A 57,671-nucleotide genomic window follows, 5' to 3' on the forward strand; every position below is an offset into this window, starting at 1 on the left:
AAGGTCAGAGTGGACTTATTTGTATTCCATCGGAAAACCGATTGCAGGCACCGGCAGATCGACACCGAACCATTGCTTGAAAGACGCCGCGTAAGCCGGGAACTCGACACCGGTCATGGCTTCATGCAACGCGGTGTTGACGAAGTTCAGCCAGTCCTGGTCGCCACGCTTGACCGCGCAGGCATAGGTTTGCGGGCTCCAGGCAAAGGCAGGCGAACGGTAGCGGCCAGGGTTCTGCACCATCAGGTACTTGACTGAAGACTGATCGGTGGCCGCTGTATCGGCACGTCCGGAGTTGATCGCCTGGTACATCAGGTCGACGCTGTCGTACTGATCGACCTTGGCCTTGGGCAGCGCCTGATGCACCAGCTCTTCGGCGTACACGTTCTGCAGTACAGCAACAGTCACATCGTCACCTGCCGCCTTCAGGTCATCGATTTCCTTGTACTTGCTATTGGCAGGCAACAGCAGGGCCACACCCTCGCGGTAGTACGGCAGGGTGAATGCCACCTGCTGTGCGCGACTGGCGGTAACGGTGATGAACTGGCAGCTGATGTCGACCTTGTCGGTCAGCAGGTTGGGGATACGTGCATCCGAGGACTGCACGACAAATTCCACCTTGCCCGGGTCATTGAACAGGCCCTTGGCGATGATTCTGCCAATGTCGATATCGAAGCCCTGCAACTTGCCGTCCGCGCCCTGGAAGTGCCAAGGCGCATTGGTGCTACCCGTCCCTACCACCAGATTGCCACGTTTCAATACTGCATCGAGCTTGCTGCCTTCGGCTGCCTGCACCGTATTGGCCATGAATGAGGCTGAAAGAACAAAAGCACAAGCTTTCACAAAGGAAGGTCCGCGATGCATGACTTAAACTCCGCCGAAGTATTCGTTATTCCGCTATAGCGGATATAGGTATGTAACAACGGAATAGACAGCAGAAAGTGTGCCATAGAGGACGCGCGGAAAACACCCCATGAAAAAGTCGAAACAAATCAACAGACTGGAATTTGGGATTGAGTCGGGAAAGCGGGGACGAAGCCCGCAGGTAACGCTACCGATTGTCACATTTGAGTGGTAAGGCCCCACTCTTGTGCGCATGCGCTGTTATCGGGCGTGGAGTATCAACGCAAATAAGCCCTAAACACGGGCACGGGCACGGGCACAAAGAGCGGCCAGAACGGCGTTCCCGCGCTGGAGCGTGGGAACGAGAGGTGTCGAGTGGGGAAAAGGCTTAAAGACAGGTAGCAATGGCCGCAGAGCGCAACGCGGCCTGGGCATCGCCTTGCGGGGCATAGAACTCGACGGCAGTGGTCGGGCCCTTGCCACGCACGTCAGCAAAGTAGGTCGACTCGGTGGTAAACACGGTGAAACCGCCGCCGGACAGGTCATGCAGGAACACGTCAGAAGACGTGCCGAACATGGCTTCGTTCTGCCAGGTCACCTGAATGCACTGGGCAACGGCAGCATCCTGCTTGGCGCTCGACAGGACCTTGTAGGGTCCTGCGGCACGTGCGGAGCTGGAAGGCGCTGCACACCCGGTCAATACGGTTGCGGCAATCACCGTCACGCTCGTCAGAAACAGAAACTTCATGTCATGCCTTCGCTGATAAAAAGCCGATTCTAGCACTGCACCGCGCTATCAACCTTCAGCCAATTGCTCCTCGTATTCCTTCACGTATTCGCCGGCCAAGCTCTGTTTCTGCTTTTCGTCGAGCAATTTGCCCGCCATCTGGAAAAACTTCTGTTCTTCTTCCTTGAGGTGGTGATGCACTTTTTCCGACAGCTTTTTCGCAGTGGCCAGCCAGGCTGGACTGGACATCTCGGTTTCATCGAGCTCTTCCATCATCTCGTCCATCTCGTGATGCTCGGAAATGGCGTGACGGCTCAGGTCCACGCCATTGTCGTGGGCCATCAGAGGGATATAGAAAAACCGTTCTTCGGCCGTTTCGTGGGCCTGCAGCTCTTCCTTGAGCTGTTTGTAGGCCTTCTCGCGCTCGGCACTGTCGCCACTGGTCTTGATCAGGGCATCAGCGTAGCTGCGTTGACGGTCATGGCTTTCGCGCAGGGCTTCGAAAATATTCACGGTCATGTCTCCAGGTCGGCTTCCGGGAGCTGGAAGCATCGTGGACTAGACCCCTGGCGAAGATCAGCAGTTCCAACAAATACTGGCAAATGCCTATCGCCCAATGGCGGCCGACTCAAGCCAGTTCGAAAACCACATCCTGAGCGCCTTCCCACAGTGTCTTCACACCCAGTTTGCGCAAGTTATCCTTGCCTTGGGTAATAGTCAGAAAATGGTTGCCCGCCAACTGCCCCATCTTGCTGGCGAAACAGCACGAGCCGTAGGCAAGGATAATCTCGGTTTCGCTGTAACCGCCCGGATAGAAAAGAATGTCGCCTACCGAAGGATGGCTGGTTGCGTTCTCGAAACCGATCAATGTGTCATCCAGCTTCAGCTGATAATCATCCAGCGGCACCCAGCAGCCCTCGCCGCTCCAGCGCACATGGATGAATTTCTGCCGATAAGGCAGCAGCTTGAGAAACGCTTCCACCGTTTGCGGCGCATCCGGATGGGTTTCGGCCAGAAACTCATATCCGCCCGCGGTAATTTTGATGGTGGTCACTTCGACGACTCCTTAACAGGCAACAAGGCTCACAATGGTGCCCAAGGATAAACGCGAGCCCGACGAACCGTCACGGAGTTCCGTTGCGCCCGTACAGAAGGTAGCCGGAACGATGGCTCAGGCGTTCGTAATACGCATTGACGGCGGGCAGGTCGGGATGCTCGAGAGGCGTCTCGAACCAGCGATTGACTGAAAGACCGATGGGGATGTCAGCCAGGGTAAAACGCTCGCCACAGACATAGGCGCCGGTCTTTTCCAGCTGCCTGTCGAGTATCTGCATATGCCTGGCCCACTGGGCACAGGACGCGGCCATGGCGACAGGGTCCTGGTGCTCGGTCGAGCGTCGCACCAGTGACATGAAGGCATAACTCCATGATCTGTTCAGCTCCGAGCCTTGCCAGTCGATCCACTGATCGGTCTGCGCCCTGGCACGTGGATCCAGTGGATAAACATGACCGCCAGCATAACGGTTGGCCAGATAGCGAATGATGCTGTTGGACTCCCAAAGCACGAAGTCATCATCAACGATAACCGGCACCATGGCATTCGGGTTGAGCGCGAGAAACTCATCGGTGTTGGCAGGTTTGAAGCCTGACCCCCAGTCTTCCTGAGTGAAGGGTATCTTCAGCTCCTCGCACGTCCAGAGCACTTTTCGTACGTTGATCGAGGAGGTCTTGCCCAGTATGCGCAGCATTCAGCGTCCTTGTTGCACAGCAACGTCGTGTCAGTCAGTAGTCATCAGCGGTTTGGCAAACAGTTGATTCTCATGTGTCTCGCCCTGAAACACATAGTGCGGCGTACCTTTCCATTCATAGCCTTGACGAGGGTAAAACGCCAGCGCGCGCGGATTGCCAACCCAGACCGTCGCCCATAACAGCGAGGCACCACGGATTGCTGCACGCCGCTCGGCGGCTTCAAGTAGCAGCCGCCCCGCTCCACGCCCTGTGAAGCGCTCCTGCACATAGAGGCGCTGCAACTCGGCAGCGGTCGATACACCGAGCATTGCGTGATCGGTGCGCAACGCGACCTGGGCAAAGCCGATCAAATGCCCTTGCGACTCCGCCACCACGATGAAGGTTGTCGGCTCGACAAGCAGTTGCGCAAAGATCGCAGGCGAAAACGCCTCCAGCGCCTCTCGGGCGATGGACTGTCGAATGCCCTGCGTTGCGTAGGTATCGAGAAAAACCTGCATACCGAGCGCCGCAAGGCACAACGCATCCGCAGAGCAAGCCTCACGCTGGGTAATGGTCATTGAAGAGGGGTTAGTCATCAGGCGGTTGATTCCCGGCATCCGGCAGACAGATGGCCGAATCATACCTGACAAAAGGACCGGCCCGGCATCAGGGCCGGGCCGTTACTTCAGGCGCAGCAGCTCGATATCAGCGGCCGGTCATCAGCGATTGCAGCTTGGACTGGGCTTGTTGAGCGTTCTTGCCCTGCTCGTTCAGCTCTTGCAGCAGTTTGTTGAGCTCGGTCTGGACCACAGGATCCTTGACGGTGATCGTCGAACCCGAGATATCGATCTGCGATTTGTGCGCGTCCACATAATCGGCAACCTTCAGACCACTGGAAAAGGTGCCCTTTATCTGCGGCAGCACTTCACGGAAGGTGTTGGCGGGTACGCTGACAGTTCGGTCGTAGGCCTTGTCATAAACCACCTTGAGGTCTTCCGGCTGCTTGAGTTTCGCGCGTGCAGCGTCTGCCTTGCCCTGCTCGATGGTCAGCTTTTCGCCCACTTCGTCAAGGCCGGTCTGCACGGCGGCCAGGTCAGCGCGGCGTTGAATGACATCGCTGACCGAATGAAAAGAGCCTTTCTGCATCAAACCGGCGAGCGGCTGCACCGCTGTGTCCATGCCTGCACCAAAGTCGGAGATGACCGCGTAGTGCGAGGTGTAGTCACCAAAGGTCTTCTTCTCCTCATCCGTCAGCTTGGGAACATGTACGCCCGGCTTGTCGACAATTCGGGTTTGCAGGAACTGGGTGAACGCAGTGCGCTGCTCGGGCTCCTTGTCGCCGCAGCCAGCCAGGAACAGGGGTAAAGCGACAGCCAGCAGCAAAGCTGGGCGAAAAAGGGACTTCATGTCAGTAACCTCCGGGATCATAAGAATGCGCGCTCACAGGCCCCGCCTGCTGAACGCGAGCGTGCTTATAGTCTCGTCGTCGCCTCATCTAGTTCCGCGACAGCACTGAAGATACTTATAGGAATGCCACCTGGCGCTTGAGGGTTTTGGGTGATGGGCGGTGCAAACGTTACGCAGCGCGAGGCCTTCGACGAGCAGAAAGAGGCCTGCCGAACCCGGTTGCAGATAAATATTGCACGCAGCATCAAAACCTCATCCGGCAGGGCCAACGCTCATACCGACTGGTTTGGCGGAGCAAAACCGGGCGTCTGCGCTAAACCGCGCGAGGGTCTGCCCGGCGCAGCGTTGCGTCTCGAAGCCTTTCCAGGAAAGTTCCTTAACATTTCTTCATGAGGTGAAACGTTTCAGCGGCTAGTCTTCAACGGACCGACAAAGTGACAACAGGAGTCAATCACTATGTTTGCACACGAGGGCCTGGGTCTGATCCTTGTCTCCATCGTCTTTCTGCTTGGAGCGATTGCGATGTTCATTCACCCTTTCCACGCGCTGGGAAGCTGGTTCAGGAGGAAGAAGCAGGAAAGGAAATCCGACTAACCGTCAACACGCACCAGAAATGGCAGGCCCGGTGATCACCGGGCCTTGCAGAAAAACCCTCCTGTGAATGAATTCGTCCAACTTGACCCGCGCACATGTATCGCCCTTGATACCTGTTTATGGCTGATCGTCATGCATCCAATTAGCCAAGCTTTGACTGTGAACAGCAACCTGTCCAGCTGCCATTAAGTAGTGGCCAATCAATATTAAATCAATATCACCTATCTGACCTTGCATGCGAAAACCATCTAGTGAATAGCGCATTTCCTGAATCAGCGCCCGCGCTATGTAGCCTGTTGTTTCCAGTGTGATACTCTTTTGAGATTCATAAATATTGAATTAATAGCCACCAGCCGATAATGTTGCCCGTGAAATGCCCTAACTAATTTGCCACGAGTGCTTACAAGGTTGTCATGACTAGTCAATCAATTCATTCGACGCGCTACGTACGCAATGCTGTTGACAAGCACATGCCTGAACCGACGCGCGTGCTTGATTTCAGCCAATGCAAGGGCACTAAAAAAGGGCCGGTCTTCCTGATTGGCTCCGGGAAATCAGCAAAGGATTTCCCGATCGAAGAGTTCTCGCGCATCCCCATGATTACCATGAACGGCGCGTTCTCGATGTTCGCAGGCACGAACATAAAGCCGTTGTTCTACGTGTGCTCCGACAGGGATTTCCCCAACCAGCAACCTGAGCTGTTCGCCGCTGCCATGCGCTCCAGCGAGAACGTAGGCCTCTGGGAAGATCAGTTTCGCGGCGACATCCCCAGACCTTCCGGACGCGCTTATGCACTGAAGAAATCGCCGAGATTATCGACGATGGCGGCGCTATGCTCGCGAGAAGATGCACTGGTCAGAAAACGCTCGTTATGGAGTAGCAGAAGCCGGGATATCGGTTTCAGCAAGAATCTGGAACTTGGTTTTTTCGACGCACGTACTGTCATGTATCTGGCGCTGCAACTGTCTTATCACCTTGGTTTCGATAACGTCTTTCTGGTCGGTTTCGATATGAATCAGTCCGTGGGCCGATTCTATGAGTCCTCCAGCGACAATTGCTCACCCTGCGGTCTGGACCAGCATTACGAATCCAGAATTCTTCCTTCACTGGAGCTGATGTCGAAACAGGTCGTCGGGAGCGACTTCCAGGTATTCAATGTCTCGGACAGCTCGCGAGTACCGCATGAGGTCATTCCCAAGTTGAGCCTTGATGAAGTTCGCCACAAAGTCAGTTGCGCACTTCAATAATAGTATTTCGCCATCAAAGAGTACTGCCAGCAACGCAGCCTGCTTGTCTCAGGCATACGCACTTGCCCTCGGCGAAGGGTGCTGAAACAGGCGCCAGCCCTGCCCCGCCCCGTTAAACTCGGTAATCCTCTGCCGACCACCATGTCACTGCCGCCCGACCTATGCGACAATGCGCGCCAATGTCTGGCGTGAACCCCCACATTCATATCCCGGCAACGCAGTCATGGCAGGCTGCCGTTGCTGTAGACGTATGCCCGTTGGGTCAGCTCATGCTCGGACGGAGCGGACTGAACAGCCTCGGTGGGGTCCTGAACACCACACCTGCTGACGCCAGCGCTCCCCCGGTTATTGCCCACGTTATTGATAGGTAAAGTAATTGATCTCCACAGCTAACATCACGATGCAGTTCGGCCCCAAACCCTTGTTCGAGAATGTCTCGGTCAAGTTTGGCGCCGGTAACCGTTACGGCCTGATTGGCGCGAACGGCTGCGGCAAGTCCACGTTCATGAAAATCCTCGGTGGCGACCTCGAGCCTTCGGGTGGGCAGGTGATGCTGGAGCCGAACGTGCGTCTGGGTAAGCTGCGCCAGGATCAGTTCGCCTATGAAGAGTTCACCGTGCTCGACACCGTGATCATGGGTCACGAAGAGCTGTGGAAGGTCAAGGCCGAGCGCGACCGCATCTATTCGCTGCCGGAAATGAGTGAAGACGACGGCATGGCCGTTGCCGAGCTGGAAACCGAGTTTGCGGAAATGGACGGTTATACCGCCGAATCCCGCGCCGGTGAACTGCTGCTGGGCCTGGGTATCGGCATCGAACAGCACAACGGTCCGATGAGCGAAGTCTCGCCGGGCTGGAAGCTGCGCGTTCTGCTGGCGCAGGCACTGTTCTCCGATCCGGAAGTGCTGCTGCTCGACGAACCGACCAACCACCTGGACATCAACACCATTCGCTGGCTGGAAAACATCCTGACCCAGCGTAACAGCCTGATGATCATCATCTCCCACGACCGTCACTTCCTGAACAGCGTGTGCACGCACATGGCTGACCTGGATTACGGCGAGTTGCGCCTGTTCCCGGGCAACTATGACGAGTACATGACCGTGGCGACCCAGTCCCGCGAGCAGCTGCTGTCCGACAACGCCAAGAAGAAAGCACAGATTTCCGAACTGCAATCGTTCGTCAGCCGCTTCTCGGCCAACGCCTCGAAAGCCAAGCAGGCCACGTCCCGAGCCAAGGCAATCGACAAGATCCAGCTGGCCGAGGTCAAGCCATCCAGCCGTGTCAGCCCGTTCATTCGTTTCGAGCAGACCAAGAAACTGCACCGCCAGGCAGTCATCGTCGATCGCATGGCCAAAGGCTTCGACGGCAAGACTCTGTTCAAGGACTTCAGCTTCCAGGTCGAAGCCGGCGAACGTGTGGCTATCATCGGCCCGAACGGCATCGGCAAGACCACCCTGTTGCGCACCCTGGTCGACGAGTTGCAACCGGATGCGGGCACGGTCAAGTGGACCGATGCGGCGGAAATCGGCTACTACGCTCAGGATCATGCTCACGATTTCGAGGATGACTCCACCCTGTTCGACTGGATGGGTCAATGGACCCAGGGCGGCGAGCAAATGGTGCGTGGCACCCTGGGCCGCATGCTGTTCTCCAACGACGAGATCCTCAAGTCGGTGAAGGTGATTTCCGGTGGTGAACAGGGCCGCATGCTGTTCGGCAAGCTGATCCTGCAAAAGCCCAACGTGCTGGTGATGGACGAACCGACCAACCACCTCGACATGGAATCCATCGAGTCGTTGAACCTGGCGCTGGAAAACTATCCAGGCACACTGATTTTCGTCAGTCACGACCGCGAGTTCGTGTCCTCGCTGGCAACCCGCATCATCGAACTCAGCCCAAGTGGCGTGGTCGATTTCAGCGGCACCTATGACGACTACCTGCGCAGCCAGGGCGTTACGTTCTAAGCCTGCCAGCCCGCAACAGCAAAAAGCCCTGTCATATGACAGGGCTTTTTAGTTTCAGCGCGCTTATTCGCTCGACTGGCTGAGCATTTCAATCCACAGCGCACCCTTGCCCGAGGGCGCTTCACTGACCCGTTGCAAGTCGCCCTTCTCGCCTATGGCGTAACTGCCCACCTTGTCGCTTTTCTCGCCACAGACCAACAACCAGCGCCCATTGGGTGACACCGCGATGTTGCGGGGCTGCTTTTCCTGAACGGGGTAATTTTCAACGAACGTCACGTTGCCATTGGCGGGCTCAACCTTGAACACCGACACGCTGCTGGTGGTGCGTTCACTGATGAACAGCCATTTGCCGTTCGGCGCGATACGAATGTCCGCAGCCCAGATACGCGGCGTCGGATCATCCTTCAGATCATTGTTGCGCGCATCACGGGCTTGTCCCGGCGCCAGGTTCAAGCGCTTGGGAATGCCGTCTGCCTGACTGGTCTGCTTCAACGCACCGGTTTTCTGATTGATCGCGAAGGCAGTGACGGTGCCACTCATTTCACCGACGACATACAGAAACTTGCCGTCGGACGAAAAGGCCAGGTGGCGCGGGCCGGTATTGTCGGGAACGGCGACATAGCCCTCGCCGATGGGGACGAGCTTTCCGTCCTTGGGCTCCAGTCGGTATTGCAGCACACGATCGACGCCCAGGTTGCCAGCGTACACAAACCGGTTGCTCGGATCGGTGCGCACCGAATGCGCGTGCATGCCGGTCTTGTAAGTCTGAATGCTGTCGCTCGGGCGGTGCTGCGTGTCGATGGGCTGGACGCTGAGCAAGTCGGCACCATAGGACGCGCCGAACAGGAAGCGTCCGCTGCGATCGGTAGACAGGTAGGCCAGACTCTCGGCCAGCGGTGCCTGACTCAGCGGCTTGAGGTGCCCCGTTCCAGGTTCGATGCTGAAACTCAGCACTTGATACGGTTTGGCGCGCAACGCCGCGAATAACGCTTTGCCATCCGGCGTGATGGCCATCGGATTGACCTGATCACCCGCCCTGGTTTGCTCGACCAGGCTGAGCGCCCCGCTCTGCTCATCGAGACGGTATTGAGAGATGAGCCCATCGGTAGGGCTGGAGATATAGGCGAAGGTGGCTGCCTGGGCGCTCAGGCCGAATGAACAACCGACTGCAGCGGCCAGCAACAGAATATTTTTCATGAACAACCTTTTTATTATTGTGATGTGATCAGTCATCCTATGAGCATATCTTCACAACGGCAACTGCCTGATAACCAACCCGCATAATACCGTTAGCCTGCTTTCATTTATCCACGACGCAGGCCATGATGAGGCACTCCCACCGCCCGCCAGCGAAGAGCCCAATGCCTGCCGCACACCCCGGTTCCATGACGATTACCCTGCAGATCGTCTCCATCGTCTTCTACACGTTCATCGCCTTCCTGTGTATCGGACTGCCTATTGCGGTATTGCCCGGCTACGTTCATGACCAGTTGGGTTTCAGCCCGCTGATTGCCGGCCTGACCATCGCCTCGCAATACCTCGCCACCCTGCTCAGCCGGCCCTTCGCCGGCCGCGCGACAGACACGCTGGGCAGCAAGCGTTCCATCGTGTTCGGGCTCTGGGGCATCGTCATCAGCGGCAGCATGACCTTGCTGGCCACACTGCTGCACGAATTTGCCACGCTGAGCCTGTCGATTCTCATCGTTGCCCGGCTGTTCCTTGGCGTCTCTCAGGGGCTTATCGGGGTAGGCACCATTAATTGGTGCATCGGCAAGGTCGGCACGGAGCATACCGCCCGTTCAATCTCGTGGAACGGCATTGCGTCCTATGGTGCGATTGCCATCGGTGCGCCGCTGGGCGTCGTGGTCATCGATAGCATTGGCTTCAACAGCCTGGGTATTGCCCTGATGGTGATGGCGGGGCTGGCACTGAGGCTGATTCGCGACAAACCATCCGTACCCATCATTGTCGGTGAGCGCCTGCCCTACTGGTCGGTGTTCGGCCGCATCGCACCCTACGGTCTGGGCCTGACGCTCTCGTCGATCGGCTACGGCACACTGACCACCTTCATCACCCTGTTCTATCTGAATCGGGGCTGGGAAGGTGCGGCCTATTGCCTGAGCATGTTTGGTGTGTGCTTTATCCTCGCCCGCCTGCTGTTCATCGGCGCCATCAATCGACTGGGCGGCTACAACGCGGCCATTGTGTGCATGGCGGTAGAAATCTGCGGGCTGTTGATGCTCTGGCTTTCCCCAAGCAGCAGCGTTGCCCTCGCAGGCGCCGGACTGACCGGCGTGGGGCTGTCGCTGGTCTACCCGGCGCTCGGCGTAGAGGCTATCAAGTGCGTGCCCACCCCTAGCCGCGGCGCAGGCCTGAGCGCCTATGCGGTGTTCTTCGATCTGGCACTGGCAATCGCGGGTCCGGTGATGGGCGCAATTGCCTTGGACCAGGGCTATGACTGGATATTTTTCTACGCCGCCCTGCTATCGGTTTGCGCGCTGGCCCTGACAATCTGGTTGTCGCGGCGCGCCACTCAACTCGGGTGAAGGGTCCTCAACAGTGGCTTTGCTGCATAAGCTTTTCTCCTGTAGTTCCAATAGTTAGCAGATAACGCTTAAATCCTGCCATCGGTCGGTCAACTTCTTGACGCATCCGGCAACGACTTCTTGACTTGATACTGCGAGCCTCGAAACAGGCTTGCAAAGCGATCTTCACCCGCCTTGGTGTGACGCCGCTTTGCGTAGCAGTCTGGCGCTTCGATCCCTCTCGATTGCCTCCCTGCTGCCTGCCTGGACGGGAGTGCTGTCATGAAAATCCGTTGCGTTCATCTGTACCAGACCTGCAATGTGCTGCCCGTGGTAATACTGGCAATCATCCCGTCCTGGGCCGAGGGCGCCTGCAGCCTTTCCTCCCTGGCATCGGCAGGCGTTCAGGTCTGCAACAGCGGCAGCAGCGGGCCGTTTAGCGCGCCGAGCGGTGACCACGTGCTGATCTTTCCGGTCGGCGGAACGGGCACCGTGTCCGGCAATATCCTGTTCGGTCCGGGAATGGACAGCGTGGACATGCAGTCGGGGCGCATTCTGGGCAACGTTACTCAAGGGGCCGGTATCGACCGCTTCACGCTCTCCACGGGCGAGGTCAGCGGCGATCTGAACCAGGGCGATGATCCCGACGATTTTGTCATGGGCGGCGGCACGCTTGGCTCTCTGGCCCAGGGTGACGGACGCGATACCTTTCTCATGACGGGCGGCACCATCACCCGCGCGTTCGAGGATGGCGACGTCGCGGTGATGACCGGTGGCAGCATCGGTCGCGTGGACATGAAGCTGGACAACAATGTATTCGAAATGTCTGGTGGCACTATCATCAACAACCTGGTCACCGGCTTTGGCCGGGACACCATCACCTTGTCGGGTGGCATTGTTGGCGGCAACGTCAGCGTCAGTGGCGGCGACGACCAGATCACCCTCAGTGGCGGCGAGATCCGCGGCGAAGTTCGCACCAGCGTTGGCAATGACACTTTCAACTGGCTGAACGGCGGTTACGCACGCAGCAACGTATTGATGGCCGACGGCAACGATACGGCACGCCTGTACAACCTGAGCGAATACTACCTGAGCGCCAACCCGCTGCTCGACGGCGGCCCTGGCAACGACGCGTTGACCTTCGACGACACCGTATCATCACAGCCGGGTCGCTACGCCAACTGGGAAACGGTCAATGTGAGCAATGGCTCGCAGCTGAATCTGGCCGGCACGCTGGTGCTCGGCGACAGCCTGACTGACACCGGCGTTCTGGACATAGACTCCAGCAGCAGGCTGATCTCGACCTCGGGCAGTGTTGTCCCCTTCAGCGCCGGATCCCTCGCCTCACTGCAGAATGCCGGAACGCTGGATCTAAGCGATGCAGGCCGCTCGCTCACTGGCACATTGACGGTGACCGGCAATTACACCGGCCAGAACGGACGACTGCTGTTGCTCTCGGCACTGGGCGATGATGCATCCGCCAACGACCGACTGGTGGTAGCACAAGGGCGTATCAGTGGGTCTACGCGCATGCTCGTCAGCAACTCGGGTGGGCTGGGCGCCCTGACCCGTGGCAATGGCATCGAAGTGGTAAAAGCCATCAACGGTGCAACCAGCGAAAGCGGCGCCTTTTCGTTGCAAAGTCCGCTGTCTGCAGGCGCTTATCAGTATTACCTGTTCAAGGGCGGCGCTACTGCCGGCTCTGAGAACAGCTGGTTTCTGCGCTCTGCGGTGATTGCCCCGCCAACGCCAGCGCCGCCCCCTGTCGAGCCCGCCCCGGAACCTGCACAGCCAACGCCGCTGCCCGCACCTGCTCCTGAGCCTGAACCAGAACCAGAACCAGAACCTGTTCCTGTTCCTGAACCTGTTCCTGAGCCGACACCGACACCACAGCCTGTGCCTGCTCCAGAACCTGCACCAACACCGCAACCTGTACCTGCCCCACCTCCAGACCCTGAGCCTGAGCCGAACAGCCCGCCCCCTGTCACCCCAGCAGCCGCACTGCCAGTCCCGGCGATAGGAACCCCGCCGCTGCCGGAACCCGTTCGCGGAGCTGCACCCATCGCGCTGTACCGGCCCGAGGTCGCCAACTACTCCGTGGTGGCTCCCACCGCTGCGGTCCTGGCCCTGAGCTCACTGGGCACCTTTCATGAGCGTCAGGGGGATCAAGCCTTGCTGACGCAAAACGGCACGACGTCGGCAGGTTGGGCACGCGTGTTCGGCAGCGACTTCAGGCAACGCTGGTCGGGAGACGTGAGCCCTGGCCTGGACGCTTCATTCAAGGGTTATCAGATAGGCCATGACCTGTATGCCTGGCAACAGGACAGCGGGCGAACTCAGCGTGTCGGCCTGTTCGTCGCGCATAACCGTCTGGACGGCAGAGTGAAGGGTTTTGCAGAAGGTTTCAGCGACTACGAAACAGGGCGTCTGAAGCTGCAGGGCGAGAGCCTAGGCGCCTACTGGACGCTGACCACGCCGAGTGGCGGATATGTCGACGCAGTGGCGATGGGCACCCGCCTGGACGGTCGCAGCCGTTCTGTCAGAGGCGTAGGCGTCGATACTGAGGGCCGCGTCATCAGCCTGTCTGTCGAGGCAGGTTACCCGCTGCCGCTCTCACAGCGCTGGGTTGCAGAGCCTCAGGTACAGATCATCTACCAACGCGTTGACCTGCAGGACCAGCATGACGGCATTGCCCATCTGAGGTTCGATAGCCAGGCTTACACCACAGGGCGCATCGGCCTGCGCTTCAAGGGACACTATCAAGTGAGCGGCGTACCGTTAGAGCCTTATCTGCGCGCCAACCTCTGGCACACCAAAGACGGCCATGACACGCTGACCTTTGATCACGCAGAGCAGATAAGAACAGCGCACCGATCAACGACGGGCAGTATTGGCGCAGGGATGGTAGCCACATTGAGCAGCAGCGCCAGTCTGCACTGGAGCGCTGATTATCTCAGTGATCTGGACGACGACGGAGCGCAGGGAGTGAACACCAGCCTGGGGTTCAGGCTGGTGTGGTAATGCGATCGTTGGCGCGGGGACGCGCCTTGATCAGTGTTTCTTCGGTTTGAGGATCAGCACCGCGAGGGGTGGCAGATTCAGCACCAGCGAATCCTCCATCCCATGCGCCGGCTCGGCTTCGGTCATGACCTCGCCACCATTGCCAAAGTTGGAGCCCGCGTAGGTTTCCGCGTCACTGTTGAGCAGCTCCGTCCAGGCACCTCGCATCGGCGCGCCAAGACGGTAGTCCAGGCGCGGCACCGGGGTCATGTTGGCGACCACCAGCAGCGGTTCGCCGTCGTTGCTCCAGCGCAGGTACGCAAACACGCTGTTGGCACTGTCATCGCCGACCAGCCACTGGAAGCCGGCAGGGTCTGCATCGCGCTCGTGCAGCGCCTTTTCCTCGCGATAGAGGCGGTTCAGGTCGCCGACAAGGTTCTTCACGCCCACGTGCTCGGCGTATTGCATCAAGTACCAGTCCAGTTCCCTGTCGTGATTCCACTCGCGCCATTGGCCGAATTCGCAGCCCATGAACAGCAGCTTCTTGCCGGGATGCGTCCACATGAATGACAGATAGGCGCGCAGGTTGGCGAATTTCTGCCAGCGATCGCCTGGCATCTTGTCGATCAGCGAATGTTTGCCGTGCACCACTTCGTCGTGGGAAATAGGCAGTACGAAACGCTCGGACCACGCATACACCAGGCTGAAGCTCAGCTTGCCATGGTGATGCCCGCGGTTGATCGGGTCCTCTTCCATGTACTGCAGCGAGTCATGCATCCAGCCCATGTTCCACTTGTAATTGAAGCCAAGCCCGCCCTGCTGGGTCGGCTCGCTGACACCCGGCCAGGCGGTCGACTCTTCGGCAATCACCATGGTCCCAGGGGCTTCCAGTGCAACCACGTCGTTCAAATGACGCAGGAAGTCGATGGCCTCGAGGTTTTCGCGACCGCCGAAGCGATTCGTCACCCATTCGCCAGCATTACGCGAATAGTCGCGATACAGCATCGACGCCACCGCATCCACGCGCAGACCGTCGATGTGGTAATGCTTGAGCCAGTGCAGTGCCGAGGCCAGCATGAAACCATGAACCTCGGTGCGTCCCAGGTTGTAGATCAGGGTGTTCCAGTCCTGATGGAAGCCTTCCTTCGGGTCCGCGTACTCATACAGGCAAGTACCGTCGAACTGCGCCAGACCATGGGTATCGGTCGGAAAATGCGCTGGAACCCAGTCAAGAATGACGCCGATTTCAGCCCGGTGACAGGCATCGACGAAGAAGGCGAAATCTTCCGGCGAACCGTAACGGGCAGTTGGCGCGAACTGGGCCAGCAACTGATAGCCCCATGAACCACCGAATGGGTGTTCCATGATCGGCATCAGTTCGATGTGCGTGAAGCCAAGTTCCTTGACGTAAGGAATCAGGCGATCAGCCAGTTCACGCCAGTTGTACTGCCGCCATTGATTGTCTTCGACCTGCTCCATTTGCCAGGAGCCTGCGTGCAACTCGTAGATCGACAGCGGTGCAGTGACTTCGTGGCGCCCTGCCCTCGACTGCAGCCACTCCTGGTCATTCCATTCGAATTGCAATGGCGCAGCGATCTTCGACGCGGTATCGGGCGGCAATGTTGTGGACAAGGCCATCGGATCGCTTTTCAACGGCAGAATCCCGTTAGCACCGAGAATCTCGTACTTATAGACCTCGCCGGGCTGCAGACGCGGGACGAAAATCTCCCATACGCCGGTCGGGTGGCGCATGCGCATCGGATGGCGCCGGCCATCCCAACTGTTGAAGCTGCCAACCACCGAAACACGACGCGCATTGGGTGCCCAGACCGCAAAACGCACACCGTCCACGCCATCGACGCTGGTGACTTGCGCGCCCAGACAGCTGCTCAGGTCGCGATGATTACCCTCGGCAAACAGGTAAAGGTCCATCTCGCCCAGCAGCGGGCCAAAGCTGTAAGGGTCTTCGGTGATCTGTTCACCGCCAGCCCAATTGATTTTCAGCAGGTAAGGCTGCGGGTGTTCGAGGTGGCCGACGAAAAACCCCGGCACTTCGCTCATTTCCATCTCGCCCAGTTCACGACCGTCATCCCTGGCCAGCAGGCGGACACTCAAGGCTGCGGGCAGATAGGCGCGAACGAACTGCCCGCTGCCGCCATCGCCATGCGGGCCGAGGATAGAGAACGGGTCACGGTGTTCAGCACGGATCAGCGCGTCGAGGTCCACAGCAGCGGGAATCGCGCGGCGGCGCGTGCCGGTTTTGTCAGGCGCATTCATATTGACTCTCCATCAGACGGTTGCAGCAACCCACGCAAGCCTTGCAAGGGAACGGCCAGCCAGGCTGGACGGTTCTCGGCTTCGTAGATCACTTCATAAGCAGCTTTTTCAAGGGTGAACAGCTCGAGTGCAGCGTCCTCCCCTTTCGCATCTTTCCAGGCATGGGCAATGCCGGTGGTCGCCGAGCGATAACCCTCGATAAAGGTTTCTCGCGCCTGCGCCAGGTAGGTATCGGCAACACGTTTGCGCGCGCCGGCTGCCTCGGGAGACGTGTCGACGCTTTGCGCACTGCGTACAGCCATGGCCGCAGCGTAGTCAAAGGACCGCAGGACACCGCTGACATCCTTGAACGGGCTGTGCTTGGCACGGCGCTCTTCAAGTGCGCGGGCCGGTTCACCCTCGAAATCGATCAGGTAGGCATCACCCTTGACCACCAGTACTTGCCCCAGATGCAGATCGCCATGCACACGAATGCGCAGGCCACCGGCGGAGCGCTTGGCCAGGCCTTCGACGCGCTGGCGGATCTGCTTGCGCTGCGCGAGCAGATCGTTGACCAGTTGCTGATCGTCCTTGTCCAGCTCGCCGATGCGCTGTTCCAGCAGCTGCAAGGCGCGCTCGAGCTGAGCGTTGACGCTGACCCCGGAGGCCTTGCTGTCCTGGCTGCTGGTGACTTCGACGGCAAAATCCGCATTGTCGGTGGGCGACGCGAGAATCTGGTGCATCTCACCCAGACGCTGGCCAAGACTGCGCGAGAAGTCCGCGAGTTCGAGCAGCGCGTTGTAATGCTGTTCCTGACCGGAAACACCATGTGCCAGCTCGTCACGTACCGCACGCTCGAGATTGTTCTGGGTCCACTCCCACGCATCGCCCTGGTTGCTCAGATAGCCCTGAGCGATCATCAGCAGGTTGGGCTGACCGTCCTTGCCGACGCGTACCAGAGAGCCCAGCAGCGGCGAAATGTTCTTGAAGCCGGCATGGGTCAGGAATGCGCCCATTTCCAGCTCGGGGTGCGTCCCGGCGCTGACTTTGCGGATCAGCTTGAGCACCAAGCTGCTGCCCACCACCACCGAACTGTTCGATTGCTCGGCAGACAGGTAGCGCACTTCCGACTCAGCGTTCAGGCCGAGGGGTGCCAGCTGCGAACTTTGCTCGAAACGCAACTCGCCGTCGGCACAGGGTATGACCGTATCCGACTGCATGCCCTGAATCACTGCGCGGATGAAAGTTTCGAGGGTAAATGCATCCGTGATCAGCCCGACATCGCGATTGCGACGCACTCGGGCGAGCGCCAGTTGCTGCGGCAGTGCACTGCTGATGTCGTCTTCAGCCAGCAAGCCGAACGGCAATTGATAGCGATCGGTCTGCCCGCCTGCGGTGACTTCTATTTCGCTGAGCAGCACCGGATTCGCTTCTTCGCCGAAGCGCACGGCGTAGGCAATGCTGACCTTCTCGATCGCCTTGTCCTTGCCCGCGAACCAGCGCCGTTTGGGCAGGTAGACCGCCAGCGAGGTGTTTTCCATGGTGCTGCGCAGTGGCTCTTCGAGCAACTCTTCCAGACGCTTCTTGAGCACCAGAGTCGGGAAGTCCGGCATGCTCTGCGCGGGTTCAACGTGCCAACTGGGCATTTGATTCTCCGAAGCCAGTAAAAACCAGTAAAAGCCGTACGGCGGCAGCGTCAGCAGGTAGCTCAACTGGCCGATGGGCGGGAATGCGCTGCCGCCGAGCATTTCCACCGGCACCGTGCCTGCGTAGGCAGACAACTCAAGCTCTGCTGCCTGAGCGGCGCTGGAAACGTTGGCGACACACAGCACCACTTCACTGTGTCCGTCAGGTGCTGTGTATTCGCGGGTATACGCCAGAATGCGGCGGTTCGACGGCGAAAGCATTTTCAGCGTGCCACGTCCGAATGCCTTCTGCTGTTTGCGCACGGCGAGCATGCGCCGGTTCCAGTTCAGCAGCGAATGCGGGTCACGCTCCTGGATTTCGACGTTGACCGACTGGAAGCCGTACATCGGGTCCATGATCGGTGGCAACACCAGGCTGGCCGGGTCGGCGCGCGAAAAACCGCCGTTGCGGTCGATGGACCATTGCATCGGTGTGCGCACACCGTCCCGGTCGCCCAGGTAGATGTTATCGCCCATGCCGATCTCGTCGCCGTAATACAGCGTCGGTGTGCCGGGCATCGACAACAGCATGCTGTTCAGCAACTCGACCCGGCGACGATCGCGATCCACCAAGGGTGCCAGGCGCCGACGGATGCCCAGGTTGATCCGTGCACGGCGGTCGGCCGCGTAGTAATTCCACAGGTAATCACGCTCACGATCGGTGACCATTTCCAGGGTCAGTTCATCGTGGTTGCGCAGGAAAATCGCCCATTGGCAATTTTCCGGGATCTCCGGCGTCTGCCGCAAAATATCGGTGATCGGAAAACGATCTTCCTGGGCCAGCGCCATGTACATGCGTGGCATCAACGGAAAGTGAAAGGCCATGTGGCATTCATCGCCGTCCGGGCCTTTGCTGTCACCAAAATACAGCTGGGTATCTTCCGGCCATTGGTTGGCCTCGGCCAGCAGCATGCGGTCCGGATAGTTCGCGTCGATCTCGGCACGGATGCGCTTGAGCACCTGATGAGTTTCCGGCAGGTTCTCGTTGTTGGTGCCGTCCCGCTCGATGAGATACGGAATGGCATCCAGACGCAAACCGTCGATGCCCAGATCCAGCCAGAAGCGCATGACTTCCAGAACCGCATCCAGCACGTGCGGATTGTCGAAATTCAGATCCGGCTGGTGGGAGTAGAAACGGTGCCAGAAGTACTGGCCGGCAACCGGGTCCCAGGTCCAGTTGGACGTCTCGGTATCGAGAAAGATGATCCGCGTACCGTCGTACTTCTGATCGGTGTCCGACCACACATAGAAGTCCCGCGCCTTGGAACCGGGCTTGGCATTGCGGGCTTTCTGGAACCAGGGATGCTGGTCGGAAGTATGATTGATGACCAGCTCGCTGATCACTCGCAGGCCGCGCTTGTGTGCCTGGGCGATGAAACGCTTGGCATCGGCCATGGTGCCGTAGTCGCTGTGCACATCCCGGTATTCGGAAATGTCGTAGCCATCGTCCCGGCGTGGCGACGGATAAAACGGCAACAACCAGATGGTGTTGACGCCCAGCGCGGCAATGTAGTCGAGCTTTTCGATCAAGCCCGCGAAATCGCCGATTCCGTCGTTATTGGAATCAAAGAACGATTTCACGTGAACCTGATAAATCACCGCATCCTTGTACCAGAGCGGGTCTTTGATAAATGTCGCGTCACCGGGCTTCTTGGCCATTATTGACTCCTCGGGAGTGTTATTGCGCAGCCTGGATACGCCAGATTCCAAACGGTTGGGATGGATCGAGACGCGTGTGCTGATACTTGCCGTACCAGGTCCAGCGGTGCCCGGTCATCAGGTCTTCACCCGACGTAGCGGCGTCATCCGGCAGGCCCATTTCCCACAGCGGCAACTCGAAATCCGCTTCCTGTGCGTTGTACGGGTCGAGGTTGACGGCAACCAGAATGAAGTTGCTGCCGTCCGCCGAGCGCTTGCCGAAGTACAGAATGTTGTCGTTCCACGCGTTATACAGCTTCAGACCCAAGTGGGTTTGCAACGCAGGGTTCTGCCGACGAATGCGGTTGAGCTGCGCGATCTCGGCGATGATGTTGCCCGGCGCCGCGTAATCGCGAACCCGAATCTGGTACTTCTCCGAGTCCAGATACTCTTCCTTGCCGGGAATAGGGGCCGCTTCGCACAGCTCGAACCCGGAATACATACCCCACAGCCCGGAACCCATGGTGGCCAGTGCCGCCCGGATCAGAAACCCGGGACGACCGGACTCATGCAGGAAGCGCGGGTTGATGTCGGGCGTGTTGACGAAGAAATTCGGACGATAACAGTCGCGCCAAGGCACTTCGTTGAGCTGGGTGAAATACTCGGACAGCTCCGCCTTGGTGTTGCGCCAGGTGAAATAGGTGTAACTCTGGCTGTAACCGACCTTGCCCAGGCGCGCCATCATTGCCGGCTTGGTAAAGGCTTCGGCCAGGAACATCACCTCGGGGTGCTGACTGCGCACTTCGCCGATCATCCACTGCCAGAACGGCAGCGGTTTGGTGTGCGGGTTGTCGACGCGGAAGATTTTCACGCCCTCGTTGACCCAGCCCAGAACGATGTCGCGCAACTCCGTCCACAGGCCGGGGATGGCGTCTGGTGCGTAGAAATCGACGTTGACGATGTCCTGATACTTCTTCGGCGGGTTTTCCGCATAACGGATCGTGCCGTCCGGACGCCACGAGAACCAGCCCGGATGCTGCTTGAGCCACGGGTGATCCTGGGAACACTGGATGGCGAAATCCAGCGCGATTTCCAGGCCATGCTCGGCTGCAGCTTTTACCAGATGACGGAAATCTTCACGACTGCCCAGCTGTGGGTGAATGGCTTCATGACCGCCATCCTCGCTGCCGATCGCATACGGGCTGCCCGGATCATCAGGGCCAGCGGTCAGGGAATTGTTCGGGCCCTTGCGGTGGGCACGGCCGATTGGATGAATCGGCGGAAAATACAGCACGTCGAAGCCCATGTCGCGAATGATCGGCAGACGCGAATGAACGTCGTTGAACGTGCCGTGGCGCGCCGGATCGTCGGTCATCGAACGGGGAAACAGCTCATACCAGCTGGCAAACTGCGCCAGCTCACGCTCGACATCCAGCGGGAACTCGACGCTGCGGCTGAGGAAGGCCTGATTGTCGGCCAGTTTCATCAGGCTGGCGGTTTCGCTGTGCAACAACAGCGCGACTTTCTCGTCTTTATCGCCCTGTTCAAGCTGGCCCAGCAGGCCTTCGATTTGCTGGCGCTGCTCGTTCTGGCTGCGCTCGGCGGCATGCACCAGATGAATGCGGCCCTCTTCCAGCTCCAGATCGACAGGAACGCCAGCGCCGAACTTCTTCTCCAGCTCATAACGATAGCTGCCGAACTGATCGATCCAGGCTTCGAGGCGAAACACATGGCGGCTGACCGAGGTCGGGGTGAATTCACCGACCCAGCTGTCATTGCCCAGCTCGCGCATTGGCGCGCTGTGCCAGTGTTCTTCATCGGCAGCACGCCAGCGGATATTGACCGCCATCTTGTCGTGCCCATCGGCATAGACCTTGCTGGTCACGGTAACCGGTTGCCCGATGATCGCCTTGGCCGCGAACAGGCCACCGTCGATTACCGGCAGCGTGTCTTCAATCACGATGCGGGGTAATTGCAGCGCCTGGGTCAGTGACAGCGGAAGGGTTGCTTGCGGGACATCGGTGGCCAGGGAATCCGGACCGTATGGCTGTTCATTCATCGAGCATCACTCCTCACGCCCCAGGGACGCTCCTGTGCATTCCATGCAATGGAAAAATTGACGGTATGGCAGCGTACGATCGCACTGTGCTGGCGACTCGTCTATTTCCGCTGACTAGGTTCCGAGCGGTCAACGAGGGTAAAGTTCAAAGGTTTTGAGGATGTTTGGTGGTCGTGCGAAGAGATGAAGCAGTCATCGAGTGGATCAACGGGACGACTGTGGCGGGAAGTAAATGAATTGAATCATCGGCCATGCCAGGCAGTCGTAAACAGGGTCGACAAGGAGGCTGCAACCATGACCTTACCCAACCCTGTAGAAGTACCCGATCCGAACATCGATGACCCCGCCCTGCCCGAGCCAGTGCCCGAGCAGGAGCCGCCGCCATCCACGCCGCCGCCCAATGAAACGCCAGTTGGCGATCCGCCAGCCAATGCGCCGCCCGTCACGGTGTGACGAGTAAGCAGGGTCTGAAGGGGTCTGCCCGAGTATGGACGCCTTCAGCGCCCTCCCGCCACATCGATGAACGTTCCCGTGGCATAAGACGCATTGTCCGACAGCAACCAGAGAATCGCTTCGGCCACTTCCTCGGCGGTACCGCCACGGCCCATGGGCAATGCCCCTTCAAGCTTGCTGACGCGGAACGGATCGCCGCTCAGGGCGTGAAAGTCGGTGAAGATGAACCCCGGACGTACCGCGTTGACGCGAACGTTTTCCGCCGCGACCTCTTTGGAGAGCCCGATGGTGAAGGTGTCCAGCGCTCCTTTGGATGCTGCATAGTCGACGTACTCGCCTGCCGAGCCCAGGCGTGCCGCGAGTGACGATACGTTGACGATGCTGCCGCCTTGCCCCCCGTGTGCCGGCAACATGCGCAACAAGGCGTGTTTGCTGCACAGCATCGGGCCGACGACGTTGTTCATCATCATCTTCAACAGGCGAAATTCCGACATGTCCTCGACTCTGGAAGCCTGCGCCAGGGTGCCCGCATTATTGACCAGATGGGTAACCCGGCCGAGTTCGGAGTCAACCCTGGCAAACAGCCGCATGATCTCGTCTTCGTTGCTGACATCGGCCTGCACGGTGATCGCCCTGGCGCCCATTGCCCTCACCTGGCCTGCGGTCTTTTCGGCAGCGGCATGATCCGACAGGTAGTTGATGCAGATCCGATAACCCTGTGAGGCGGCCAGACGCGCTGTAGCAGCGCCGATCCCGCGCGAACCACCGGTGATAATGAGGACTTTTTCCATGGAGTGTCTCGTTTTTTTCAAAGGCCTACATCAGGATCCAGCCAACCTTCGCAGGTTAACCAGCCGGTTCGGATCGTGACAGCCTTTATCGTCCAGCGCCATCTGCGCGCGTCAGAAAGCCGCTTGCCCGGTATCGGACGCTTCCACTGCAGCTTTCGCTTCGGCGGCGCGGATTTCTTCGAGAAACTGCTCGGCCGGTAACGGATAACCCAGCAGGAAGCCTTGCAGCGAGTGACATCCCAGGTGAGTCAGGAAGCGCTGCTGAACAGCGGTTTCGACGCCCTCGGCGACGATCCGCAGATTCAACGCCTGCCCTACCGCGACGATGGCCGAGACGATGGCGGCGTCGTCGGTGTCATGCTCCAGGTCGCGGACGAAGCCCCGATCAATCTTGATTTCATTGGCGGGCAGTCGTTTCAGGTACATCAGGCTGGAGTAACCGGTGCCAAAATCATCGATCGACAGGTCCACGCCCATTTCCGAAAGCCTTCGCAACACCGCCAGGCTGGCATCCGCATCATGCATGGCCGTGGTCTCGGTGATTTCCAGGGTCAGGCAGTTGGCCGGCAACTGATGCCGGGCCAGTGTGTCCGCCACTGCCGTAACCAGCCCGGCATGACAGAACTGCAAGGCTGACAGATTGACTGCAATGCGCCAGTGCGAGTAGCCCTGGGTGTACCACTCACGCATTTGCCGACAGGCTTCGTCCAGCACCCACTCGCCGATCTGAATGATCAGGCCGGTCTTCTCCGCCATGGAAATGAACAGATCGGGACCGAGAACACCCTGCTCCGGATGATTCCAGCGCAGCAACGCTTCTGCGCCTACGGGCAGTCCGGTCATGGCGTCGAACTTGGGCTGGTAATAGATACAGAACTGCCGGTGCTTGATCGCCTTGTGCAAATCCTGCGACATCTGCAACTGATTGCGGGCGTTACTGTTCATCGACACATCGAAAAAGCTGTAGCCGTTCTTGCCGGCCGCCTTGGTGTGGTACATGGCGGCGTCGGCATTGATCAGAAGCTCATGCTGGGTGCTGCCATTGCCCGGGTACACGCAGATGCCGATGCTGAGGGAAATCTGCAATTGATGTTCGCCAATGATAAACGGGTTGCCGACCTCACTGACCTGTCGTCTGGCCACGCCCAATGCATCCTCAGGGTGTTGAAGCTCCACCAGCAGGACAAACTCGTCACCGCCGACTCTGGCCAGCGTGTCGCGACGGTGCAGGCTGTTGCGAAGACGCAAGGCGACCTGCCGCAACAGCAGGTCGCCGGTGTGGTGCCCGAACGCGTCATTGACCGGTTTGAAGCCATCGAGGTCCATGAACATCAGCGCAAAGCAGCCACCCGTCTCGGTGACCCTCTTCATTGCCTGATCGATGCGTTCGGTCAACAACGCCCGGTTTGGCAAACCGGTCAGGTTGTCATGCAGGGCCAGGTGGGTCAGTTCCAGATTGGCTTGCGTCAGAGAATCGGCCAACACGGCGGTACGTGTTTCCAGATGCGAATCGAGAATGCAGCTGAACAGCGCAATCCCCAGAATCGACAGGCTGGCGACCAGCACGAATCTGTCCAGCCCGTTACTGCTCAACCCTTGGGGCAGCGCACCACAAAAGCTGCCATCGGCAAAATTCGCGGCGGCCATACCGGTGTAATGCATGCCGATGACAGCCAGCCCCAGCAACAGCGCCGCCGAGGCGCGCAACACGTAGACTCTCGGGCGTTGCTGACGAAGGTGGAAGGCCACGCGCAATGCTGCTGCGGATGCAACGACAGCAATGACCAACGAAAGCGCGAACAGCCACGGCGTGTACTGGATGCCCGGCTGCATACGCATTGCCGCCATGCCGGTGTAATGCGTGGCGCTGATGCCAAGCCCCAGTAACAGCGACCCCAGGCTCAGTTGCAGTGCCGGCAATCGCGGCAGAGTGGCGAGCCACAGGGCGAACCCTGAAAAGCCGATGGCGATCAACAGCGAAAGCAGCACCAGTGGCACGTCGTAGCCCAGGTCGATGGGCAATACGAACGCCAGCATACCGATGAAATGCGTCGACCAGGTGCCGACGCCCATCGCGACAGCGCCTCCCGCGATCCATAGGTGAACGGCACGGCCCCTGGCCGAAACGATGCGGCCAACCAGATCGAGGGCCGTATAGGCGGCAAGAATAGCGACGAGAATCGAGATGACGACGAGTGAGGGGATGTAGCTGCCAATCAACATAAACGCACCTGGAAACCAATGAGCGCGTCCATGCCGATCTTGTGCGGGTGATTGTACGCATTAGCGGCCGAATGTCGCGGCACTTGGTCGCAAAGCTGGCGAATAGCTATTATTTTTTCGTTTACTGCGAACAGTTCCACTGAAAATCTGCGTTCTGAACCCGAAATACTTATTCCCGGAGCGTCAAACCTGTTTCGGCATCCCAGCCCCCGCCCAGTGCGGCGATCAATTGAACGCTGGCAATCAACCGGCTTTGCAGCACGCTGAGCACACTGCGTTCGTTGCTCAAGGCAGTCGCCTGAACATTGACGACGTCCAGATAACCGATCAGCCCGGCCTTGTATTGATTGTTGGTCAGGCGCAGCGAATCACGAGCCGAGACCAGCGCTTCCTGGCGCACCGCAGCCTCCTGCTCGTATACCTTGAGCTGAACCAGATAGTTCTCGACCTCCTGAAAACCGTTCAGCACGGTCTGCCGGTACTGGGCAACAGTCTGGTCATACACGGCCTCGGTACGATCAACCTCGGCCGAGCGCCTGCCGCCGTCGAACAGGGTCAGCGCCAGCTGCGGGCCTACCGACCAGAAGCGGTTGGGCAGGCTGATCCAGTTGGCAAAGGTACTGCTGCTGTAACCGCCGCTCATGCTCAGCGTGAAGTCCGGATAATAAGCCGCCTTGGCCACGCCGATGTTGGCATTGGCGCCCATTACCGAGCGCTCGGCTGCAGCAATATCAGGTCGGCGTTCGAGCAACTGCGAAGGCAGGCCTGGCGGGATCTGCGGCAACTGCGGAATCGAGGTGCTGGCGGGCAGATTGAAGTCTGCCGGTGCCATGCCCATCAGTACAGCGATGGCATTCTCGAATTGCGCACGCTGCCAGGCCAGATCGATCAGATCGGCCTGGGTGCTTTTCAACTGCGTCTGCGCCTGCGCGACAGCATCACTTCCGGAGATACCGGCCCGGTACTGATTCTGCGTCAGCGTCAGGGAGCGCTGATAGGCATCCACCGTGGATTCCAGCAGGCGTTTTTGTTCATCGATCACGCGCAATTGCAGGTAATTCTGTACCAGCTCCGATTGCAGACTCAGACGCATCGCGGCCAGGTCGGCAAGACTTGCCTGAGCATTGGCGGTGTCAGCCTCCAGCCCGCGCCGCAGCTTGCCCCAGACATCGGCCTCCCAACTGACGCCCAGTTGCGCGTTGTAACTGTTGCGAATCCCCGAGGCACTCGTGCCGCTATTCGACGTGCCTGTGCCCTGCCCCGAGCGGGTTTTGCCGGTTGTCAGGTCAAGCGTAGGCAGGAATGCAGCCCTGGAGCTGCGCACCAGTGTCTGTGCCTGTCGATACTGCGCATCGTACTGGGCGACGGTCTGGTTGGACGTGTTCAGGCGCTCGACCAGAGCGTTCAGTTGCGGGTCCTTGTACACCTCCCACCACGCACCTTTGGCCATCCCGTCACTCGGCGTGGCCGTACGCCAGCCCTGCGCAGCCTTGAACTGCGCGGGTGCGGCCATGGACGGCTTCTGGTAATCCGGACCCACAGCGCAGGCGCTGAGCAGCACCACACAAAGCCCCAGCGCGAATGGACGAATCAGCCCTGTCGGGCGGGAGGTGAATGCCAGGCGTTCGGTCATAGCGGAGTTTCCAGAGCAGCATCGGTGCGCACGCCACGCCATTTGTTGTAACGATGGCGCAGACGGTCGAGATAAAGGTAAACCACCGGAGTGGTGTAAAGGGTCAGGACCTGGCTGAAGATCAGGCCGCCGATGATGGTCAAGCCCAGCGGCTTGCGCATTTCAGCGCCTTCGGCGGTGCTCAACAGCAATGGCAAGGCGCCCAGGATGGCGGCCATCGTAGTCATCAGAATTGGCCGCAGGCGCTGCAGGCAGGCGCTGCGGATCGACTCTTGCGGCGTCATTCCCTGTTCGCGCTCCAGATGCAGGGCAAGGTCGATCATCATGATCGCGTTTTTCTTGACCACGCCGATCAGCAGGAACAACCCCAACAGGGAGATCAGACTGAATTCGCTGCCCAGCACATAGATCGTCAGCAATGCGCCAACCCCTGCGGACGGAAGCGTCGAAAGGATCGTCAGCGGATGAATGTAACTTTCGTAGAGGATCCCCAGCACCAGGTACACCGCCAGCAACGCACCGAGGATTATCCACGGCTGGCTCTTCTGCGTCGAGGCGAAGGCATTGGCGGTCCCGGCCATTTTGGAAATGATGTCGGACGGCAGACCGATGGCGGCAATCGCCCGCTCTATCGCCACGGTGGCCTTGTCGAGGCTGGCCCCTTCGGCCAGATCGAAGGAAATGTTTTCAGCGGCGAACTGGCCGTCATGCGATACCCGGTCGTTGGCCAGACTGCGCTCGTAATGGGCGATGCTCGACAGCGGTACGCGCTGCCCGTCTGCGGTAATCACCTGGACCTGTTCCAGCGTCACCGGGTCCTGGGCGTATTTTGGATTGACCTCCATCACCACCTTGTACTGGTTGAGGCTGTCATAGATGGTCGATACCTGGCGCTGGCTGTAAGCGTTGTTGAGCACCGCCGTGACCATGTTCATATCGATACCCAGCCGCTTGGCCGTGTCACGGTTGACCACCAGGGTCACCTGCTGTGCTCCGCGCCCTTCCCGTGCGTCGATGGCGGTCAACTCGGGTATCGACTTGAGCGCTGCGACGATCTTCGGGTACCACAGACGCAGGCTGCCCAGGTCAGCGCTCTGCACGATGTATTGATACTGCGAACTGGTCTGCTCGCGACCGCCGCCCAGTTGCAGGTCCTGATCCGGTGCCAGGAACAGTCTGCCGCCCGGCACATGCGGCATGTTCTTGCGCAGGCGCTCGACCACTTTCTCGGCAGACAGCTTGCGCTCGGCAATCGGCTTGAGGCGCACGATCATGAAAGCGTTATTGGTGCCACCGCTGCCACCGATAAAACCGGCAACGCTTTCCACCGCAGGGTCAGCGAGAATCGATAGGCGGAAGGTCTCCATTTTCGGCTGCATGACCGAAAACGAAAGGCCATCGTCACCGCGCACGAAACCCATCAGTTGCCCGGTGTCCTGTTGCGGCAGAAAGGTCTTGGGTACCACCACATACAGCGCGATATTGACCACCACGGTGATCAGCAGGCTGAGCAGCGTCAGCCTTCGATGCCGCATCACCCAGCCCAGCGAGCGGTCGTAGCCTGCCACCATTCGATCGTTGACCCGCTCGCTCCAGCGCTGAAAGGCGTTTTCCCCATGGGCTTCGCGTGGCTTCAACCAGCGCGCGCACAACATTGGCGTCAGGGTCAGGGACACGATCAGCGAGACGATGATCGACACTGACAAGGTAATGGAAAACTCGCGAAACAGACTTTCGACCAGACCGCCCATGAACAGGATGGAAATGAACACCGCGACCAGCGAGACGTTCATCGACAGCAAGGTGAACCCGACCTCCTTGGCGCCCAGAAAAGCCGCTTTCATGGGGTCGAGGCCGTTGTGAATATGCCGGGATATGTTTTCCAGCACGACGATGGCGTCGTCCACCACCAGACCGGTGGCGAGGATCAACGCCATCAGTGACAGGTTGTTCAGCGAGAAGCCGAACAGGTGCATGATCGCAAAGGTGCCGACCAGCGATACCGGAACCGCCAGGGTGGGGATCAGCGAGGCGCGAAAACTGCCGAGGAACAGGAACACCACCATCACCACCAGCACCACGGCAATCAGCAGGGTCATTTCGGCTTCGTGCAGCGTCGCCTTGATCACCGGCGAGCGGTCCATCGCTATATTGAGACTGACACTGGCCGGCAGCACCGCTCGCAACGCTGGCAACTGCGCCTTGATCTGCGCCACGGTTTCAATGATGTTGGCGCCCGCCTGGCGGTTGACGACCAGCAGCACGGCACGGTCATTGTTGTAGAAGCCGCTGTTGTAACGGTCTTCCACGGCGTCGCTGACTTTCGCCACGTCCTTGAGGCGCAAGGTCGCTCCGTCCTTGTAGCGAATGATCAGCGGCGCATAATCCTTGGCGGTTTCCAGCTGATCGTTGGCCTGCACCTGCCAGTTATGCTGGTCGTCCTCCACAAACCCCTTCGGTCGCCTTACGTTGGCGCCGGTGATCGCAGTCCGCACGTCGTCGAGCGATACGCCGTACTGGGAGAGCATCTGCGGCTCCAGCTCGATACGCACAGCAGGCAGCGAGCTGCCGCCGATCTGCACTTCGCCGACCCCGGAAACCTGTGACAGGCTCTGCGACAGGATGGTGGACGCCAGGTCGTAAAGCTGGCCCTTTTCCAGCACCGTCGACGTCATCGACAAGACCATGATCGGCGCCTGCGACGGGTTGACCTTCTTGTAGGTCGGCATGCTGCGCATCCCGCTGGGCAGCAGGTTGCGTGAGGCATTGATCGCCGCCTGCACTTCCCGGGCAGCGCCGTTGATGTCGCGATCCAGATCGAACTGCAGAATGATCCGTGTGGTGCCCTGGCTTGAATTGCTGGTCATGGTGTTGACACCGGCAATACTGCCCAGCGAACGCTCCAGCGGCGTGGCCACCGTGGACGCCATCACCTCAGGGCTGGCACCGGCGAGACTGGCCGAGACCACAATCACCGGGAAATCCATGTTCGGCAACGGTGCCACCGGCAACAAGCGAAAGCTCACCGCGCCGAGCAGCATAATCGCCAGGCTCAGCAGAACGGTCGCAACGGGGCGGCGGATGAACGGCGCTGAGAGGTTCATGCGTCAGCCCGTTCCTGTCGGTCCGGGTCGGCAGGTTTGCGACTCCAGCGACGGCCAAGGCGGTCGAAATACAGGTAGATGACCGGCGTGGTGAACAGTGTCAGGACCTGGCTGAGCAACAGCCCGCCGACCATCACCAGCCCCAGGGGTTGCCGCAATTCGGCGCCGGAACCGCTGGCGAGCATCAGCGGGATGGCGCCGAACAGCGCTGCCAGGGTGGTCATGAGAATCGGCCGGAAGCGCAACAGCGCCGCGTCGTAGATCGCCTTTTCAGGCGCAACACCGCGGTTGCGCTCCGCGTCGAGCGCGAAGTCGATCATCATGATCGCGTTCTTCTTGACGATGCCGATCAACAGAATGATGCCGATGATCGCAATCATCCCCAGATCGTTGCCGCTGATCAGCAGGGCCAACAAGGCCCCCACTGCGGCCGACGGCAGGGTCGAGAGGATGGTGATCGGGTGAATGTAGCTCTCGTAGAGCACGCCCAGCACGATGTACATGGTGACCACCGCCGCCAGAACCAGCAGCAACGTGCTGGACAACGAAGCCTGAAACGCTTCGGCAGCGCCCTGGAACTGGGTCTGCACGCCAATCGGCATGCCGATCTCCTGCTCGACCTGCTCGATCACCTTCACCGCCTTGCCCAGGGCGATGTCGGGCGCCAGGTTGAACGACATCATCACTGCAGGAAACTGCCCAAGGTGAGCGATGGCCAGTTGCGCCTGGCGCTGCTCGACACGTGCTAGGCTCGACAGCTTCACCTGTGCGCCATCGGTGGTCTTGACGTGGATCTGCTCGAGCGCCGCCGGGCCGAGCTCACTGCCCGACGCAGCCTGCAGCACCACGCGGTACTGGCTGGCCTGCGTATAGATGGTGGATATCTGGCGCTGACCGAATGCGTCGTACAGCGCATCGGTAATGTTCGCAACCGTGACCCCGACCCGGCTGGCCGCATCACGATCGATGTTCAGGTACACCTGCAAACCTTTGTCCTGCAGGTCGCTGGCCACATCCCTCAGTTCGGGCCGCTTGCCGAGCGCGTCTACCAGTTTTTCGCTCCACAACGTCAGCAGTTCGGCGTCGGGCGACGACATGCTGAATTGATACTGGGTGCGACTGACCCGGTCTTCGATGGTCAGATCCTGCACCGGCTGCATGAACAGACGGATATCCGACAGTTTGTCGACCTCTGGCTGCAGGCGCTGGATCACCTCGGACGCAGTCAGGTCGCGCGCTCCGTGAGGCTTGAGGTTGATCAGCAGACGCCCGCTGTTGAGCGTGGCATTGTCACCGTCGACACCGATGTAGGACGACAGACTGACCACTGCCGGGTCCTTGAGAATGATGTCGGCCAGTGCCTGCTGACGCTGGCTCATCGCCGCGAAAGAGACCGACTGTGGCGCTTCCGAAATACCCTGGATCACCCCGGTATCCTGCACCGGGAAAAAGCCTTTGGGCACGACGATGTACAGCAGCACCGTCAATGCCAGGGTGGCCAAAGCGACCAGCAGGGTCAGTGGCTGATGCTTGAGCACCCAGCGCAGCCTGCCCGCGTAGATGTCGATCAGCCAGTCGATCCAGGCACCACTGGCGCGGTAAAAGCGGCTCTGCTCTTCTTCCCTGGGCTCGCGCTTGAGCAAGCGTGCGCACATCATCGGCGTCAGGGTCAGCGAGACCACCAGCGATATCAATATCGCGACCGCCAGGGTAATCGCGAACTCGCGGAACAGCCGCCCTACCACGTCGGCCATGAACAACAGCGGGATCAATACCGCAATCAGTGACAGGGTCAGGGAGATCAGGGTGAAACCGATCTGCTTCGCGCCCTTGAGCGCGGCCTGCAGGGGCGTCTCGCCCTCTTCGATATGCCGGGAGATGTTTTCCAGCATGACGATGGCGTCATCGACGACGAAACCGGTGGCAATGGTCATGGCCATCAGCGTCAGGTTGTTGACCGAGAAACCGGCCAGGTACATCACGCCGAACGTGCCTACCAGCGACAGCGGAACGGCGATCGAAGGAATGATCGTCGCGCTGAAACGACGCAGGAACAGGAACGTGACCAGCACCACCAGGACGATCGCGATCAGCAATTCGTGCTGAACATCGGTCACCGACGCGCGGATGGTTTGCGTGCGGTCCGTCAGGACCACGACGTCGAGGCCGGCCGGAAGGTTTTCGGTGATCGACGGCAGCAACGCCTTGATCCGGTCGACCACCTCGATGACGTTGGCGCCCGGCTGACGCTGAATGTTCAACAGCACCGCCTGGCTACGATTGGCCCAGGCCGCGAGCCGCTCGTTTTCGGCACCATTGACGATTTCGGCGACATCCTTCAGGCGCAAGGGTGCGCCATCCTTGTAAGCCAGAATCAGGTTGGCGTACTCCTCCGGAGACTTCAGCTGATCGTTGGCATCGAGCATCGACACCCGGGTCGGCCCGTCGAAGTTGCCCTTCGGCTGGTTGACGTTGGAGGCGCTGATCAGAGTACGCACATCGGACAGGTTGAGGCTGTTGGCGGCGAGCGCCTCCGGATTGACCTTGATCCGTACCGCCTGACGCTGCCCGCCGGCAATGCTGACCATGCCGACACCGCTGATCTGCGAGATCTTCTGCGCCATACGCGTATCGACCAGATCATTGAGCTTGGGCAACAACATGGTTTTCGAAGTGATCGCCAGGGTCAGAACCGGAGTATCGGCCGGGTTGACCTTGTTGTAGACCGGAGGCGCTGGCAGGTCAGTTGGCAGCAGGTTGGTGGCCGCGTTGATCGCTGCCTGCACCTGCTGCTCGGCGACATCCATATTGATTTCAAGGCTGAAGCGCAAGGTAATGACCGACGCACCGCCAGAGCTGGTCGAGGCCATCTGTGTCAGGCCGGGCATCTGTCCGAATTGACGTTCCAGCGGCGCAGTCACGGAACTGGTCATCACCTGCGGGCTGGCACCCGGGTACAGGGTCATCACCCGGATGGTCGGGTAGTCGACCTGGGGCAACGCCGAAACCGGTAGCAAGGTATAGGCGATCAGACCCGCCAGGACGATTGCCAACATGCTCAGTGTGGTGGCAACCGGACGCAGGATGAACAGGCGCGACATGTTCATACGTTTGGTTTTTCCACCTTGCCGAGCGCCGCCGACTTGTCGGTCTTGCTGTCAGGCTTGCCTTGCAGCTTCTGAGCCGGGCCAGCCGGGACTTCCTTGCTGTCGTTGACGACTTCGACTTCGGCACCGTCGCGCAGACGGTCGGTGCCTTCGAGCACCACCCGCTCGCCGGCTGCCAGACCTTCGGTAATCACCGTGGATGTCTCGTCGCTCGGGCCGGTCTTCAGCAGTTTGAGCTTGACCTTCTTGTCACCGTCCAGCACGTAGACAAAGGTCCCGTCGGTGCCAAACTGCACGGCAGCCGTCGGCACCAGCGTGACTTTTTTCAGCATGTCGGCGCGCAGCCGTATATTGACGAACTGATTGGGAAACAGGACCTCGTCGCTGTTATCGAAACGCGCCTTGAACTTCAGTGTGCCGGTAGCCACGTCGATCTGGTTGTCGAGGCTGGCCAGTACGCCGGTGGCCTGCATCTTCGTATCGCCACGGTCCCAGGCTTCGACCGGCAGCTTGTCGCCGGTGCGGTAGCGGGAAATAACTTTCGACAGGTCCTTTTCAGGCAGCGTGAATGCGACGGAAATAGGCTGGGTCTGGGTAATCACCGCCAGTGCCGTGGTGTCATTGGCGGCAACCAGATTACCCACGTCCAGCTGTTTGAGGCCGACACGCCCGGCAATCGGGGCACGAATGCGACTGAAGTCCAGGTTGAGTTTTGCGTCAGCCACGGCAGCCTGATTGGTCTTGATCGTGCCCTTGTATTGGTTGACCAGCGACTCGGCAGTGTCGAGGGTCTGCTTGGCGATGCTGTCCTCGGCAAACAAGCCTCGGTAACGCTGCACGTCGAGCTGAGCGTTCTTGAGCAGCGCCTGGTTGGTGGCCAGCGTACCTTCGGCCTGCTGCAACGCCACTTGATAGCTGCGCGGATCGATTTCAGCCAGCAGATCACCCGCCTTGACCATCTGCCCTTCCTGGAAATAAAGCTTGACCAGCTCCCCCGCCACGCGGCTGCGCACATTGATGGTGTTCATCGCCGTCACGGTGCCAAGTGCCTTGTAGTAGATCGGAAAATCACCTTCGGTAGCCGGGGCCACACGCACCGGGACCGCCACAGCCGATCCGCCGAAGCCGGGCCTTGCCATGCCGCTTGTAGCGGGCTTCTTGTTGCTCTCGGCCCCCTTGCCGGAAGTGGACGCAGGCCAGAACCACCAGCACAAGGCGACGATGACCAACAGGACCAGCAAACTGATCAACCAGCGACGGGATTTACGGGAGCCAGACGATTGCATGAATAAATCAACCATTACAGGTGGGGGTTTGTTCAGAAGGCTGAACAATAAGCACAGTTACGTTACAAGCAAAGCGCCTTTACCAAGCGCTTACTTTGGATAAACGTATGAAGCACAAACAAAAAAAACGGCCTGAGCGGACTCAGGCCGTCTATAGGTTGCGGAAAGTTACTTCAGCACAGCCAATGCAGCGTCGTAGTTGGGCTCACTACCGATCTCGGCGACCAGTTCGCTGTGCAGCACCTTGTCGTTCTCGTCCAGAACAACCACGGCGCGCGCAGTCAGACCCGCGAGCGGGCCGTCGGCAACGGCAACACCATAATTGCGGGCAAAATCGGCACTGCGGAACGAGGACAGGTTCTGGACATTCTCCAGGCCTTCGGAGCCGCAGAAACGCGCCTGGGCAAACGGCAGGTCGGCCGAGATGCACAGAACCACGGCGTTGCTCAGGTCATTGGCCTGAGTGTTGAATTTACGTACCGAAGTGGCACAGGTCGGCGTATCGACGCTCGGGAAGATGTTCAATACCTTGCGCTTGCCGGCGAAGGAAGCCAGAGTCTTATCGGCAAGACCTGCGCCCACCAGCGTGAAATCGTGTGCCTTGCTACCGACTTCAGGCAGGTTGCCACTGACCTGAACGGGGCTGCCTTTGAGGGTCACTTGAGCCATGAAACACGTTCCTTTTCAAAATGGATGAAAGAGCCGGAAGTTAAACACGAAAGTGTGCCGCGGCCTATATGGGATAATTCTGAATTTTTTTCAGGAAACCAGTCTGTCCCTGATATCTGTGTGGGCACACAATTCCACCAGCCAATCAACGAATACCCTGACCCGTCGTGACAACTGTCGATGCGGGGGGTAAAGCGCGGTCAGTGGCAGCGGCGGCGGACGATGCAATCGCAATACTTCCACCAGCCCACCGCTGCGCAATTGCGCGGCGACATGGTAGCGCGGCACCTGAATCAGGCCGAAACCGGCTTCGCACGCTGCGACATAACCGTCGGCACTGTTGACAGCGATCGAGCAGGCCGATGCGTGTTCGACGCCCATACCAGCAGCCATGAACTCGAGGCCATAACGCTTGCCGGTGCTGGTCGAAAAATATTCGATTACCTGATGTTGCGCGAGCGCCTGCAGGTCCAGTGGCGTGCCGTGTTGCGCCAGGTACTCGCGACTGGCGCAGGTAATCTGGGTCAGACTGCCCAGCGGCCTGGCAACCAGTGTTTCATCCAGTGCCGCTCCGGCACGCAACACGCAGTCCACGCCTTCGCGGATCAGATCGACCGGCCTGTCACTCATGCCGATCTCCAGGCGGATCTGCGGGTAGCGTCGGCTGAATTCAGGCAGCGCCGGGATGATGATCATGCGCCCCAGACTGACCGGCAGATCGACACGCAACAGCCCCTTGGGCTCGGCCCCCGTCGCCGAGAACGACGCTTCGGCATCGTCCAGATCGGCCAGCAGGCTGACGCAGCGCTGGTAATAGGCCTTGCCGTCCGGGGTGGCGCTGACCTGCCGCGTCGTACGCTGCAAAAGCTGTACGCCCAGATGCGCTTCGAGCTGCTTGATCAGAATCGTCACCGAGGCACGGGGCATGTGCAGACTCTCGGCCGCCCTGGCGAAACCGCCCAGCTCGACGATACGGGTGAACACGCGCATGGCGTTGAATCGATCCATGATGGCCGGCAACCTGAAGGTAGATGACATGTGAGGTAACTTGCAGTTGCAAGAAAGACGCCCGGGAAAGGCCAGACGGCTGGGTGCAGAGCCGTGCTTTTAACGCCACCAGCCCTTGCCTAGAAGTCCCTTTTATAGAAAATATCCAGCGAGCTGGCAACACCGCTCGCGGCCTCCAGGTACACGCGCTTGCTGAGCAGATAGCGCAAGGCGATGGTATTGGCCGGTTCAAACACGCCCACGCCATAACGCAGGCTGAGCTTGTCGGTGATCTTGCCGCTGGCAACCACGTTGGTCTTGTCGCCGGTTCCCGAGGTGTCCAGTTCGAAGTCCTTGATCCCCAGATTGTCGGCGAGCTTGCCAGTGGTCGACGAGCTACCTGCCACACCCAATGCCAGCGCAGCCTGAGCGACCATGTTGTTGTCTTCGCCGGAAGTGCTGAGCGGTCTGCCCATGACCAGATAGGAAAGCGCCTGCTCCTGGCTCATCGCAGGTTCGGAGAACACCTCGGTGGTAGGCTGCTCGGCGCTGCCGGTCAGGCGAATACCGGCAATCACGTCGTCGGTCTGCCGAATCGCCTCGATGTCCAGATAAGGCTGGTCGACCGGACCGGCAAACAGCAGACGCGCCTTGCGGATGGTCAGCCGCTGCCCATAGGCGCGATACCGACCATCGTTCAGGTTCAGTTCGCCACGGGTGTCCAAATTGTCGCCAATGTGCACATGCCCGACCAGATTGGCGGTCAGCCCGAAGCCGCTGAAGCTGAGCTTTTCCTGGCCGACGTCCACATCGATATCCATCGCCACCGCGAGCGGCGGAGCGCCTTCCTCGGTCTGCTGTCCGACGATTACCGTGTCACCGGAGAGCTTCACAGTGGAAGGCGGCAACTCGCGTACGGTAATCGCGCCATTGGGCACCAGCACCTTGCCGGAGATGGCCAGTCGCTCGCCCTGCATGGAGATTTTCAGATCAGGCGCCGCCTCTACCGCCGCATAGGGTTCGACAGTGATCGGCAGGCGCGAGCCCTTGAGGCTCACATCGACGTTCAGGCTCTGCCCCCAGGCCACCTGACCGCCTATGCTGCCCTGCCCGGTGCTGCCACTTTTCCAGCCGCCATTGAGCTGTACGCTTGCTCCGGCAATCAACGCCTGGACCTTGAGGTCGTGCAGTTCCATGGGCAGCTCTGCCCCCGCCACCTCACCCGCTTCAAGCGTCACGTTGCCGTTGACCAGCGGCGCCAGCAACGTGCCTGACAACCGGCCATTACCATTCAGACGCCCATTGAGTTTCTGCACCATTGGCGCGAAAGGACGTGCCACCGAGATATCCAGCCCCGAGAGGTTGAAGTCACCTGCCAGGGTTTTGTCCTTGGCCAGCGGGTCGATCTGCGCGTTGAGCAGCAGCCTTCCCAGCTTGCCGCCATCGAAGTCCAGACGCGTGTCGATGCGTTTGGGCGCCAGTGTGGTGGCCAGTTTCAGCGTCTGATAAGGGAAGTCCAGCCACTGATTGTTGTTGCGTACCCGCAGCGTTCCGCCTCCGGCGTCAATCGTGACCTTGCCGCTGGGGCCGGCTGCCGGAATGTCGAGCTGCACGTCTGCATTCAGCGCGCCCTTCCAGGCAAAATCCTTGGGCATCCATTGCGCCAGGCTGTCCAGCGGGAAATTCTTGAGCTGATAACGCAGATGGGGTTCAGGCATCAGCCGCTGATCACCGCCACACAGGCTGGCAGCTCCGGACAACCAACAATGCGCACCGAAGTTGAGCCGGCCATCGGCCAGACGCTCGATCTTCGCTGGCTGCTGCAAACGCCAGTTCTGCCCGCCGCTCTGCACCGTACCGCTGGCCAGTCGGCCTCGCCAATCACCCTTGTCCAGACCACCGTCAAGGCCGATGGCCAGTTTGAGCAGAGGTCCTTGCAGGTCCAGCTTCACCTGCTGGCTCTTGAGCGTGCCCTGACCGTCCACCAGCAAGGTGCCCAACTGGGTATCGCCAGCCTGAATACCGGTGCCTTTCAGGTTGATGACCGCGCGTTGCGCCTGATCCAGTCTGGCGTTGAGCGTGAGGGTTTGCAGACGATTGTCCTGCAAGGCGAGCTGGCTGCCCTGCAAGGCCAGTTGTCCCTGGGGTGCCTGCAGCGTTCCGGCCAGGTCCAGCCGGCCTTTGACCTGCCCCTGCAAACGTGGCCAAAGCTGGGCCAGACGCGGCAGATCCATGTTCAACTGCCCCTTGAGACGCTCCTGCAGACTACCCATTCCTTGAATACGGTTGTCCCCGAGGCGGATGTTCAGACTGCTGACATTCCATTGCTGATCACGGCCGTCAGCCTTGGCTTGCAGCAGCGCAGGCTGACCACGCAGGCGCCCTTTCAAATCAAGGTCGGCGCTGAGTTCAAGCTGCTCGTTGCGCATCTGACCTTTGCTGCGTAACGGGCCTGCCAGTGTGCCGGGCAGTTCGGCAACCCAGAATGAAGGGTCCAGCGCACTCAGGTCCAGAGCCGTATCCCAGCCGATACCGTCAGCGAACTGCAGGTTCAGGAAACCGCTGGCCTTGCCCTGCCCGGCGACCAGCTCCAGCTGCGGCAGATGAATCTCCTGCAGATTGCCGCTGAACGGGCTGACCAGTGTGAACGCACCGGCAGGCCCCTTGAGGCTGGCGTTGAAATTGCCAAGGTAATTGCCATCGGTATAGGAAATATCGCCCTTGAAGGCATGCAATGCCACCTGAGGCTCTGACGCCAGTGGATACAGGCGCTGCCATGGGAAATCCAGCCAGTCAATGCTTGCATCCGCAGAAAAACCGCTCTGCCAGTTCATCTTGCCGTTGATGGCCAGACGCTGCTGATCATCGGCGGCCAGATCGAGTCCGGCGATGGTTGCGCCGTTGGCATCCACGCGTCCTTTCAATGACAACGCAACAGGGCCTTTCTCTGCGGGCAGGCTGGCGCTGCCATCTATCAAATAACCCGAGTCAAGATTGCCCTCGGCCGTCAGCAGCAACTGGTCCAGTTGCAAGGTGTCAGGCAATGCAGCGCTGGGTTTGAAGTGTTCGGCAGTCAGTCTGATGCGTGCAGGAAGGTGTTCGGCCAGGGGTTGCAACTCGCCAGTCAGCAATCCCGGCAGATAACCGCTGCTGTCCGCCTTGAGCTGCAGCGTCTTCAGCAGGTCGCCCTGGATGTCCAGCGCCAGCGTCCAGGGCTGGCCATCCTGTGGCGGAAGTTGCAGTTGACCTTGCACGCTGAGAGGCCAGTCGACCTCGGGTTTCAGCAGGCCATTGAGGTCCAGCACCAGCGCATCACGTTGCAGGTGCGCGCTGTCGATCTTCAAGCCTTCGGCGGTCCAGTGCGCTGCCAGCTTGAGATCGCGCAATTGTTCGACGCCATCCAGTTGCAGACCGCCCAGCTGTATATCACCCAGTTGCAGCGCCAGCGGTAACCTGAGCGTCGGTAACTGGATCGGGCCGTCGCTGGCGGGCGTATCGCTCGGCGGGAAATGCATCAGCACCTGCTGCGCATGCAGACGGTCGATGCACAGCGTCATCTTCAACAGGCAGGCCGGCGTCCAGGCGAAATCGACCGTTTGGACCTCGACGCGGTCTGCGCCCTGCTGCCATATCAGACGCTCGGCGCTCCACTGGCCGCCCAGTCGCCCCTGAAAGTTTTCCAGCTGTACACCGGGCACCCGAGCCAAAGCCCACTGGCTGCCCGTATGGGTGCCCAGCAGCAGCGCGACACTGATGATCACTAGCAGCAGTAATGCGACGAGTCCCAGCCCGACGACCTTGGCGCCGCGGGTGATATTCACCTTGTTCAAAGCTCCGGCCCCATCGAAAAGTGCAGACGGATTCCGCCGTCATCGTCCAGCGCGTGGGCCAGATCGAGACGCAGCGGGCCTACTGGGGATACCCAGCGCACGCCGAAACCGACTCCGGTTTTCAGGTCTGGCTTGTCCAGGCTGTTGAACGAGTTGCCCTGATCGATGAAGGTCGCCAGGCGCCATTTGTCAGCGATGGAATATTGGTATTCGACGCTACCGGCAAACATGTATCGCCCACCGATGCGGTCGCCGTCGGAATTGGTCGGTGACAACTTCTGATAGTCATAGCCGCGCACGCTCTGATCGCCACCGGCAAAAAAGCGCAGCGAGGGCGGTATCGAGGTGTAACCGTCGGTGAGGTTGCCGCCAAACTGCACGCGACCGAGAAAGCGGTGATTTTGCGCGACGGTCGTCAGCCCTTTGAGCAGCACGTTGGCATGCACCAGATTGGCGTCAGACAACATGCCCTCCTTGGCCACCTGCGTGTCGAACTGCAGTCTGTAACCCTGGTGCGGGTCGATACGGTTGTCACTGCGCAGGTACGAGTAACTGATACCGGGCATCAGCAGCGTGCTGAGGCCGGCGTCATCGCCCAGGCGGTATTCTTCACGCTGCCATTTCAGGGATATGACCCGCTCCCAGCCGCTGGGCAGCTTGCTGTGCCATTCAGGCCCGGCAGTCAGCAATTTGCTGAGGCTGTCGGTTCCGGCGATCTCTTCATACTGATACCCACCGGCGTAGCGCAATTTGTCGGTCAGCGGCGGGTCGAGCGGTACGTCGTACCACAGGCCGATATTCTGCCGTGGCGCGGAAATCTCGGATTCGAAACCATAACTGTGGCCCTGCGGATTGGCCCAATGCCGGGTCCAGTTGGCTTTGCCACGCGGGCCAACGTCAGTCGAATAGCCCAGCCCCAACCCCATGGTGCGAGGCTTGCGGGTTTCGAGCTGAACGGTCACCGGAATAACCTGATTTTCCGCTGCGGTGGGCGCCGCATCGACCCGTACGCCCTCGAAGTAACCGCTGCCCTGCATGGCCTGGGTCAGTTCGGCGATCAGTTGGGAGTCGTAAGGCGTGTTTTCCTTGAACGGCACCATGCGCTTGAGCAGATCGTCATCAAATGGCGCGTCGCCACTGAACATGACCTTGCCGAGCGTGTAGCGCGGCCCGCTTTCATAGACCAGCTCGATATCCGCCACACCGGCCCGCGGGTCGATGGCCAGGCGCTGACGGGTGAAGTGACCGCTGAAAAATCCGTAACGCGAAGCCTGATTCTGGATCAGACGCTTGGCGTCTTCATAATTGCCGTGATTCAACACCGCGCCGGTTTTCAGCGCGTCGCTGCTCGGCACACGAAAGGCCTTCATTGCTGCCGCCGGGCCTTCGACCCGGATCACCACGTTACGCAGGTGAATGGGTTCGCCCGGCTGGATGTTGATCACCAGGCTCGGTTGATCTCCGTCCTTGATCTCACTATCAATCTGCGCCTGGTAATAACCCAGCGCCTGCGCGGCTTTTTCCGCCTGCTGCTCGGCACCGAGGCTGAAGTTGCGCAATGCCTGGGCATCACGCTCGCCCAGATCACCGACATACCCTTCGACGTTGGCCTTGAGTTGCGGATTGGCAGGCTTGATCCTGACGTCGAGGCGGGCCTGGGCAAGCGCGGCCGCACTCATGGTCATCAGGAAAACGCTGCTGAATAGTCTGAAAAGCTTCATGGGCGTAGATGCTACCACGATCGACAGGCTGCACTGGAAGCCCACGAATTGCAGGATATTCAGGCCATTACGTCAGGGACCGGCAGTGACACCTGAGGGTTCGGATGAAAAAACACATGCTCGCGGACGGGGCCTACAGCAATTTCACCGATTTCTTCATAGCCCTGCCGCTTATAGAACTCCAGATAACGCGGATTGCCCGTATCTACCACGATGCCCTGGGAGTGTTCATCCACTGCGCACCAGTCGTGCAGCGCCGCCAGCAGTTGCTCGCTCAGGTCCTGACCGAGCTTCTGCCCCTGGAACTCCGGATCAAGGCCGATCAACGGCAGCACATGCACGGTTTCCGACGGCACGCAGGCAAGTACTGCGTTGTAATACGCCAGATAGCGCTGGGTGCAACCCAGGCCGGTGTCCATCACCATGCGCAGACGCCAGGCCCAGCTTTCGGTGACACCCAGACGGCGCTGCGGCGGAGCGATCAGCGCTACGCCGACCAGGCGGTCCTGGAGAAACAGGCCCAGCGCAGGCTGGTTTTGCAAAAAGTGTTGTTTGACCAGTTGGCGGATGGTCGCCAACACGCGTTGCTCATATCCCTCGCGCTCGGCGTTGAACAGATAGGCAAATGTCGGATCGTGCCGGTAGGCCCTGAACAGCAAGGAGCGGGTTTCACGGGAATAACCACTGTCGAGTTGGCGAATTTCACCCGTGATGGCAGCAGGTAGGGACATAAAGGGCCTCGTGTTAACGGAACTGCGTCTGGCGCAGCGGTTTTGGCAAGCAGGCTTTCGAGTGATGGCCATTGATAACAGTTCCAACGAATTATCCAGACACGCCTCGGCCTGCGCTTGCGACGCGGCACTGGTCCTGAAACCACAGGTCGGCTAGCATCGTTGTTTGTTTTTGCTCAGGACCGCTGTTTTATGAAAATCATCTCGTTCAACATCAATGGTCTGCGCGCTCGACCGCATCAGTTGGCGGCGCTGATCGACAAACATCAGCCTGACGTGATCGGTCTTCAGGAAACCAAGGTTTCGGACGAGCAATTTCCCCAGGCGGAAGTCGAAGCGCTGGGCTATCACGTGCACTTCCACGGCCAGAAAGGCCATTACGGTGTCGCTTTGCTGTCTCGTAATGCGCCGCTGGCCCTGCACAAGGGTTTCGAGGGGGACGACGAGGAATCCCAGAAGCGTTTCATCTGGGGTACTTACGCCGACCGCAACGGCCAGCCGGTAACCATCATGAATGGCTACTTTCCACAGGGCGAAAGCCGTGATCACCCAACCAAATTCCCCGCCAAACAGCGCTTTTACGAGAACCTGCAAACGCTGCTCGAGGGCCACTTTCGCAACGATCAGCCGCTGATCGTCATGGGCGATGTGAATATTTCTCCGCAGGACTGCGATATCGGCATCGGCGCCGACAACGCCAAACGCTGGCTGAAAACCGGCAAGTGCAGCTTTCTGCCTGAAGAGCGGGAGTGGATGGAGCGCCTGAAGAACTGGGGCCTGGTGGACAGCTTTCGTCACCTGTACCCGGAGGTCGTCGACCGCTTCAGCTGGTTCGACTATCGTAGCCGTGGCTTTGAAGACGAGCCCAAGCGCGGCCTGCGCATCGATCTGATCATGACCTCTACCGGCTTGCAGCCACGCATCAAGGAAGCCGGTGTGGATTACGACTTGCGCGCCATGGAAAAACCGTCCGACCACGCACCGATCTGGCTTGAACTCAGCTGACTTATCCCCTCCTGTGCCCCTCCCGCGCGATCCCTCCTTAATAAGGCTCGGGTCGCGCTGAAACACGTACAGCCCCTGAAATTGTCATATTCCGGCAATCTCTCTGACTTATTCTCCCGGCACCCTCCCGTGATTCATGGTGACGCCGATGCTGCGCGCTTTGCTTACGGCGCTCATCCTGTCGAGCGCTACCCTGCCCGCTTTCGCGCAAGCCGCACTGCCGTTGCCTGCTGGCGATATACCGGCGTTGCGCATTCAAGGCTCCAACACCATCAACGCCCAACTGGGACCCGCGCTGGTCGAAGGATTGATGCGCCAGCAAGGTCTGCAATCGGTACAGACCCTCCCCGGCAACACCCTCAATGAACAGCGTGTGGTCGGAACCACAGCCGCCGGACAATCGGTCAGTGTCGAAATCGCCGCGCATGGCTCAGGCACCGGTTTTACCGCACTGAAAGCAGGTAACACAGATATCGCAGCCTCTTCTCGACCGATCAAGGATCAGGAGGCCAAAGATCTGGCGAGTCTGGGGGATCTGAAAAGTGCAGCCAGCGAGCAGACCATTGCCATCGACGGCGTTGCAGTGATTCTGCATCCCGGCAATCCGCTGAGACAACTGGATACCCTTCAACTGGCGCGCATTTTCAGTGGCGAAGTCAGAAACTGGAGTGAGGTCGGTGGCAATCCAGGCGCCATCCATCTTTATGTTCGCGATGAAAAGTCCGGCACCTACGAGACGTTCAAGGACCTGGTACTGACCAAATACGGCAAGAGCCTGCTGGGCAGCGCGGCGCGCTTCGAGTCCAGCGAGCAGCTCTCCGACGAAGTCAGCAAGGACATCAATGGTATCGGCTTCATCGGCCTGCCTTCCGTACGCCGCGCCAAGGCGGTGGCCATAGCCGATGGCGATTCCAGGCCCATGCTGCCGACGATCAGCCTGATTGCCACCGAGGACTACCCGTTGTCGCGACGACTGTACTTTTATGTACCCACGTCAACGCCTCAGCGCTGGGCGCAGGCGCTGGTTCGTTTCGCGCAAAGTGCCGAGGGCCAGGCCATCGTCGCGCAAAGCGGTTTTGTCGCGCAGACCGTACAGGTCCTCAAGGTGCAGCCTACCGCGCAGATGCCCGCCGATTACCAGGCGCTGGCACGCAAGGCCGAACGCCTGTCAGTCAATTTCCGCTTTGCTCAGGGCAGCGCGCGCCTGGACAACAAGGCGCAGCAGGACCTCAAGCGGGTTGCGGATTACCTGAAATCCAGCGACAAACTGGACCGGCATGTGACGCTGGTAGGCTTCGGCGACGCCAAGAGCGACCCGGAGCGGGCCGCCCTGCTCTCCAGGCTGCGTGCCATGGCCGTGCGCCGGGAACTGCTGAAAAGAGGCGTAACGTTCCGCGATATCGTTGGTCTGGGTGACGAAATGCCGGTGGCTACCAATGAAATCGACGACGGCCGGATCAAGAACCGTCGGGTTGAAGTCTGGGTGCAGTGATCGACCGCTAGCTAGGACCTGCTGCGCGTTGAGTCTGCCGGCATATATTTGCCCAGTTCATACTTGCCGACGGCAGCGCGATGCACTTCATCCGGGCCGTCAGCCAGACGCAACGTACGCTGCATCGCGTACATGTAGGCCAGCGGGAAATCACTGGAAATCCCGGCGGCGCCGTGCATCTGGATCGCCCGATCAATGACCTTCAGCGCCACGTTGGGCGCGACCACCTTGATCTGCGCGATTTCGCTTCTGGCGACCTTGTTGCCGACGGTATCCATCATGTAGGCCGCTTTCAGGGTCAGCAGGCGTGCCATGTCGATTTCCATGCGCGAGTCGGCGATCAGGTCGATGTTGCCGCCCAGCCTGGCCAACGGCTTGCCGAATGCTACGCGGTCAATGGAACGCCTGCACATCAGCTCCAGCGCCCGCTCCGCCATGCCGATCGAGCGCATGCAGTGGTGAATCCGCCCTGGTCCGAGCCGCCCCTGAGCGATTTCAAACCCACGCCCCTCGCCGAGCAGGACGTTTTCGAACGGAACCCTGACGTTTTCGAACAACACTTCGGCATGGCCATGGGGCGCATCGTCATAACCAAACACCGGCAGTGGCCGCACGATCTTCACGCCGGGCGTATCGACCGGCACCAGAATCATCGAATGCTGCTGATGGCGCGGCCCTTCAGGATTGCTCAGGCCCATGAATATCAGGATTTTGCAGCGCGGGTCGCAGGCACCAGAGGTCCACCACTTGCGACCGTTGATGACCCACTGGTCACCGTCACGCTCAGCGCGCGCGGCCATATTGGTGGCGTCCGATGAGGCCACGTCGGGCTCGGTCATGGCAAAGGCAGAGCGAATCTCACCGCGCAGCAGCGGCTCGAGCCAGCGGGCTTTCTGTTCCTCGCTGGCATAGCGGACCAGTACCTCCATGTTGCCGGTGTCGGGTGCCGAGCAGTTGAAGGGCTCGGGACCGAGCATTGAGCGGCCCATGATTTCCGCCAGCGGCGCATATTCCAGATTGCTCAGGCCGGCGCCCAGTCCGGAGTCGGGCAGGAACAGATTCCACAATCCTTCCGATCTGGCCCGGGCCTTGAGCTCTTCCATGATTGCCGTGGGCTGCCAGCGATCCCCTTCGGCCACTTGCCGCTCGAAAACCCGCTCGGCCGGATAGACGTAGGCATCCATGAACGCCGTGACGCGTTCACGCAGGGCCTGCACCTTCGGGGAATACGCAAAATCCATGGGGTCGCCACCGTGTCGATCAGGTTGTCGAAGTCATGAACACGATGCTAGAGAAACACTGCACATTTATCTAATCTATTCCCAGCGTGTATAAACATTCATAACCGATATATGATCCGTCACCATCGCGGCATTACCACCCCTCTAAACAATCAATCACAATAACGGCACGAGGCGCCCCATCAATGAACCTGAACAAGGTCGATCTCAACCTTTTCATTGTCTTCGACGCCATCTACACCGAAGCCAACCTGACCCGCGCCGGACAGATTGTCGGCATTACCCAGCCTGCAGTCTCCAACGCACTGGCGCGGCTGCGCGAGACCTTCAACGACCCGCTGTTCGTGCGCACGGCACAAGGCATGGTGCCGACACCGATGGCGCAGAACATCATCGGCCCGGTGCGCAACGCCCTTTCGTTGCTCAGGGTATCGGTGCAGGAAAGTCGCATCTTCAACCCGTTGCAGGCCAACAAGAATTACCGCATCAGCATGACCGACCTGACCGAGGCAGTGATCCTGCCAGCGCTGTTCCAGCGACTGCGACGCCTGGCGCCTGCGGTGACCATCGAAAGCTTTCTTTCCAAGCGCCGGGAAACCACCAAGGAACTGGCCGCCGGACGCCTCGACTTCGCTGTGGACGCGCCGCTCAACACTGACCCGCAGGTGCGCCATGTGAAGCTGATGGAGGACCGCTATGTGTGTGGCATGCGCAAGGGGCATCCATTGGCAAACAAGGCCACGCTGACCCTCGACGATTACCTGAGCCAGTCTCATATCCATATCTCCAGCCGCCGCAGCGGGTTGGGCCATGTGGATCTGGCGCTCGGCAAGATGGGCATCCAGCGCAGGATAGCGTTGCGCTCGCAGCACTACATGATGGCAACCCAGGTGCTGCAGCAGACCGACATGGTCATGACTGTGCCCGAGCGCTTCGCCCGACGTAACGACTTGCACTATGTCTACCTGCCAGTCAGCGACGTTCCCTCGGTCGAGACCCACCTGTACTGGCATGAAAGCACCGACCAGGATCCGGCCAATCGCTGGATGCGCGAGCAGATCATCGAACTTTCACAGCGGGTGGTGGCGCAGGAACACAACCTCGAAAAGGCATGAAATATTTAACTTAAGTTATTGATTATAAAAACTTAAATAACATAACTTAATGTCGTTTCTAGGTAGTGGTGTGCGACCGCTCAAGCTCTGGTATCGCCACTGCAGCTTGACGCATACGTAAAGCAGCCCTTAGCTTTGCGGTTGTATACCTCGCCGAGTCATGCCATGAGCAGTCACACCTACAGCATTTCCGAGCTCGCCCGCGAGCTGGACATCACCACCCGCGCCATACGCTTTTACGAAGAGCAAGGCATGCTCAGCCCTGAACGCAAGGGCCTGGAACGTATCTATACGGCCCGTGACAAAGTCACTCTGAAACTGATCCTGCGAGGCAAGCGCATCGGTTTTTCCCTGGCCGAGTGCAAGGAACTGATCTCGTTGTACGACCCTGCCGGTGGCAATCAGAAGCAGTTGCAGACCATGCTGGGCAAGATCGCCGAACGCCGTGATCAGCTGGAGCAGCAGTTGCTGGACATCCAGCAGATGCAACTGGAACTGGACACCGCCGAAGAGCGCTGCCGAGCCGCACTCGATAAAACCGCTGCCGCCCCACTCTGACCCCTTCGCACTGACTACAAAGGCGCCGCCATGTCCCTCCCGCAAAAGGTGAATCTCGTTGAAGTCGGCCCGCGTGACGGTCTGCAGAATGAAGCGCAACCCATCAGTGTCGACGACAAGGTGCGCCTGGTGGATGACCTGACGGCAGCCGGGCTGGGCCATATCGAGGTCGGCAGCTTTGTCTCGGCCAAATGGGTCCCGCAGATGGCGGGCTCGGCTCAGGTGTTCGAGCGGATCCAGCGCCGTGAAGGCGTTATCTATTCGGCTCTGGCGCCGAATCTGCGCGGCTTCGAAGACGCATTGGCTGCCGGGGTCAGAGAAGTCGCGGTGTTCGCGGCGGCGACCGAAGGGTTCTCGCAGCGCAACCTCAACTGCTCGATCAGCGAAAGCCTGGAGCGCTTCGCGCCGGTCATGGAAGCGGCACGGATGCATGGCGTGCGGGTTCGAGGGTATGTGTCGTGCGTATTGGGCTGCCCTTATGAAGGCAGCGTTTCGCCCGAACAGGTCGCGACGGTCGCCAACCAACTGCACGCGATGGGCTGCTATGAAATTTCCCTGGGCGACACCATCGGAACCGGCACGCCGGGCGCCACACGGGCCTTGTTCAACGCCGTGGCTGCGCAGATACCGCGCGGCAAGCTGGCCGGCCACTTCCACGACACCTATGGCCAGGCGCTGGTAAACATCTACGCAAGCCTGGAGGAAGGCATCCAGGTCTTCGACAGCTCAGTGGCTGGCCTCGGCGGCTGCCCCTACGCCAAGGGTGCCAGCGGCAATGTTGCCTCCGAGGACGTGCTGTACATGTTGCAGGGGCTGGGTATCGAAACAGGCGTCGATCTGGACCAGGTCATTGCGGCGGGCCAGCGCATCTGCGACGTACTGCAACGTAGCAATGGCTCCCGCGTGGCCAGAGCCAGACTGTCTGCGTAGCACTGTCACCGGTCGGTAACAGGGTGCGACAACTTGCCACAGAGTGTTACTGTGCCCCGCGTCGAGCAGAGACAAACGGGTAACACGGAAACACTCGGCCGCAGAATCAAACGGTCCGATGCCGGAAAAACAAGGTGATCCCCCGGTATTACAGGGGTTTTGAAAACCTGGCACGGGTCCTGCTATATCCTTTGTACAACAAAAATAAAAACACGCAGCACACCAATAAAAACAACACGTACCGGCTCTGACATAACAAGAACAACACGTACAGAGACGTAGCTAACAGATTTTTTTGGAGTGGATAGCTTTTCTGAACCACTTGCCTCGCAAGTCGTTCGCAGCCAGACAGAGAACAACAAAACTGCCCCGAGGCAGCTGCCGAACTGGTTGGATCACTACGATGAAAGTGTCATCAGCGCTCAAAAAAATACGTTTGCTCTTGATCCCGTCTGCGGATCGCTCAAAAAAGATGTGAAGGGTCAGGTCGCCAAAAACAACAACAGGCCTCCCGAACAACAAAAAAGAGCATAGCAACACACCTTGAAGGGGAGCCCAGGCTCCCCTTCGTGCTTTCCGGCGTTCCGCCCTCTTCTCTCGTGACTGAAAAATACAGCCTGATCACTCCCGGTCCGCTTCGGCATGGGCGTTGACAGCACAATCCTACAGGTTTACGTTAACGTAAAGGTCATAGCTGATAGACGCTATAACCGCTTCCAGAAAGACGCGCCGTCCAAGAACAAAGCGCCACTCAAGAACAAAAAAGGAAAGCCCCATGAGTTACCCCAGCCTGAACTTCGCACTTGGCGAAACCATCGACATGCTGCGCGACCAGCTGCAATCCTTCGTCGCCGCAGAGCTTGCCCCGCGCGCCGCGCAGATCGACAAGGACAACCTGTTCCCCGCCGACATGTGGCGCAAGTTCGGTGAAATGGGCGTACTGGGGATCACTGTCAGCGAAGAGTACGGCGGCGCGGGCCTGGGTTATCTGGCGCACGTCGTGGCGATGGAAGAAATCAGCCGTGGCTCGGCATCCGTGGCGCTTTCCTATGGCGCCCATTCCAATCTGTGCGTGAACCAGATCAACCGCAATGGCAGCCCGGCGCAAAAGGCCCGTTACCTGCCCAAGCTGATCAGCGGTGAACACGTTGGCGCGCTGGCCATGAGTGAACCCAATGCAGGCTCGGACGTGGTGTCGATGAAACTGCGCGCCGACAAGCGCGGTGATCGCTATGTGCTCAACGGCAGCAAGACCTGGATCACCAACGGGCCGGATGCCGACACCTATGTGATCTACGCCAAGACCGACCTGGAAAAGGCAGCCCACGGCATCAGTGCGTTTATCGTCGAACGCGACTGGAAAGGCTTCTCGCGGGGCAGCAAGTTCGACAAGCTGGGCATGCGCGGCTCCAACACCTGCGAACTGTTTTTCGATGATGTCGAGGTGCCCGAGGAGAACCTGCTGGGCATGCTGGATGGCGGAGTCAGAGTGCTGATGAGCGGCCTTGATTACGAACGCGTCGTGCTCTCCGGCGGACCGACCGGGATCATGCAGGCGTGCATGGACGTGGTGGTGCCCTACATTCACGACCGCAAACAGTTCGGCCAGAGCATCGGCGAGTTTCAGCTGATACAGGGCAAGGTCGCAGACATGTACACCCAGCTCAATGCCAGCCGGGCCTACCTGTATGCGATCGCCCAGGCTTGTGACCGCGGCGAGACCACTCGCAAGGACGCTGCGGGGGTGATCCTGTACAGCGCCGAGCGCGCCACGCAGATGGCGCTGGAGGCCATCCAGATTCTCGGCGGCAATGGCTACATCAACGAGTTTCCGGCGGGCCGACTGTTGCGCGACGCCAAACTCTACGAGATCGGCGCAGGCACCAGTGAAATCCGGCGCATGCTCATCGGTCGCGAACTGTTCAACGAAACCCGTTGATCGGGGAGCCGCCATGACCATTCTGCAGACCCGAATCAACACCCGCTCGCCTGAATTCACCCTCAATCGCGACGCCCTGCTCAAGCAGGTCGAAGCATTGCGCTCGCTGTTGAGCAACGTCCAGCAAGGTGGCGGCCCCAAAGCCCAGGAGCGCCACACCTCACGCGGCAAGTTGCTGCCGCGCGAGCGTATCAACCGTTTGCTGGACACCGGTTCACCGTTTCTGGAAATCGGCCAACTGGCCGCGCACGAGGTATACGGCGAAGAGGTCCCGGCCGCTGGCGTGATCGCCGGAATCGGCCGGGTCGAGGGCGTCGAATGCATGATCATCGCCAACGACGCCACGGTCAAAGGCGGCTCCTATTACCCGCTGACCGTAAAGAAGCATTTGCGCGCCCAGACCATCGCCCAGCAGAACCGCCTGCCGTGCATCTATCTGGTGGATTCCGGCGGCGCCAACCTGCCGCGTCAGGATGAAGTGTTTCCCGACCGCGAACATTTCGGGCGGATCTTCTTCAACCAGGCGAACATGAGCGCTCAAGGAATCGCCCAGATCGCGGTGGTCATGGGCTCCTGTACCGCAGGTGGCGCGTACGTACCCGCCATGGCCGACGAGGCGATCATGGTCCGCCAGCAGGCCACGATCTTTCTGGCCGGCCCGCCGCTGGTCAAGGCAGCAACCGGCGAAGTGGTCAGCGCCGAAGAGCTGGGCGGTGCCGATGTGCACTGCCGCACGTCCGGCGTGGCCGACCACTATGCCGACAACGACGATCACGCGCTCGCGCTGGCGCGGCGCAGCATCGCCAATCTGAACTGGCGCAAGCAGGGCCAATTGAACACCGTCGCGCCCATTGCACCGCTGTACCCCGGCGATGACCTGTACGGCATCATCCCCACCGACACGAAACAGCCATTCGATGTAAGGGAAGTCATCGCGCGCCTGGTGGATGGCTCGGTACTCGACGAATTCAAGGCCCTGTTCGGCACCACGCTGGTCTGTGGCTTCGCGCGCCTGCATGGTTACCCGATCGCGATCCTCGCCAACAACGGCATCCTGTTCGCCGAAGCGGCGCAGAAAGGCGCGCATTTCATTGAGCTGGCCTGCCAAAGGGGGATCCCCCTGCTGTTCCTGCAGAACATCACCGGCTTCATGGTCGGCCAGAAGTATGAAGCGGGCGGCATCGCCAAGCATGGTGCCAAGCTGGTGACCGCCGTGGCCTGCGCCAGGGTGCCGAAATTCACGGTGATCATCGGCGGCAGTTTTGGCGCGGGGAATTACGGCATGTGTGGCCGCGCTTACGATCCGCGCTTTCTATGGATGTGGCCCAACGCGCGGATCGGCGTGATGGGCGGCGAACAGGCGGCCGGCGTGCTGGTGCAGGTCAAATGCGAGCAGGCCGAACGGGCTGGCCAGGCGTTCAGCGCCGAACAGCAGACCGAGCTGAAACAGCCGATTCTCGATCAGTACGAGCATCAGGGCCATCCTTACTATTCCAGCGCCCGCCTGTGGGACGACGGAGTCATCGACCCGGCGCAAACCCGCGACATTCTCGCGCTTGCCCTCTCCGCCTCGCTCAACGCGCCCATCGAACCTACCACCTTCGGCCTGTTCCGAATGTGAGCCGGGAAATGACCATGACTTCGACCTCATTCGCAACCATAGAGCTGATCAACGAACCACGTGGCTTTGCCACGCTGTGGCTGAATCGACCGGACAAGAACAACGCCTTCAACGCGCAGATGATCCGCGAGCTGATTATCGCCCTGGACCAGGTACAAGGCGATACCAGCCTGCGCTTTCTGCTGTTGCGTGGCCGTGGCCGGCATTTCAGTGCCGGTGCCGACCTGGCGTGGATGCAGCAGGCAGCCGATCTGGATTACAACACCAACCTGGACGACGCCCGCGAACTGGCGGAGCTGATGTACAGCCTCGCCAGGCTGAAAATCCCGACGCTCGCCGTCGTCCAGGGCGCAGCTTTCGGCGGTGCGCTGGGCCTGATCAGTTGCTGTGACATGGCCATTGCAGCGGTGGATGCGCAGTTCTGCCTGTCCGAAGTGCGCATCGGCCTGGCGCCAGCGGTCATCAGCCCATTCGTGGTACAGGCCATCGGCGAACGCGCCGCGCGACGCTATACCCTGACGGCCGAGCGTTTCGATGGCCAGCGGGCGCAGCAGATCGGTCTGGTCGCCGAGTGCTACCCGGTTGCAGAACTGCAAGATCGAACACTGCAATGGGTCGACAACCTGTTGCTCAACAGCCCGCAGGCCATGCGTGTCAGCAAGGAGCTGCTGCGCGAAGTAGGCAGCGGTGTGCTGACCCCCGCGCTGCGTCGCTACTGCGAAAGCGCAATCGCGCGTATCCGCACCAGTGCCGAAGGCCAGGAAGGCCTGCGCGCGTTTTTGCAGAAACGCACACCTGGCTGGCAGCCCGTCAAGGATCAGCCGCCTGGCAATCCCGTTCCAGCAGCCTCGACAGCCCGGCACGAACCTCAGAAGGACTCGCAATCATGAGCATGCCCGAGCTGACCACGCTGTTGATTGCCAACCGCGGCGAGATCGCCTGCCGCATCATGCGCACGGCGAAAAACATGGGCCTTACCACGGTCGCCGTGCACAGCGCCATCGACCGTGACGCACGGCATAGCCGCGAGGCCGATCTCTGCGTGGACCTTGGCGGCAGCAAAGCCGCAGACAGTTATCTGGCGATCGACAGGCTTATCGAAGCCGCCCGGGCGAGTGGCGCGCACGCGATCCATCCCGGCTACGGTTTTCTGTCTGAAAACGCCGATTTTGCGCGTGCCGTCGAAGACGCCGGGCTGATTTTCCTCGGCCCACCCGCCTCGGCCATCGATGCCATGGGCAGCAAATCCGCCGCCAAGGCCTTGATGGAGCAGGCAGGCGTGCCGTTGGTGCCGGGCTATCACGGTGAAGCACAGGACGTCGAGACGTTCCGCGCCGCTGCCGAGCGTATCGGCTACCCGGTGCTGTTGAAAGCCACCGCTGGCGGCGGCGGCAAAGGCATGAAAGTGGTCGAGCATACGGGCGAACTGGCCGAAGCGCTGGCTTCGGCGCAACGCGAGGCGCTGTCCTCGTTCGGTGACGCGAGGATGCTGGTGGAGAAGTACGTGCTCACCCCGCGCCATGTCGAAATCCAGGTGTTTGCCGACCGGCATGGCCACTGCCTGTACCTCAATGAGCGCGATTGCTCCATTCAGCGCCGACACCAGAAGGTCGTCGAGGAAGCACCGGCGCCCGGCCTGACGGCCTCATTGCGCAAGGCCATGGGCGAAGCCGCGGTGAAAGCCGCACAAGCCATCGGCTACGTCGGTGCGGGTACGGTGGAGTTCCTGCTGGACGCACGCGGCGAGTTTTTCTTCATGGAAATGAATACCCGCCTGCAGGTGGAGCATCCGGTCACCGAGTACATCACGGGTCTGGACCTGGTGGAATGGCAGATCCGTGTCGCCAGAGGCGAATCGCTGCCCATCACCCAGGAGCAGGTGCCCCTGACCGGCCACGCCATCGAGGTCCGTCTGTACGCCGAAGACCCGGTCAACGACTTTCTTCCGGCCACCGGCACGCTGGAGCTCTACAGAGAGCCTGCGCCCGGCCCCGGCAGGCGGGTGGACAGCGGCGTTGCCGAGGGCGACAGCATTTCGCCCTTCTACGACCCGATGCTCGGCAAGCTGATTGCCTGGGGCGAAGACCGCGAGCAAGCCCGCCTGCGCCTGCTGGCCATGCTCGATGAATTTGCAGTGGGCGGAGTCAGGACCAACCTGGCGTTTCTGCGCAGAATCATCGCGCATCCAGCGTTCGCCGCCGCGCAGCTTGATACCGGCTTCATTCCCCGCCATCAGGCGCAACTGCTGCCGCACACCAATGAGCCGGACGAGACATTCTGGCAGGCCGCTGCCGAGGCCTTCAGCCAGAGCGAACCGGCACGCATCGATCAAGCCGATCCGTATTCGCCCTGGGCAGTCAGCAGCGGCTTTCGCGCCGGCCTGCCTGCGCAGACGGATCTGCGACTGAGCTGCAACGGTCTAACCCGCAACACCTGCCTGCGCAACAGCAGCCCCTCGTTATTCACTCTGAGTGGCGAGCATTTGCAGGTCGAGCACAACGGTGTGCGCCAACGACACCTGGCGATACGACGCGGCAATACGCTGTATCTCGAATGGCAAGGCGAGGTGCAAACCGTCACCCGCCTGGACGCCATCGCCCAGGCAGACGTCGGTGAGGGTCAGCATGCAGGCCTGACAGCACCGATGAATGGCAGCATCGTACGGGTATTGGTTGAAGTGGGTCAGGCTGTCGAGCCTGGCGCGCAACTGGTGGTGCTGGAAGCCATGAAGATGGAACACAGCATCCGCGCCGCCAGCGCCGGAGTGATTACCGCGCTCTACTGCCACGAGGGAGAGATGGTCAACGAAGGCGCGGTGCTGGTGGAGCTGGACTGACGCTCGTCAACCGCCACACATGAAAACGCCCTGAACAGTCAGGGCGTTTTCGTGCAGCAACTTTCGTGCAGCAACTTCCTTGCAAAAAAGAGACGCCTAGTAGTAGGCGTTTTCTTTCTGCGTATGGTCGGTAACATCGCGAACGCCCGACAACTCGGGAATACGCTCAAGCAACGTGCGCTCGATACCTTCCTTCAGCGTGACATCGGCCTGGCCACAACCCTGGCAACCACCGCCGAACTGCAGCACGGCGATGTTCTTCGTCTCTTCCTCGACCACATCGATCAGCGTGACCTGACCGCCATGGCTGGCGAGGCCCGGATTGATCTCGGTTTGCAGGTAGTAATTGATGCGCTCGTTGATCGGGCTGTCGGCATTGACCATCGGCACTTTGGCGTTCGGTGCCTTGATAGTCAGCTGCCCGCCCATCCGGTCGGTGGCGTAGTCGACCACTGCATCATCGAGAAAGGCCTCGCTGAAGCCGTCGATCCAGGCCGTAAAGCTCTTCAGGCCGATGGCCTTGTCTTCCGGTTTTTCTTCACCCGGCTTGCAGTAGGCAATGCAGGTTTCGGCGTACTGAGTGCCGGGCTGGGTGATAAATACGCGGATGCCAATGCCCGGGGTATTCTGCTTTTCCAGCAGATCGGCCAGATAATCGTGGGCGGCATCGGTAATAGTGATAGCGGTCATGAAAATTCCTCGCAGACGTGCGTGCAGTTTACGCCAATCGGCCGCTTCACACAAAGTCCCAGTATTTTTGTCAGGTTAATGCCTGCGCCTGACTGACCGCCCGGCGCGCATCCAGCCAGGCTTTCATCCGGCGGTAGAGGCCTTTCTCGATCCACTCATAACTGACCCACGCACCGATGGCGATGATCGGCACGCAGAAGGCGAAGACCACATAGGGATTGAGGCCAAAGCGCTGCGCCATCAGCAAGCCGCCGTACAGCACCAGAACGTGCAGCAGGTACACCGAATACGAGCAGTCACCCAGCACCTTTAGCAAGCGATTGCCTTGAAAATACGGCTCCAGCGAAATGCACGACAGCACGATCAAGGCACTCGGCAGGCCCCAGTTGAGCAGGCGCTGTTCATTGCTCAGGTTATTGATCGCATACAGCCCGACCGCTATGCCTGCCAGCGGCAGCCATAGCGCCTGTTTGATCCAGCCCCGGCGATAGAGAATGCCGATACCGATACCCAGCAGGAATTCGTAAATGATGTCGTTGCCATAGAAGCGGCTGATCAGCCCGGCGCGGGCCAGAACCTCACTGACCGCAAACAGCGCTGCGGCAATGATCAGCGGCCGGTGGCGCTGTTGAAAGAGGAATACCATCGAAAACAGCAGGTAGAAGAACATCTCATAGTTCAGCGTCCAGCCAACGTTGAGCGTCGGGTAGAGACCATAGCCCCCGGGATTCTCGGAAGGAATGAACACCAGTGACAAGAGGAAATTCTGCCAGCCGATCACCTGATGCGGGAGCATCGGCGCTGCAATCAGCAGCAGCAACCCCATGGCGGCGGTGTATAGCCAATAGGCCGGAACGATGCGAATCAGGCGATGCAGAATGAAGCGCCGTGCCGGCATGTCACTGTTCTGCGTGGACAAAAAGATAACCAGGCCGCTGATGACGAAGAAGATATCCACGCCGACCGCGCCCTTTGACACAAAGAACTGCCCTACCGGGCCGCTGGCCTTGAAATCGAAAAAAATCTGCATGAAGTGATGACACACCACGACCCACGCTGCGAACGCCCGTAGGGCCTGAACTGAAATCAACATCACAAAAAACCTCAACTACCTGACTTTCAATCATGGACCGTTGGATAGACCGGTCTATGACGCGCACCATTTCGGACCACCTTTTTGAAAAAAAGATCGCGCGAGATACATTTCGTTCAGGAAGCAAAGATGGCCGCAGGCCATGTTGCACAAGGCCCTGCGACGTGAAGCCCCCGTTTTTCAGAGGTTTTCGTAGCGATTCATGTCCAGCACACCCGCTTCGCGTGGTTAAGTTTCCTGAACGTAGCGACTCCCAATGTGCCGAAGGCTCGGTAGTACAACGCTACAAAGGCACCCTCGCCTCCAACATGAATGATTTTCATGCAAAAGGCGCAACAACACTAAAACCGTTCCGGTTTGCTATCATCCCGTTCTTTAAAGAATCGACCTTTTCAAGGTAGCCCCCATGTCTGACCGCAGCGCCCGCCATCAAGCTTTTCTCACTGCTCTGAAACAGAGGATCCTGATCCTCGATGGCGGCATGGGCACCATGATCCAGAGCTACAGGCTCGAAGAACAGGATTACCGCGGCAAGCGCTTTGCCGACTGGCCCAGCGATGTCAAAGGCAACAATGACCTGTTGATCCTGACCCGCCCTGATGTGATCGGCGCTATTGAGAAGGCTTATCTGGATGCTGGCGCCGACATCCTCGAAACCAACACATTCAACGCCACCCAGGTGTCCCAGGCCGACTACGGCATGGAATCGATCGTTTACGAGCTGAACGTCGAAGGCGCGCGTCTGGCGCGCAAGGTCGCAGACGCCAAGACACTGGAAACCCCGGACAGGCCGCGCTTCGTGGCCGGTGTGCTGGGCCCCACCAGTCGCACCTGCTCGCTGTCGCCGGACGTCAATAACCCCGGCTATCGCAATGTGACCTTTGACGAACTGGTCGAGAACTACACCGAAGCGACCAAGGGGCTGATCGAAGGCGGTGCCG

Annotated in this window: 42 protein-coding genes (1 of these 42 cut by a window edge); 16 read left to right on the forward strand and 26 right to left on the reverse strand. The window is 59.7% G+C overall.

Annotation, left to right across the window (positions count from 1 at the left end):
• Positions 1-15: 15 nt before the first annotated feature.
• The 7 genes from KBY08_RS09645 to KBY08_RS09675 all read right to left on the reverse strand — a co-directional run bounded on the left by KBY08_RS09645 (position 16) and on the right by KBY08_RS09675 (position 4,705).
• A complete protein-coding gene (locus KBY08_RS09645; protein ID WP_024640965.1) occupies positions 16-864 on the reverse strand; it encodes a transporter substrate-binding domain-containing protein in 849 nt (282 codons plus the stop codon).
• Positions 865-1,231: 367 nt separating this feature from the next.
• On the reverse strand, positions 1,232-1,591 hold the full coding sequence (locus tag KBY08_RS09650) for a hypothetical protein (protein WP_024659648.1): 360 nt from the start codon (positions 1,589-1,591) through the stop codon (positions 1,232-1,234).
• A gap of 48 nt (positions 1,592-1,639) precedes the next feature.
• Positions 1,640-2,083 carry a hemerythrin domain-containing protein gene (locus tag KBY08_RS09655; protein ID WP_024640963.1) on the reverse strand — a complete coding sequence of 148 codons (444 nt, stop codon included), beginning with the start codon at positions 2,081-2,083 and terminating at the stop codon, positions 1,640-1,642.
• A gap of 115 nt (positions 2,084-2,198) precedes the next feature.
• On the reverse strand, positions 2,199-2,624 hold the full coding sequence (locus KBY08_RS09660) for a DUF3830 family protein (protein ID WP_024640962.1): 426 nt from the start codon (positions 2,622-2,624) through the stop codon (positions 2,199-2,201).
• A gap of 70 nt (positions 2,625-2,694) precedes the next feature.
• Entirely contained in the window at positions 2,695-3,318 is a 624-nt protein-coding gene (locus KBY08_RS09665; protein WP_024640961.1) for a glutathione S-transferase family protein, read from the reverse strand.
• A 30-nt stretch (positions 3,319-3,348) separates the two neighbouring features.
• Positions 3,349-3,894 carry a GNAT family N-acetyltransferase gene (locus KBY08_RS09670; protein WP_024659649.1) on the reverse strand — a complete coding sequence of 182 codons (546 nt, stop codon included), beginning with the start codon at positions 3,892-3,894 and terminating at the stop codon, positions 3,349-3,351.
• 109 nt (positions 3,895-4,003) lie between these two features.
• Entirely contained in the window at positions 4,004-4,705 is a 702-nt protein-coding gene (locus KBY08_RS09675) for a DUF3053 domain-containing protein (protein ID WP_003402740.1), read from the reverse strand.
• A 153-nt stretch (positions 4,706-4,858) separates the two neighbouring features.
• On the opposite strand from KBY08_RS09675, the gene KBY08_RS09680 reads away from it, so the two are divergent.
• The 3 genes from KBY08_RS09680 (at position 4,859) to KBY08_RS09690 (ending at position 8,512) form a co-directional block, all read left to right on the forward strand.
• Entirely contained in the window at positions 4,859-5,098 is a 240-nt protein-coding gene (locus KBY08_RS09680; protein ID WP_024659650.1) for a hypothetical protein, read from the forward strand.
• 614 nt (positions 5,099-5,712) lie between these two features.
• Positions 5,713-6,546: an LPS biosynthesis protein gene (locus KBY08_RS09685; RefSeq protein ID WP_024638775.1), complete on the forward strand. Its 834-nt coding sequence runs from the start codon at positions 5,713-5,715 to the stop codon at positions 6,544-6,546.
• A gap of 376 nt (positions 6,547-6,922) precedes the next feature.
• Entirely contained in the window at positions 6,923-8,512 is a 1,590-nt protein-coding gene (locus KBY08_RS09690; RefSeq protein ID WP_024638776.1) for an ABC-F family ATPase, read from the forward strand.
• Positions 8,513-8,575: 63 nt separating this feature from the next.
• Here KBY08_RS09690 and KBY08_RS09695 read toward each other — a convergent pair whose 3' ends face one another.
• Positions 8,576-9,709 (reverse strand): lactonase family protein, encoded by a 1,134-nt coding sequence (locus KBY08_RS09695; protein WP_024640959.1) that lies wholly within the window; start codon positions 9,707-9,709, stop codon positions 8,576-8,578.
• Between the two features lie 164 nt (positions 9,710-9,873).
• On the opposite strand from KBY08_RS09695, the gene KBY08_RS09700 reads away from it, so the two are divergent.
• A complete protein-coding gene (locus tag KBY08_RS09700) occupies positions 9,874-11,058 on the forward strand; it encodes an MFS transporter (RefSeq protein ID WP_162496837.1) in 1,185 nt (394 codons plus the stop codon).
• 261 nt (positions 11,059-11,319) lie between these two features.
• Positions 11,320-14,058, forward strand: a complete 2,739-nt coding sequence (locus KBY08_RS09705; RefSeq protein ID WP_225651123.1) for an autotransporter outer membrane beta-barrel domain-containing protein — start codon at positions 11,320-11,322, stop codon at positions 14,056-14,058.
• A gap of 30 nt (positions 14,059-14,088) precedes the next feature.
• On the opposite strand, the gene glgB is transcribed toward KBY08_RS09705, so the two are convergent.
• Genes glgB through KBY08_RS09720 form a run of 3 tightly spaced genes read right to left on the reverse strand, consistent with a single transcriptional unit; the run spans position 14,089 to position 21,675 of the window.
• The gene (glgB, locus tag KBY08_RS09710) at positions 14,089-16,314 is read right to left on the reverse strand and encodes a 1,4-alpha-glucan branching protein GlgB (RefSeq protein WP_032653535.1); all 2,226 of its coding nucleotides are present in this window, start codon (positions 16,312-16,314) and stop codon (positions 14,089-14,091) included.
• A complete protein-coding gene (gene treS / locus KBY08_RS09715) occupies positions 16,311-19,637 on the reverse strand; it encodes a maltose alpha-D-glucosyltransferase (RefSeq protein WP_003402752.1) in 3,327 nt (1,108 codons plus the stop codon). Before treS ends, glgB begins: the two co-directional genes overlap by 4 nt.
• A 19-nt stretch (positions 19,638-19,656) precedes the next feature.
• Positions 19,657-21,675 carry an alpha-1,4-glucan--maltose-1-phosphate maltosyltransferase gene (locus tag KBY08_RS09720; RefSeq protein WP_011267719.1) on the reverse strand — a complete coding sequence of 673 codons (2,019 nt, stop codon included), beginning with the start codon at positions 21,673-21,675 and terminating at the stop codon, positions 19,657-19,659.
• Positions 21,676-21,969: 294 nt separating this feature from the next.
• Here KBY08_RS09720 and KBY08_RS09725 point away from each other — a divergent pair, with 294 nt between their 5' ends.
• Positions 21,970-22,128, forward strand: coding sequence for a hypothetical protein (locus KBY08_RS09725; RefSeq protein WP_003402756.1), 159 nt, complete (start codon positions 21,970-21,972; stop codon positions 22,126-22,128).
• 44 nt (positions 22,129-22,172) lie between these two features.
• Here the strand turns inward: KBY08_RS09725 and KBY08_RS09730 are convergent, their stop codons facing one another.
• The 11 genes from KBY08_RS09730 to KBY08_RS09780 form a co-directional block, all read right to left on the reverse strand.
• Positions 22,173-22,919 carry an SDR family oxidoreductase gene (locus KBY08_RS09730; RefSeq protein ID WP_011267717.1) on the reverse strand — a complete coding sequence of 249 codons (747 nt, stop codon included), beginning with the start codon at positions 22,917-22,919 and terminating at the stop codon, positions 22,173-22,175.
• A gap of 111 nt (positions 22,920-23,030) precedes the next feature.
• Complete coding sequence (locus tag KBY08_RS09735) at positions 23,031-25,142, reverse strand: putative bifunctional diguanylate cyclase/phosphodiesterase (protein WP_060400154.1); 2,112 nt, start codon at positions 25,140-25,142, stop codon at positions 23,031-23,033.
• 169 nt (positions 25,143-25,311) lie between these two features.
• A complete protein-coding gene (locus KBY08_RS09740) occupies positions 25,312-26,775 on the reverse strand; it encodes an efflux transporter outer membrane subunit (RefSeq protein WP_024641296.1) in 1,464 nt (487 codons plus the stop codon).
• On the reverse strand, positions 26,772-29,879 hold the full coding sequence (locus tag KBY08_RS09745; RefSeq protein WP_225651124.1) for an efflux RND transporter permease subunit: 3,108 nt from the start codon (positions 29,877-29,879) through the stop codon (positions 26,772-26,774). Before KBY08_RS09745 ends, KBY08_RS09740 begins: the two co-directional genes overlap by 4 nt.
• Positions 29,876-32,986 carry an MdtB/MuxB family multidrug efflux RND transporter permease subunit gene (locus KBY08_RS09750; protein ID WP_024651442.1) on the reverse strand — a complete coding sequence of 1,037 codons (3,111 nt, stop codon included), beginning with the start codon at positions 32,984-32,986 and terminating at the stop codon, positions 29,876-29,878. The genes KBY08_RS09745 and KBY08_RS09750 overlap by 4 nt, the downstream gene beginning before the upstream one ends.
• Entirely contained in the window at positions 32,983-34,287 is a 1,305-nt protein-coding gene (locus KBY08_RS09755) for an MdtA/MuxA family multidrug efflux RND transporter periplasmic adaptor subunit (RefSeq protein ID WP_104684148.1), read from the reverse strand. The genes KBY08_RS09750 and KBY08_RS09755 overlap by 4 nt, the downstream gene beginning before the upstream one ends.
• A gap of 153 nt (positions 34,288-34,440) precedes the next feature.
• Positions 34,441-34,941: a thiol peroxidase gene (tpx, locus tag KBY08_RS09760; RefSeq protein WP_003402767.1), complete on the reverse strand. Its 501-nt coding sequence runs from the start codon at positions 34,939-34,941 to the stop codon at positions 34,441-34,443.
• Between the two features lie 90 nt (positions 34,942-35,031).
• A complete protein-coding gene (locus tag KBY08_RS09765; RefSeq protein ID WP_024651443.1) occupies positions 35,032-35,949 on the reverse strand; it encodes a LysR family transcriptional regulator in 918 nt (305 codons plus the stop codon).
• Between the two features lie 119 nt (positions 35,950-36,068).
• Positions 36,069-39,749, reverse strand: coding sequence for a translocation/assembly module TamB domain-containing protein (locus KBY08_RS09770; protein WP_225651125.1), 3,681 nt, complete (start codon positions 39,747-39,749; stop codon positions 36,069-36,071).
• A 5-nt stretch (positions 39,750-39,754) separates the two neighbouring features.
• Entirely contained in the window at positions 39,755-41,479 is a 1,725-nt protein-coding gene (locus tag KBY08_RS09775; protein ID WP_003402770.1) for an autotransporter assembly complex protein TamA, read from the reverse strand.
• A 59-nt stretch (positions 41,480-41,538) separates the two neighbouring features.
• The gene (locus KBY08_RS09780; RefSeq protein WP_003345438.1) at positions 41,539-42,210 is read right to left on the reverse strand and encodes a GNAT family N-acetyltransferase; all 672 of its coding nucleotides are present in this window, start codon (positions 42,208-42,210) and stop codon (positions 41,539-41,541) included.
• A gap of 192 nt (positions 42,211-42,402) precedes the next feature.
• On the opposite strand from KBY08_RS09780, the gene xthA reads away from it, so the two are divergent.
• Positions 42,403-43,215: an exodeoxyribonuclease III gene (gene xthA / locus KBY08_RS09785; RefSeq protein WP_024641291.1), complete on the forward strand. Its 813-nt coding sequence runs from the start codon at positions 42,403-42,405 to the stop codon at positions 43,213-43,215.
• 148 nt (positions 43,216-43,363) lie between these two features.
• A complete protein-coding gene (locus KBY08_RS09790) occupies positions 43,364-44,707 on the forward strand; it encodes a substrate-binding domain-containing protein (RefSeq protein ID WP_003402773.1) in 1,344 nt (447 codons plus the stop codon).
• An 11-nt stretch (positions 44,708-44,718) separates the two neighbouring features.
• Here the strand turns inward: KBY08_RS09790 and KBY08_RS09795 are convergent, their stop codons facing one another.
• The gene (locus KBY08_RS09795) at positions 44,719-45,948 is read right to left on the reverse strand and encodes an acyl-CoA dehydrogenase (protein ID WP_024659657.1); all 1,230 of its coding nucleotides are present in this window, start codon (positions 45,946-45,948) and stop codon (positions 44,719-44,721) included.
• Between the two features lie 185 nt (positions 45,949-46,133).
• On the opposite strand from KBY08_RS09795, the gene KBY08_RS09800 reads away from it, so the two are divergent.
• The 3 genes from KBY08_RS09800 (at position 46,134) to KBY08_RS09810 (ending at position 48,551) form a co-directional block, all read left to right on the forward strand.
• Positions 46,134-47,063, forward strand: a complete 930-nt coding sequence (locus KBY08_RS09800) for a LysR family transcriptional regulator (protein ID WP_003402775.1) — start codon at positions 46,134-46,136, stop codon at positions 47,061-47,063.
• Positions 47,064-47,228: 165 nt separating this feature from the next.
• On the forward strand, positions 47,229-47,621 hold the full coding sequence (locus tag KBY08_RS09805) for a MerR family transcriptional regulator (protein ID WP_003318521.1): 393 nt from the start codon (positions 47,229-47,231) through the stop codon (positions 47,619-47,621).
• A 30-nt stretch (positions 47,622-47,651) separates the two neighbouring features.
• Positions 47,652-48,551 carry a hydroxymethylglutaryl-CoA lyase gene (locus tag KBY08_RS09810; protein WP_003402776.1) on the forward strand — a complete coding sequence of 300 codons (900 nt, stop codon included), beginning with the start codon at positions 47,652-47,654 and terminating at the stop codon, positions 48,549-48,551.
• A gap of 282 nt (positions 48,552-48,833) precedes the next feature.
• Here the strand turns inward: KBY08_RS09810 and KBY08_RS09815 are convergent, their stop codons facing one another.
• Positions 48,834-49,091, reverse strand: coding sequence for a hypothetical protein (locus tag KBY08_RS09815; RefSeq protein ID WP_024641290.1), 258 nt, complete (start codon positions 49,089-49,091; stop codon positions 48,834-48,836).
• 235 nt (positions 49,092-49,326) lie between these two features.
• Here KBY08_RS09815 and KBY08_RS09820 point away from each other — a divergent pair, with 235 nt between their 5' ends.
• The 4 genes from KBY08_RS09820 to KBY08_RS09835 are packed head-to-tail and all read left to right on the forward strand — an operon-like array spanning position 49,327 to position 54,947.
• Positions 49,327-50,490, forward strand: a complete 1,164-nt coding sequence (locus tag KBY08_RS09820) for an isovaleryl-CoA dehydrogenase (RefSeq protein ID WP_024659658.1) — start codon at positions 49,327-49,329, stop codon at positions 50,488-50,490.
• Between the two features lie 13 nt (positions 50,491-50,503).
• Positions 50,504-52,111, forward strand: coding sequence for a carboxyl transferase domain-containing protein (locus KBY08_RS09825; RefSeq protein ID WP_024659659.1), 1,608 nt, complete (start codon positions 50,504-50,506; stop codon positions 52,109-52,111).
• A gap of 14 nt (positions 52,112-52,125) precedes the next feature.
• Positions 52,126-53,001 (forward strand): gamma-carboxygeranoyl-CoA hydratase, encoded by an 876-nt coding sequence (locus KBY08_RS09830; RefSeq protein WP_225651126.1) that lies wholly within the window; start codon positions 52,126-52,128, stop codon positions 52,999-53,001.
• Positions 52,998-54,947 carry an acetyl/propionyl/methylcrotonyl-CoA carboxylase subunit alpha gene (locus KBY08_RS09835; RefSeq protein WP_024659661.1) on the forward strand — a complete coding sequence of 650 codons (1,950 nt, stop codon included), beginning with the start codon at positions 52,998-53,000 and terminating at the stop codon, positions 54,945-54,947. The genes KBY08_RS09830 and KBY08_RS09835 overlap by 4 nt, the downstream gene beginning before the upstream one ends.
• A gap of 96 nt (positions 54,948-55,043) precedes the next feature.
• Here the strand turns inward: KBY08_RS09835 and nfuA are convergent, their stop codons facing one another.
• Together nfuA and KBY08_RS09845 are read right to left on the reverse strand one after the other, a co-directional pair.
• Entirely contained in the window at positions 55,044-55,637 is a 594-nt protein-coding gene (gene nfuA, locus KBY08_RS09840; RefSeq protein ID WP_011267703.1) for a Fe-S biogenesis protein NfuA, read from the reverse strand.
• 70 nt (positions 55,638-55,707) lie between these two features.
• Positions 55,708-56,730, reverse strand: a complete 1,023-nt coding sequence (locus tag KBY08_RS09845) for an acyltransferase family protein (protein ID WP_003402782.1) — start codon at positions 56,728-56,730, stop codon at positions 55,708-55,710.
• 406 nt (positions 56,731-57,136) lie between these two features.
• Between KBY08_RS09845 and metH the strand changes: the two genes are divergently transcribed.
• A protein-coding gene (gene metH / locus KBY08_RS09850; protein WP_024641285.1) for a methionine synthase crosses the window boundary here: on the forward strand, positions 57,137-57,671 show its 5' portion. Its footprint extends 3,185 nt past the window's final position; only the first 535 of its 3,720 coding nucleotides appear in the window; the start codon lies at positions 57,137-57,139; its stop codon lies beyond the right edge, outside the window.

Origin of the sequence: Pseudomonas sp. P135 (assembly GCF_020312125.1) — a bacterium.
In the GTDB taxonomy this organism is placed as follows: domain Bacteria; phylum Pseudomonadota; class Gammaproteobacteria; order Pseudomonadales; family Pseudomonadaceae; genus Aquipseudomonas; species Aquipseudomonas fragariae.

Coding starts and splice junctions, on each gene's coding strand:
- KBY08_RS09750 (WP_024651442.1), bottom strand. CDS start 32,986: ATGAACATGTCGCGCCTGTTCATCCTGCGTCCGGTTGCCACCACACTG.
- KBY08_RS09845 (WP_003402782.1), bottom strand. CDS start 56,730: ATGTTGATTTCAGTTCAGGCCCTACGGGCGTTCGCAGCGTGGGTCGTG.
- KBY08_RS09730 (WP_011267717.1), bottom strand. CDS start 22,919: ATGGAAAAAGTCCTCATTATCACCGGTGGTTCGCGCGGGATCGGCGCT.
- KBY08_RS09780 (WP_003345438.1), bottom strand. CDS start 42,210: ATGTCCCTACCTGCTGCCATCACGGGTGAAATTCGCCAACTCGACAGT.
- KBY08_RS09820 (WP_024659658.1), top strand. CDS start 49,327: ATGAGTTACCCCAGCCTGAACTTCGCACTTGGCGAAACCATCGACATG.
- KBY08_RS09685 (WP_024638775.1), top strand. CDS start 5,713: ATGACTAGTCAATCAATTCATTCGACGCGCTACGTACGCAATGCTGTT.
- KBY08_RS09680 (WP_024659650.1), top strand. CDS start 4,859: ATGGGCGGTGCAAACGTTACGCAGCGCGAGGCCTTCGACGAGCAGAAA.
- KBY08_RS09705 (WP_225651123.1), top strand. CDS start 11,320: ATGAAAATCCGTTGCGTTCATCTGTACCAGACCTGCAATGTGCTGCCC.
- nfuA (WP_011267703.1), bottom strand. CDS start 55,637: ATGACCGCTATCACTATTACCGATGCCGCCCACGATTATCTGGCCGAT.
- KBY08_RS09645 (WP_024640965.1), bottom strand. CDS start 864: ATGCATCGCGGACCTTCCTTTGTGAAAGCTTGTGCTTTTGTTCTTTCA.
- treS (WP_003402752.1), bottom strand. CDS start 19,637: ATGGCCAAGAAGCCCGGTGACGCGACATTTATCAAAGACCCGCTCTGG.
- KBY08_RS09755 (WP_104684148.1), bottom strand. CDS start 34,287: ATGGTTGATTTATTCATGCAATCGTCTGGCTCCCGTAAATCCCGTCGC.
- KBY08_RS09675 (WP_003402740.1), bottom strand. CDS start 4,705: ATGAAGTCCCTTTTTCGCCCAGCTTTGCTGCTGGCTGTCGCTTTACCC.
- KBY08_RS09665 (WP_024640961.1), bottom strand. CDS start 3,318: ATGCTGCGCATACTGGGCAAGACCTCCTCGATCAACGTACGAAAAGTG.
- KBY08_RS09775 (WP_003402770.1), bottom strand. CDS start 41,479: ATGAAGCTTTTCAGACTATTCAGCAGCGTTTTCCTGATGACCATGAGT.
- KBY08_RS09725 (WP_003402756.1), top strand. CDS start 21,970: ATGACCTTACCCAACCCTGTAGAAGTACCCGATCCGAACATCGATGAC.
- KBY08_RS09720 (WP_011267719.1), bottom strand. CDS start 21,675: ATGAATGAACAGCCATACGGTCCGGATTCCCTGGCCACCGATGTCCCG.
- KBY08_RS09810 (WP_003402776.1), top strand. CDS start 47,652: ATGTCCCTCCCGCAAAAGGTGAATCTCGTTGAAGTCGGCCCGCGTGAC.
- KBY08_RS09835 (WP_024659661.1), top strand. CDS start 52,998: ATGAGCATGCCCGAGCTGACCACGCTGTTGATTGCCAACCGCGGCGAG.
- KBY08_RS09825 (WP_024659659.1), top strand. CDS start 50,504: ATGACCATTCTGCAGACCCGAATCAACACCCGCTCGCCTGAATTCACC.
- KBY08_RS09790 (WP_003402773.1), top strand. CDS start 43,364: ATGCTGCGCGCTTTGCTTACGGCGCTCATCCTGTCGAGCGCTACCCTG.
- KBY08_RS09795 (WP_024659657.1), bottom strand. CDS start 45,948: ATGGATTTTGCGTATTCCCCGAAGGTGCAGGCCCTGCGTGAACGCGTC.
- KBY08_RS09745 (WP_225651124.1), bottom strand. CDS start 29,879: ATGAACCTCTCAGCGCCGTTCATCCGCCGCCCCGTTGCGACCGTTCTG.
- KBY08_RS09695 (WP_024640959.1), bottom strand. CDS start 9,709: ATGAAAAATATTCTGTTGCTGGCCGCTGCAGTCGGTTGTTCATTCGGC.
- KBY08_RS09735 (WP_060400154.1), bottom strand. CDS start 25,142: ATGTTGATTGGCAGCTACATCCCCTCACTCGTCGTCATCTCGATTCTC.
- KBY08_RS09805 (WP_003318521.1), top strand. CDS start 47,229: ATGAGCAGTCACACCTACAGCATTTCCGAGCTCGCCCGCGAGCTGGAC.
- KBY08_RS09800 (WP_003402775.1), top strand. CDS start 46,134: ATGAACCTGAACAAGGTCGATCTCAACCTTTTCATTGTCTTCGACGCC.
- KBY08_RS09765 (WP_024651443.1), bottom strand. CDS start 35,949: ATGGATCGATTCAACGCCATGCGCGTGTTCACCCGTATCGTCGAGCTG.
- KBY08_RS09740 (WP_024641296.1), bottom strand. CDS start 26,775: ATGACCGAACGCCTGGCATTCACCTCCCGCCCGACAGGGCTGATTCGT.
- glgB (WP_032653535.1), bottom strand. CDS start 16,314: ATGAATGCGCCTGACAAAACCGGCACGCGCCGCCGCGCGATTCCCGCT.
- KBY08_RS09670 (WP_024659649.1), bottom strand. CDS start 3,894: ATGACTAACCCCTCTTCAATGACCATTACCCAGCGTGAGGCTTGCTCT.
- KBY08_RS09830 (WP_225651126.1), top strand. CDS start 52,126: ATGACTTCGACCTCATTCGCAACCATAGAGCTGATCAACGAACCACGT.
- xthA (WP_024641291.1), top strand. CDS start 42,403: ATGAAAATCATCTCGTTCAACATCAATGGTCTGCGCGCTCGACCGCAT.
- tpx (WP_003402767.1), bottom strand. CDS start 34,941: ATGGCTCAAGTGACCCTCAAAGGCAGCCCCGTTCAGGTCAGTGGCAAC.
- KBY08_RS09700 (WP_162496837.1), top strand. CDS start 9,874: ATGCCTGCCGCACACCCCGGTTCCATGACGATTACCCTGCAGATCGTC.
- KBY08_RS09650 (WP_024659648.1), bottom strand. CDS start 1,591: ATGAAGTTTCTGTTTCTGACGAGCGTGACGGTGATTGCCGCAACCGTA.